Source organism: Streptomyces chattanoogensis (genome assembly GCF_001294335.1).
Lineage (GTDB): Bacteria > Actinomycetota > Actinomycetes > Streptomycetales > Streptomycetaceae > Streptomyces > Streptomyces chattanoogensis.
In genome coordinates, this window is sequence record NZ_LGKG01000145.1 from 113,944 (window position 1) to 166,063 (window position 52,120).

The 52,120-nt window shown below is 71.5% G+C and carries 49 protein-coding genes, 1 pseudogene and 2 riboswitches; of the genes and pseudogenes, 16 read left to right on the forward strand and 34 right to left on the reverse strand.

From position 1 onward, the window contains the following. Positions 1–131 precede the first annotated feature (131 nt). Positions 132–752, forward strand: a complete 621-nt coding sequence (locus tag ADL29_RS22990) for a DUF4126 domain-containing protein (protein ID WP_053925496.1) — start codon at positions 132–134, stop codon at positions 750–752. Between the two features lie 60 nt (positions 753–812). Continuing rightward, on the forward strand, positions 813–2,324 hold the full coding sequence (locus tag ADL29_RS22995; RefSeq protein ID WP_053925497.1) for a phytoene desaturase family protein: 1,512 nt from the start codon (positions 813–815) through the stop codon (positions 2,322–2,324). Between the two features lie 46 nt (positions 2,325–2,370). Here the strand turns inward: ADL29_RS22995 and ADL29_RS23000 are convergent, their stop codons facing one another. The 5 genes from ADL29_RS23000 to ADL29_RS23020 form a co-directional block, all read right to left on the reverse strand. Further along, entirely contained in the window at positions 2,371–3,597 is a 1,227-nt protein-coding gene (locus tag ADL29_RS23000; RefSeq protein ID WP_053925498.1) for a hypothetical protein, read from the reverse strand. A 37-nt stretch (positions 3,598–3,634) separates the two neighbouring features. Continuing rightward, positions 3,635–4,552: a methylenetetrahydrofolate reductase [NAD(P)H] gene (gene metF, locus ADL29_RS23005; protein ID WP_053925499.1), complete on the reverse strand. Its 918-nt coding sequence runs from the start codon at positions 4,550–4,552 to the stop codon at positions 3,635–3,637. A 129-nt stretch (positions 4,553–4,681) separates the two neighbouring features. Beyond that, on the reverse strand, positions 4,682–5,332 hold the full coding sequence (gene thiE, locus ADL29_RS23010; RefSeq protein ID WP_046928478.1) for a thiamine phosphate synthase: 651 nt from the start codon (positions 5,330–5,332) through the stop codon (positions 4,682–4,684). Positions 5,333–5,417: 85 nt separating this feature from the next. Beyond that, positions 5,418–5,783, reverse strand: a complete 366-nt coding sequence (locus ADL29_RS23015) for an Rv2175c family DNA-binding protein (protein WP_053925500.1) — start codon at positions 5,781–5,783, stop codon at positions 5,418–5,420. 93 nt (positions 5,784–5,876) lie between these two features. Continuing rightward, on the reverse strand, positions 5,877–7,118 hold the full coding sequence (locus tag ADL29_RS23020) for an NAD(P)/FAD-dependent oxidoreductase (protein ID WP_053925501.1): 1,242 nt from the start codon (positions 7,116–7,118) through the stop codon (positions 5,877–5,879). 153 nt (positions 7,119–7,271) lie between these two features. Beyond that, a riboswitch (TPP riboswitch) is annotated at positions 7,272–7,384 on the forward strand. Here ADL29_RS23020 and thiO point away from each other — a divergent pair. The 6 genes from thiO (at position 7,382) to ADL29_RS23050 (ending at position 13,597) form a co-directional block, all read left to right on the forward strand. Next, entirely contained in the window at positions 7,382–8,614 is a 1,233-nt protein-coding gene (gene thiO, locus ADL29_RS23025; protein WP_211274370.1) for a glycine oxidase ThiO, read from the forward strand. Its footprint overlaps the riboswitch before it by 3 nt. After that, positions 8,611–8,841 (forward strand): sulfur carrier protein ThiS, encoded by a 231-nt coding sequence (gene thiS / locus ADL29_RS23030; RefSeq protein ID WP_053925503.1) that lies wholly within the window; start codon positions 8,611–8,613, stop codon positions 8,839–8,841. The genes thiO and thiS overlap by 4 nt, the downstream gene beginning before the upstream one ends. Before the next feature lie 56 nt (positions 8,842–8,897). Further along, entirely contained in the window at positions 8,898–9,692 is a 795-nt protein-coding gene (locus tag ADL29_RS23035) for a thiazole synthase (RefSeq protein ID WP_053925533.1), read from the forward strand. A 400-nt stretch (positions 9,693–10,092) separates the two neighbouring features. Further along, positions 10,093–12,051 carry a Stk1 family PASTA domain-containing Ser/Thr kinase gene (gene pknB / locus ADL29_RS23040; RefSeq protein ID WP_053925504.1) on the forward strand — a complete coding sequence of 653 codons (1,959 nt, stop codon included), beginning with the start codon at positions 10,093–10,095 and terminating at the stop codon, positions 12,049–12,051. Between the two features lie 70 nt (positions 12,052–12,121). After that, positions 12,122–13,024, forward strand: a complete 903-nt coding sequence (locus tag ADL29_RS23045; protein ID WP_053925505.1) for a deoxyribonuclease IV — start codon at positions 12,122–12,124, stop codon at positions 13,022–13,024. An 84-nt stretch (positions 13,025–13,108) separates the two neighbouring features. Continuing rightward, entirely contained in the window at positions 13,109–13,597 is a 489-nt protein-coding gene (locus ADL29_RS23050; protein WP_053925506.1) for a DUF4396 domain-containing protein, read from the forward strand. Between the two features lie 45 nt (positions 13,598–13,642). Here the strand turns inward: ADL29_RS23050 and ADL29_RS23055 are convergent, their stop codons facing one another. Then, positions 13,643–14,266 (reverse strand): sulfite oxidase-like oxidoreductase, encoded by a 624-nt coding sequence (locus ADL29_RS23055; protein WP_053925507.1) that lies wholly within the window; start codon positions 14,264–14,266, stop codon positions 13,643–13,645. A 157-nt stretch (positions 14,267–14,423) separates the two neighbouring features. Between ADL29_RS23055 and bfr the strand changes: the two genes are divergently transcribed. Then, entirely contained in the window at positions 14,424–14,900 is a 477-nt protein-coding gene (gene bfr / locus ADL29_RS23060; protein ID WP_046928469.1) for a bacterioferritin, read from the forward strand. Positions 14,901–14,963: 63 nt separating this feature from the next. Here bfr and ADL29_RS23065 read toward each other — a convergent pair whose 3' ends face one another. Next, positions 14,964–15,248 (reverse strand): (2Fe-2S)-binding protein, encoded by a 285-nt coding sequence (locus tag ADL29_RS23065; protein WP_046928468.1) that lies wholly within the window; start codon positions 15,246–15,248, stop codon positions 14,964–14,966. 176 nt (positions 15,249–15,424) lie between these two features. Next, positions 15,425–16,768: a class II 3-deoxy-7-phosphoheptulonate synthase gene (locus tag ADL29_RS23070; RefSeq protein WP_211274373.1), complete on the reverse strand. Its 1,344-nt coding sequence runs from the start codon at positions 16,766–16,768 to the stop codon at positions 15,425–15,427. Between the two features lie 286 nt (positions 16,769–17,054). Between ADL29_RS23070 and ADL29_RS23075 the strand changes: the two genes are divergently transcribed. Beyond that, positions 17,055–18,911 carry an anthranilate synthase family protein gene (locus ADL29_RS23075; RefSeq protein ID WP_053925508.1) on the forward strand — a complete coding sequence of 619 codons (1,857 nt, stop codon included), beginning with the start codon at positions 17,055–17,057 and terminating at the stop codon, positions 18,909–18,911. On the opposite strand, the gene ADL29_RS23080 is transcribed toward ADL29_RS23075, so the two are convergent. The 5 genes from ADL29_RS23080 to ADL29_RS23100 all read right to left on the reverse strand — a co-directional run bounded on the left by ADL29_RS23080 (position 18,877) and on the right by ADL29_RS23100 (position 23,993). After that, positions 18,877–19,893 carry a 2-hydroxyacid dehydrogenase gene (locus tag ADL29_RS23080; RefSeq protein ID WP_053925509.1) on the reverse strand — a complete coding sequence of 339 codons (1,017 nt, stop codon included), beginning with the start codon at positions 19,891–19,893 and terminating at the stop codon, positions 18,877–18,879. The genes ADL29_RS23075 and ADL29_RS23080 overlap by 35 nt on opposite strands. Before the next feature lie 139 nt (positions 19,894–20,032). After that, entirely contained in the window at positions 20,033–21,061 is a 1,029-nt protein-coding gene (locus tag ADL29_RS23085) for a 6-phosphofructokinase (RefSeq protein ID WP_053925510.1), read from the reverse strand. A gap of 165 nt (positions 21,062–21,226) precedes the next feature. Continuing rightward, positions 21,227–21,898: a response regulator gene (locus ADL29_RS23090; protein WP_053925511.1), complete on the reverse strand. Its 672-nt coding sequence runs from the start codon at positions 21,896–21,898 to the stop codon at positions 21,227–21,229. Positions 21,899–21,920: 22 nt separating this feature from the next. Continuing rightward, a complete protein-coding gene (gene macS / locus ADL29_RS23095; protein ID WP_078971208.1) occupies positions 21,921–23,189 on the reverse strand; it encodes a MacS family sensor histidine kinase in 1,269 nt (422 codons plus the stop codon). Between the two features lie 36 nt (positions 23,190–23,225). Next, complete coding sequence (locus ADL29_RS23100; protein ID WP_053925512.1) at positions 23,226–23,993, reverse strand: lysophospholipid acyltransferase family protein; 768 nt, start codon at positions 23,991–23,993, stop codon at positions 23,226–23,228. 215 nt (positions 23,994–24,208) lie between these two features. Between ADL29_RS23100 and ADL29_RS23105 the strand changes: the two genes are divergently transcribed. Both ADL29_RS23105 and ADL29_RS23110 read left to right on the forward strand, forming a co-directional pair. After that, positions 24,209–25,006, forward strand: coding sequence for an alpha/beta hydrolase (locus tag ADL29_RS23105; RefSeq protein ID WP_046928462.1), 798 nt, complete (start codon positions 24,209–24,211; stop codon positions 25,004–25,006). Then, entirely contained in the window at positions 24,993–25,559 is a 567-nt protein-coding gene (locus ADL29_RS23110; protein WP_053925513.1) for a hypothetical protein, read from the forward strand. Before ADL29_RS23105 ends, ADL29_RS23110 begins: the two co-directional genes overlap by 14 nt. Before the next feature lie 13 nt (positions 25,560–25,572). On the opposite strand, the gene ADL29_RS23115 is transcribed toward ADL29_RS23110, so the two are convergent. The 6 genes from ADL29_RS23115 to ADL29_RS23140 form a co-directional block, all read right to left on the reverse strand. Next, a complete protein-coding gene (locus ADL29_RS23115) occupies positions 25,573–26,325 on the reverse strand; it encodes an endonuclease/exonuclease/phosphatase family protein (protein WP_053925514.1) in 753 nt (250 codons plus the stop codon). A gap of 105 nt (positions 26,326–26,430) precedes the next feature. Beyond that, complete coding sequence (locus ADL29_RS23120) at positions 26,431–27,372, reverse strand: ROK family glucokinase (protein ID WP_046928459.1); 942 nt, start codon at positions 27,370–27,372, stop codon at positions 26,431–26,433. An 85-nt stretch (positions 27,373–27,457) separates the two neighbouring features. Continuing rightward, the gene (locus tag ADL29_RS23125) at positions 27,458–27,943 is read right to left on the reverse strand and encodes a DUF5304 domain-containing protein (RefSeq protein WP_053925515.1); all 486 of its coding nucleotides are present in this window, start codon (positions 27,941–27,943) and stop codon (positions 27,458–27,460) included. A 66-nt stretch (positions 27,944–28,009) separates the two neighbouring features. Continuing rightward, positions 28,010–29,239 carry an ArsA family ATPase gene (locus tag ADL29_RS23130; protein WP_053925516.1) on the reverse strand — a complete coding sequence of 410 codons (1,230 nt, stop codon included), beginning with the start codon at positions 29,237–29,239 and terminating at the stop codon, positions 28,010–28,012. A 2-nt stretch (positions 29,240–29,241) separates the two neighbouring features. Further along, complete coding sequence (locus ADL29_RS23135; RefSeq protein WP_053925517.1) at positions 29,242–29,742, reverse strand: SRPBCC family protein; 501 nt, start codon at positions 29,740–29,742, stop codon at positions 29,242–29,244. Positions 29,743–29,914: 172 nt separating this feature from the next. Next, positions 29,915–30,691: a metallophosphoesterase family protein gene (locus tag ADL29_RS23140; protein ID WP_107095052.1), complete on the reverse strand. Its 777-nt coding sequence runs from the start codon at positions 30,689–30,691 to the stop codon at positions 29,915–29,917. 296 nt (positions 30,692–30,987) lie between these two features. On the opposite strand from ADL29_RS23140, the gene ADL29_RS23145 reads away from it, so the two are divergent. Next, positions 30,988–32,784 (forward strand): AMP-dependent synthetase/ligase, encoded by a 1,797-nt coding sequence (locus ADL29_RS23145; RefSeq protein WP_053925518.1) that lies wholly within the window; start codon positions 30,988–30,990, stop codon positions 32,782–32,784. A gap of 430 nt (positions 32,785–33,214) precedes the next feature. On the opposite strand, the gene ADL29_RS23150 is transcribed toward ADL29_RS23145, so the two are convergent. The 6 genes from ADL29_RS23150 to ADL29_RS23175 all read right to left on the reverse strand — a co-directional run bounded on the left by ADL29_RS23150 (position 33,215) and on the right by ADL29_RS23175 (position 40,243). Then, positions 33,215–34,357, reverse strand: a complete 1,143-nt coding sequence (locus ADL29_RS23150) for a glycosyltransferase family 4 protein (protein ID WP_053925519.1) — start codon at positions 34,355–34,357, stop codon at positions 33,215–33,217. Positions 34,358–34,460: 103 nt separating this feature from the next. After that, positions 34,461–35,852: a hypothetical protein gene (locus tag ADL29_RS23155; protein WP_053925520.1), complete on the reverse strand. Its 1,392-nt coding sequence runs from the start codon at positions 35,850–35,852 to the stop codon at positions 34,461–34,463. 96 nt (positions 35,853–35,948) lie between these two features. Then, positions 35,949–37,004, reverse strand: coding sequence for a C40 family peptidase (locus ADL29_RS23160; protein ID WP_053925521.1), 1,056 nt, complete (start codon positions 37,002–37,004; stop codon positions 35,949–35,951). A 255-nt stretch (positions 37,005–37,259) separates the two neighbouring features. After that, the gene (locus tag ADL29_RS23165; protein ID WP_053925522.1) at positions 37,260–38,285 is read right to left on the reverse strand and encodes an NlpC/P60 family protein; all 1,026 of its coding nucleotides are present in this window, start codon (positions 38,283–38,285) and stop codon (positions 37,260–37,262) included. Positions 38,286–38,611: 326 nt separating this feature from the next. Then, positions 38,612–39,985, reverse strand: a complete 1,374-nt coding sequence (locus ADL29_RS23170) for an NYN domain-containing protein (protein ID WP_053925523.1) — start codon at positions 39,983–39,985, stop codon at positions 38,612–38,614. Positions 39,986–40,003: 18 nt separating this feature from the next. Continuing rightward, positions 40,004–40,243 carry a hypothetical protein gene (locus ADL29_RS23175; protein WP_046928448.1) on the reverse strand — a complete coding sequence of 80 codons (240 nt, stop codon included), beginning with the start codon at positions 40,241–40,243 and terminating at the stop codon, positions 40,004–40,006. Positions 40,244–40,537: 294 nt separating this feature from the next. On the opposite strand from ADL29_RS23175, the gene ADL29_RS23180 reads away from it, so the two are divergent. After that, positions 40,538–41,218 (forward strand): rhomboid family intramembrane serine protease, encoded by a 681-nt coding sequence (locus tag ADL29_RS23180; RefSeq protein WP_053925537.1) that lies wholly within the window; start codon positions 40,538–40,540, stop codon positions 41,216–41,218. Beyond that, positions 41,215–41,496, forward strand: a complete 282-nt coding sequence (locus ADL29_RS23185) for an Lrp/AsnC family transcriptional regulator (protein ID WP_053925524.1) — start codon at positions 41,215–41,217, stop codon at positions 41,494–41,496. The genes ADL29_RS23180 and ADL29_RS23185 overlap by 4 nt, the downstream gene beginning before the upstream one ends. A 157-nt stretch (positions 41,497–41,653) precedes the next feature. On the opposite strand, the pseudogene ADL29_RS23190 reads toward ADL29_RS23185, so the two are convergent. The 6 genes and pseudogenes from ADL29_RS23190 to ctaE all read right to left on the reverse strand — a co-directional run. Then, positions 41,654–42,913: pseudogene (locus ADL29_RS23190) on the reverse strand (aminotransferase class V-fold PLP-dependent enzyme); the annotation flags it as partial. A gap of 182 nt (positions 42,914–43,095) precedes the next feature. Beyond that, positions 43,096–43,213: riboswitch (SAM riboswitch) on the reverse strand. 91 nt (positions 43,214–43,304) lie between these two features. Next, positions 43,305–44,369: an anthranilate phosphoribosyltransferase gene (trpD, locus tag ADL29_RS23195; protein WP_053925525.1), complete on the reverse strand. Its 1,065-nt coding sequence runs from the start codon at positions 44,367–44,369 to the stop codon at positions 43,305–43,307. A gap of 134 nt (positions 44,370–44,503) precedes the next feature. Continuing rightward, a complete protein-coding gene (gene qcrB, locus ADL29_RS23200) occupies positions 44,504–46,138 on the reverse strand; it encodes a cytochrome bc1 complex cytochrome b subunit (RefSeq protein ID WP_053925526.1) in 1,635 nt (544 codons plus the stop codon). After that, a complete protein-coding gene (qcrA, locus tag ADL29_RS23205; RefSeq protein WP_053925527.1) occupies positions 46,135–47,190 on the reverse strand; it encodes a cytochrome bc1 complex Rieske iron-sulfur subunit in 1,056 nt (351 codons plus the stop codon). Before qcrA ends, qcrB begins: the two co-directional genes overlap by 4 nt. Next, on the reverse strand, positions 47,187–47,996 hold the full coding sequence (qcrC, locus tag ADL29_RS23210; protein ID WP_046928442.1) for a cytochrome bc1 complex diheme cytochrome c subunit: 810 nt from the start codon (positions 47,994–47,996) through the stop codon (positions 47,187–47,189). The genes qcrA and qcrC overlap by 4 nt, the downstream gene beginning before the upstream one ends. Before the next feature lie 89 nt (positions 47,997–48,085). Continuing rightward, positions 48,086–48,706 (reverse strand): aa3-type cytochrome oxidase subunit III, encoded by a 621-nt coding sequence (gene ctaE, locus ADL29_RS23215; protein ID WP_046928441.1) that lies wholly within the window; start codon positions 48,704–48,706, stop codon positions 48,086–48,088. A 271-nt stretch (positions 48,707–48,977) separates the two neighbouring features. Between ctaE and ADL29_RS23220 the strand changes: the two genes are divergently transcribed. After that, positions 48,978–49,379 carry a DNA-binding transcriptional response regulator gene (locus ADL29_RS23220; protein ID WP_046928440.1) on the forward strand — a complete coding sequence of 134 codons (402 nt, stop codon included), beginning with the start codon at positions 48,978–48,980 and terminating at the stop codon, positions 49,377–49,379. A 52-nt stretch (positions 49,380–49,431) separates the two neighbouring features. On the opposite strand, the gene ADL29_RS23225 is transcribed toward ADL29_RS23220, so the two are convergent. From ADL29_RS23225 to ADL29_RS23235, 3 genes are all read right to left on the reverse strand, one after another. Beyond that, positions 49,432–50,718: a L,D-transpeptidase gene (locus ADL29_RS23225; RefSeq protein WP_053925528.1), complete on the reverse strand. Its 1,287-nt coding sequence runs from the start codon at positions 50,716–50,718 to the stop codon at positions 49,432–49,434. 190 nt (positions 50,719–50,908) lie between these two features. Next, positions 50,909–51,307 (reverse strand): cytochrome c oxidase subunit 4, encoded by a 399-nt coding sequence (locus ADL29_RS23230; RefSeq protein WP_046928438.1) that lies wholly within the window; start codon positions 51,305–51,307, stop codon positions 50,909–50,911. Beyond that, positions 51,304–52,120, reverse strand: an 817-nt coding sequence (locus tag ADL29_RS23235; protein ID WP_078971214.1) for a cytochrome c oxidase subunit I, incomplete at its 5' end; no start/stop codon positions are given. The genes ADL29_RS23235 and ADL29_RS23230, both read right to left, overlap by 4 nt.

The following is a 52,120-nucleotide window of genomic DNA, read 5'->3' on the forward strand; positions in this document are numbered from 1 at the left end:
GGACGGCCGCCGGCCCATCCGCGTACCTACTCATCTCGCCGGCTGAGTACGGATACTCAGAACTGAGCACATGACGCCGGTACCGCCGGGAGCCGCCCCGCGCCGCCCGCGGCTGGCCTACGATCTCCTGCGTGTCCGTACTCCCGTTGGTCTTCACCAGTGGCTGGGCGAGCGGAATCAACGCCTATGCCGTCGTCCTTCTCCTCGGCCTGCTCGGCGCCTCCGGCGTCACCGACGAGGTGCCCGCCGCACTGCAGCGTCCCGATGTGCTGATCGTGGCCGCCGTGCTCTTCGTCATCGAGGCGGTCGCCGACAAGGTGCCCTATGTCGACTCCGTCTGGGACGCCGTCCACACGGTGATCCGGCCCATCGCGGGCGGCGTGGTGGCGGCGCTGCTCGCCGGTCACGACGGGTCGCTGCCCCAGCTCGCGGCCGGTGCGGTGGGCGGAACCACGGCGCTGCTCAGCCATCTGGTCAAGGCGGGCACCCGGATCGCGGTCAACACCTCGCCGGAGCCCGCGAGCAACATCGTGCTGAGCCTGGCCGAGGATCTGGGCGTCGCCGGGCTCATCGCCTTCGCCGTCTTCCACCCGGTGCTCGCGGCGAGCATCGCGGGCGTGCTCCTGATCGGCGGCATCGCGCTGGTGATCTTCATGTGGTCGCGGATCCGCCGCTTCCTGCGCCGCCGGCGCGCACGGCGCGAGGAGAAGCGCCTGGCCACGGCGGGCGGCGTGGCGCCTCCTGCGGGCTGAGGGGCCACGGACGGAACCGCCCCACCGCCGTTGTCAGTGCCGCCGGATAAAGTCGCAGGCATGGCACGGATTGCGGTGATCGGCGCCGGGATGGGCGCGATGGCGGCCGCTGCCCGGCTGGCCGTTGCGGGCCACCGGGTGGCGGTGTACGAGCGCGGCGCGACGTACGGCGGCGCGCTGCGGCGGTACGAACGGGACGGCTTCGCCTTCGACACGGGGCCCGGTCTGCTGCATCTGCCCGCCGTCTACCGCGATCTGTTCCTCAAGACGGGCAAGGAGCCACTGGAGAGCTGCGTCGAGCTGGCGCAGGTCGATCCGGCGAGCCGCCATGTCTTCGCGGACGGCACCGCCGTCTCGCTGCCGAACGCCTCCCGGGCCGGCGTGCTCGCGGCCCTGGACGAAGCGCTGGGCGACGGCGCGGGCGAGCGCTGGAGCGCGCTGGTCAACCGCGCCCGCGAGGCCTGGGACGCCACCCGCCGCCCGCTCCTGGAGGAGCCGCTGTGGCAGGACTGGCGGGTGCTGGGCCGCGATCCGTATCCGGCGGTGCGACGGCGCGGGCTGTTCGGGCGCGGCAAGGGCCCCACAACCGCCACGCTCGCCGAGATCGCCCACCGCGAGCTGGCCGATCCGCGGCTGGTCGCGCTGCTGGAGAGCCATGCGCTGGCGTACGGCTTCGACCCGCGCAGCGCCCCGGCGAGCGCGGCGGTGCTGCCGTACATGGAGCAGACCTTCGGGAGCTGGTACCCGCGCGGCGGGATGCGGGCGCTGGCCGCGGCGGTGTACGAGCGCTGCCGGGCGCGCAAGGTGGAGTTCTCCTTCGGTGCGGAGGTGACCGGGATCGTGGCGAAGGACGGCCGCGCGGCGGGCGTCGGGCTGGCCGACGGCCGGGTGGCGGAGGCGGAGTTCGTGGTCGCCGGTATCGATCCGGTACAGCTTCCCGGGCTCTGGGAGGAGGGCGAGCTCTGGGGGGCGGAGGACGTACGCCCCGGTCCGGGGGACCGGGCCGCGGGGCGGCTGACGGTGTGTCTGGCGCTGCGCGGGGCGCGCCCCGCGGGTGCCGTGCACCGGACGGTGGTCCATGCCGGTGACCGTGCGGCCGAGCTGGCGGGTGTCTTCGGCGACGGTTCCGGGCGGCGCGGTCCGTGCGCCCGGCCCACGGTGACGGTGCTGCGCCCCGACGACCCCACTACCCGGCCCGACGACGGCCATGAGGCCGTGACCCTGGCCGCGACGGTCGCCCCGCCCGGTCCGGTCGACTGGAGCGACCGGGAGACGCTGGTGCGGGAGGCGGACCGGATGACCGGCATCGCCGAGGCCGCGGTTCCGGGGCTGCGCGAGCGGGTGCTGTGGCGGGAGGTACTGCCGCCCGTGGAGGGCGATTTGGTGCCGGGGCCCGCGCTGGCGGGCCGGGACGGCCGCTTTCTGCGGCCCGGCAACCGCACCCGAATACCGGGGCTGTACACGGTCGGCGGCTGGTCGCACCCGGGAGGCGGGCCGGCGCACGCCGGGATGTCCGGCGCGATCGTGGCGGGCCTGATCGTGAACGGCGACGACTGGCACGGCTCCACCTGAGCCGAGCGGTCGCCGCCGGGCGTGAGACCCGCGCCGCGCCCCCGTCTCAGTAGCGGTACTGCTGCTCGTCGTACCCCTGCTGCTGGTAGGGCGGGTACTGCTGCTCGGGCGGGAGGTCGCTGTCGCGCTGCTGCGGCACCCAGACCCCGCCGGGCGGTGTCTGGGAGTAGCCCTGCCCCGCCTCCTGGCCCAGGCCGTCGTACTGCCCGTTCTGCCCGGCGGCGTACGGCGACTGGCCGTAGGGATCCGGCTGCTCGTACGGGTCGTAGGGCGCCGCGTACTGCTGGGCGCCGACGTACGGGTCGGAGTAGGGCGCCTGCCCGCCCTGGCCGAGGCCGTCCCCGTAGGCCGCGTACGGGTCGGCATAGGCATCGGTGTAGGGGGCCTGGCCGGTCGCCGGCTGGCCGTAACCGCCGTCGTAGGCATAGCCGTTGCCGCTGCCGTCGACAGCGCCGTCGCCGTCGCTGCCGGTGTTGCCGGTGGCGTTGCCGTAGGCGTCGTAGGGGGTGTAGCCGGGCTGCTGCACGGCGCGGGCGTCGGAGCTGTAGATGCCGTAGGTGCCGGTCTCGTCGGGCATCGGCTGCGGGGCGTACACGGGGGCGGCGGTGTCGTACGAGCTCTGCCCGGCGTAGGTGGAGTCAGCGGCGTATGCGGGCTCGGCGGGGTACGGGCTCTGGCTCTCGTACGGACCCTGGGTGCCGTACGGGCTCTGGGCTTCGTACGGGCTCTGGCCCGCATACGGACCCGGGCCTGCATACGGGCCCTGTGCGTCGGAGGAGTTCTGCGCGCCGTACGCGTCCTGTCCCGGGTAGCCGTTCTGGCCGGTGTAGGCGTCCTGGCCGGCGTAGGCGTCCTGGCCGCCCTGGAAGGCGTTGGCGCCCGCGAAGACGTTCTCGTCCTCGTCCCGGCCGGTGTCGTCGGTGGCCGGTACCTCTTCCAGGCCGGAGACTTGGAGGGTCGGTTCGGCGGCGGGGGCGCCGCCCGCGCGGGCCCGGCGGCGCCGGCTCTGCTGCTCCGGCTTGGTGCGCAGGGCCCAGCCGGTGGTGAAACCGCGCCGGAAGGAGAGCGTGACGTTCGTCTGGCCGATGGCGAAGGCGATCAGGCCGGCCCCGATCACGATCACCTGGGGCAGGATCACGCCCACGACCACGCCGAGGAAGCCCACGAAGGCCAGCAGCCGCCAGCGCAGCCGCGCCTTGTTCTGGAGCAGGACCTCGGCCAGGAGCCAGACGGCTACCAGACCGAACGCGATGTAGAGGATCGTCCAGCCCATATACGCCCCTCTTCCGCCGCTTTCCGGCCACCGTAGATCAGGACCGCTGGTGCAGCCCCAGATTCTCGTAGATCTCCAGAGTCGCCGTGGAGTGGTTCAGGGTAATGAAGTGCAACCCCGGGATGTCCTCGGCCATCAAGCGTGCACACAGTTCCGTCGCGTACTCGATGCCAATGGAGCGTACCGCCGCACGGTCGTCCTTGACCGCCAGGATGCGTTCGGCCAGCTCGGGCGGGAAGGCGGCGTTGCTCAGCTGGGCGAAGCGCTCGATCTGGCGGACGTTGGTCACCGGCATGATCTCGGGGATGATCGGCGTCGAGCAGCCCGCCGCGGCGACCCGGTCGCGCAGCCGGAGGTAGTCCTCGGCGTAGAAGAACATCTGGGTGATGGCGAAGTCGGCGCCGGCGCGGCACTTGTCGACGAAGTGCGCGACGTCGGTGTCCCAGTCCGTCGAGCGCGGGTGCATCTCGGGGAAGGCGGCGACGCCCACGCAGAAGTCGCCGGATTCCTTGATGAGGCGGACCAGGTCGGCGGCGTAGTCGAGGCCCTGCGGGTGGCGCACCCACTCGCCCATCGGGTCGCCGGGCGGGTCGCCGCGCAGCGCGAGCATGTTGCGGATGCCGGCGTCGGCGTACTGGCCGATGACGTTGCGCAGGTCGGCCAGGGAGTGGTTGACGGCGGTCAGGTGGGCCACCGGGGTGAGGGTGGTGTCGGTGGCGATGCGTTCGGTGGCGCGCACCGTGCCCTCACGGGAGGTGCCGCCGGCGCCGTATGTCACGGAGACGAAGGTCGGGGCGACGGCCTCGATGCGGCGAATGGCGTTCCACAGGGTCCGCTCGCCCTTCTCCGTCTTCGGGGCGGCGAACTCGAACGAATATGACTTCTTGCCGGAAGCCAGCAGCTCGCGCACGGTGCGTGCGCGATCAGTCCTGGTGGAAGCTGTACCTAGGGCCATACCGGCAGGTTAACCAGAGCCCCGGCGCACACCAACCGACAGCGACGATTGTCCACGGGTTGGACATTTTCCCGGCCACCGGACGTCCGGAAATCGTTGCCGGAGCGTACGGGTCCGATGAGTCAGGGCCTAGGCGCTCCGGGTACGGATCCGCTTCGCCAGGCCGGCGGCGGCCGCTCCCGGGTCGTCGGCCTCGGTGAGGGCCCGTACGACCACGATCCGGCGGGCGCCGGCCTCCAGGACCTCGTCGAGGTTGCCCGCGTCGATCCCGCCGATGGCGAACCAGGGGCGCTCGGGGGCCTGTGCGGCGGTGTAGCGGACGAGGTCGAGGCCGGGGGCGGGGCGGCCCGGCTTGGTGGGGGTGGGCCAGCAGGGGCCGGTGCAGAAGTAGTCCACCCCTGCCTCGGCGATCGCGGCGTCCACCTCGGCCTCGGCGTGGGTGGAGCGGCCTATGAGGACGTCCTGGCCGAGGACGGCGCGGGCGGCCGGGACCGGCAGGTCGCCCTGCCCGAGGTGCAGCACCTCGCTGCCGATGGCGTGGGCGACGTCGGCGCGGTCGTTGACCGCGAGCAGTTTGCCGTGCCGGCGGCAGGCGTCCGCGAAGACCTCGAGATGGCGCAGCTCCTCGGCGGCCTCCATGCCCTTGTCGCGCAGCTGGACGATGTCCACGCCCGAGGACAGCACCGCGTCCAGGAACTGCGGCAGGTCGCCCTGGCGGGTGCGGGCGTCCGTGCAGAGGTAGAGCCGGGCGTCGGCGAGGGCCTGTCGTGCGGTGGTCATCGGGCGGCTGTCCCCCCAGGTCGGGGGCGTACGGGCCGGGCGGCCCGTACGCCCCGGTGCGGTTACGGATTCGGGTGCGGTGGCGTCAGACGGCGAGTGCCTGGGCCCGGCGCTTGACCTCCGTGCCGCGATTCTCGCGCAGTGCCTGCGCCGGGGTGCCGGGCAGGGTCTCATCGGGCGTGAAGAGCCATTCGAGCATTTCGTCGTCGGCGAAGCCGTCGTCGCGCAGCAGGGTCAGGGTGCCGACGAGGCCCTTGACGACCTTGCCGTCCTTGATGAAATCGGCGGGTACCTGGAGCACCCGGTTCTCGCCGCGGCGCACCGCGATCAGCTGGCCCTCCTTGACCAACTGCCGGATGCGTGTCACCTCGACGCCGATCTCTTCGGCGATGTCGGGGAGGGTGAGCCAGGCGGGGACGAGTCCATCGATGTTTGCGTCAATCTCGGTCACAGGACAAGCGTGCCACCTCGCACTGACAGCCGGTAGCCGGGCATCGCCATCAGGGTCGCCGGGGCACACCGGAGGGTGAGTCCCGGCGGTGCGTCACAGCACCGCCGACTTCAGCGGCAGCGCGGCGTCCGCGGCCCGGTCCCGGTCGAGTGCGGCGCCCTTCTCGATGAGCTTGCGGCCCTGGGCGAGGTCCCGGGGCCGTCCGACGGCCAGCAGCGCCACCAGGCGGTGGTCGCGCAGCCAGAGCACCGACCAGGAGGCCCCGGCCGGGTCGCCGCGCCAGATCATCTCGTCGGCGGCCTCGTGATGGCCCGCGTACTGCACGAACCGCCCGAACTGCTCGGACCAGAAGTACGGGACCGGGTCGTAGACGACGCCCTCCGCCGCTCCGCGTGTGATGTTCTCGCCCACCGTGCGGGGGCCCTGGAGGGCGTTGTCCCAGTGGTGGATCAGCAGCCGGCGGCCGTAGCGGGCGGAGGGGAAGGAGGCGCAGTCGCCGACCGCGTAGACGTCGGGGGCGGAGGTGCGCAGGTGTGCGTCGGCCAGGACGGAGCCGTCCTGCGGCGACAGGGCGATGCCGGAGCCGGCCAGCCAGCCGGTCGCGGGGCGGGCGCCGATGCCGACGACGACGGCGTCGGCCGGCAGCCGGGTGCCGTCCGCGAGGGTGACCGCGCCCGGTTCGACGGCGGCGACGCCCACGCCGGTGCGCAGTTCGGCCCCGGCGTCCGCGTACCAGCCGGTCATATGGGCGGTGACCTCGGCGGGCAGCGCGCCGGCCAGCGGGCGGTCGGCGGCCTCGACGACGGTGACCGAGCAGCCCGCCTCGCGCGCCGCGGTCGCGAACTCCGCGCCGATCCAGCCCGCCCCGACGACCACGATCTCGTGCCGGGCGGCGAGCACCGGCCGCAGCCGTTCGGCGTCGTCGAGGGTGCGCAGCAGATGGACGCCGGGCTTGCCTTCGCTGCCGGGCAGCAGGACGGGGTCGGCGCCGGTGGCGACGACGGCGTAGTCGTACGGGAGGGGGCCCTCGGCCGTGTCGGCCTCGTGGTCGTCCGGGCGCAGCGCGGTGACCGGGCGGGCGAGGTGCAGATCGATGCCCAGGCCCGCGAAGTCGACGTCGAAGGCGGATCCGTCTGCCTTGCCGAGCAGCAGTCCCTTGGACAGCGGGGGGCGGTCGTAGGGCTGGTGGGGCTCGTCGCCGAGCAGGGTGATCGCGCCGCGCCAGCCCCGTTCGCGCAGGGCGACCGCGGTCTGCACTCCGGCGATCCCCGCGCCGGCGATCACCACGCGCGGCGTGCGGTCAGGTGCCTGGGAGGACGTACTCTGCTCGCTCACCCGATCACTGTAGGACGGCGGAGGACGACGGGAAGGCAGCCGGGAGCAGCACGCAGCGAGATCTCTGACACAGCGTCACGGACGGTGACGCGGGCGGCCCGCCCCGGGGCGCTCCCTTACGGCGTGTCGCGGGCCCGTACTAGGGTGACGGGTACACGCACTCGCGGGAGCCCGGACGTACCGGGCTGAGAGGGAGGCTGGCCGGCCTCCGACCGTACGAACCTGATCCGGGTCATGCCGGCGAAGGGAGGGGCTGGACGCCCATGCATCCGTCTGGCACATCATCATCCGGTACACCCTCGCAACCGGCCGGCGGGCACCCCGATGTGCTCGTCATCGGGGGCGGCATCATCGGGCTGGTCACCGCCTGGCGGGCGGCCTGTCGCGGGCTGCGCACCGCGGTGGCGGACCCTGCGCCCGGCGGCGGTGCCGCACAAGTCGCGGCCGGCATGCTGGCCGCCGTCACCGAGCTGCACTACGGCGAACAGACCCTGCTCGGCCTCAATCTGGCCTCCGCGCGGCGCTATCCGGAGTTCACCGCCGAGCTGGAGGAGGCGAGCGGAGCGCGGATCGGCTACCGGCGGTGCGGCACCCTGGCCGTGGCGCTGGACGCCGACGACCGCGCCCATCTGCGCGATCTGCACGCCCTGCAGATCCGGTCCGGGCTGGACTCGCAGTGGCTGACGGGGCGGGAGTGCCGCCGTCTTGAGCCGATGCTGGCGCCCGGGGTGCGCGGCGGCCTCCGGGTCGACGGCGACCACCAGGTCGATCCGCGCCGCCTGGCGGGCGCGCTGCTGACCGCCTGTGAGCGGGCCGGGGTGGTCTTCCACCGGTCCCGGGCCGCGCGGCTGACGGTCGACGGCGGACGGGCCTCGGGCGCCGTGCTCGCCGACGGCGGGCGGGTGCCGGCCGGCCAGGTCGTGCTGGCCGGGGGCAGCTGGAGCGGGCGGCTGGCCGGGGTCCCCGAGGCCGTGCTGCCGCCGGTACGGCCGGTCAAGGGGCAGGTGCTGCGGCTGCGGCTGCCCGAGGTGCCGGCCGGGAGCCCCGCGTTCCTGTCGCGCACCGTACGGGCCGTGGTCCGCGGCAATCCCCTCTATCTGGTGCCCCGGGAGAGCGGCGAGCTGGTCCTCGGCGCCACCAGTGAGGAGCTGGGCTTCGACACCACCGTCACCGCGGGCGGCGTCTACGAGCTGCTGCGGGACGCGCACGAGCTGGTCCCGGGCATCACCGAGCTGCCGCTCGTGGAGACCTGCGCCGGGCTGCGGCCCACCTCCCCCGACAATGCGCCGCTGCTCGGGCCGACCGCGCTGCCCGGCCTCCAGCTGGCCACCGGGCACTTCCGCAACGGCGTCCTGCTGACGCCCGTCACCGGCGAGGTGATGGCCGAGGCGCTGGCCACCGGGAGCCTCCCGGACCTGGCCCGCCCGTTCTCCCCCGCGCGCTTCACCGCCCGAGGTGCCGAGCGCGCCCGCGTTCCCGAGGAGCAGCCCGTATGAGCACGCCCAGTGCCCCTGCCCCCACCGTGTCGGTGTCCGTCAACGGCGAGGCCCGTCAGATCCCGGGTGATCTGACCCTCGACCGCCTTGTCGCCATGCTCACCCGGGCGACCGCCGGGGTGGCCGCCGCGGTCAACGAAACCGTGGTGCCGCGGACCCAGTGGCCCGCCACCCCGCTCGGCGACGGTGACCGCGTCGAGGTGCTCACCGCGGTCCAGGGAGGCTGATCCGCACCATGACCGCAGACACGACCGCAGGGACGGCCGCCCACCCGGCCGCGGACATCGCCGATGACCTGCTGACCATCGACGGCACCACCTTCGAGTCCCGTCTGATCATGGGGACCGGGGGCGCGCCCAGCCTCGACGTCCTGGAGCGCGCGCTGGTCGCCTCCGGTACGCAGCTGACGACCGTCGCCATGCGGCGGCTGGATCCGACCGTGCAGGGCTCGGTGCTGTCCGTACTGGAACGGCACAAGATCCGGGTGCTGCCCAATACGGCGGGCTGTTTCACCGCGGGCGAGGCGGTGCTCACCGCCCGGCTGGCGCGGGAGGCGCTCGGCACCGACTGGGTCAAGCTCGAGGTCGTCGCCGACGAGCGGACCCTGCTGCCCGATCCGATCGAGCTGCTGGACGCCGCCGAGACCCTGGTGGACGACGGTTTCACGGTGCTTCCGTACACGAACGACGACCCGGTGCTGGCCCGCAAGCTGGAGGACGTGGGCTGTGCCGCGATCATGCCGCTGGGTTCGCCGATCGGCTCCGGGCTGGGGATCCGTAATCCGCACAACTTCCAGCTGATCACCGAGCGGGCGGGCGTCCCCGTCATCCTGGACGCGGGCGCGGGCACCGCCTCGGACGCCGCGCTGGCCATGGAGCTGGGCTGTGCGGCGGTGATGCTGGCGTCTGCGGTGACACGGGCGCAGGAGCCGGCGCTGATGGCTGCGGCGATGCGACTCGCCGTCGGGGCGGGCCGATGTGCCTACCGTGCCGGGCGGATTCCGCGGCGGCACTTTGCGCTCGCCTCTTCGCCGACGGAGGGGGTGGCGGCGTTCGATCCTGAACGCCCGGCCTTCTAGGGGTTTCTCCCCACGTTTTCGTCTGCGGCGCCGCGGTGTCTTCTCGCCGTTGCGCCTGCGGCGGGCGGCGGTTGTGTGTCGGCCGCGGTGCCGGCCCTCCGGACTCCGTCCTGCGGTCCGTCCCCTCCCGACGGTGGGGGGTGAACAGGCCGGTGGGGGCGAGCGTCCCACTCCCACTGCGCGTGCGTACGGGATTACGGACACCCCACCGTCTTTCCCCACCCACAACGGGGAGGTGCCGGGCTGTAGCGGCGGAGCCGTGTGAGCCCGGTGCCGCTGCCGGACAGCCCCGCGCAGCGGCACCGCCCGCCGCAGGCGCAACGGCGAACAACCCCCACGGCGGGAAAGCCGACAACGTGGGGCCCCGGCAAAGCGCAGCGGACCCGTAAACTCTTCCCCCGTGGATACGACCCTTCAGGACCCGCTCGAGGGCCAACTGCTCGACGGCCGCTACCACGTCCAGTCCCGTATCGCCGCAGGCGGGATGGCCACGGTGTACCGGGCCTTGGACACCCGCCTCGACCGTGTGCTCGCGCTGAAGGTGATGCACCCGAGCCTCGCCACCGATGCGGCGTTCGTGGACCGCTTCATCCGCGAGGCGAAGTCGGTGGCGCGGCTGTCCCACCCCAACGTGGTGGGCGTCTTCGACCAGGGCACGGACGGTACGTATGTCTATCTGGCGATGGAGTACGTCGCGGGGTGCACGCTGCGCGATGTGCTGCGTGAGCGGGGCGCCCTGCAGCCGCGGGCCGCGCTGGACGTCCTGGAGCCGATCCTCGCCGCTCTGGGGGCCGCGCACCGCGCCGGGTTCGTCCACCGGGACATGAAGCCGGAGAACGTCCTGATCGGCGACGACGGCCGGGTCAAGGTCGCCGACTTCGGCCTGGTGCGCGCGGTGGACACCAACACCACCGCCTCCACCGGGTCGGTCCTGGGCACGGTCTCCTATCTGGCGCCCGAGCAGATGGAGCACGGCACCGCGGACGCCCGGGTCGATGTCTACGCCTGCGGTGTGGTGCTCTTCGAGATGCTGACCGGCGGCAAGCCGCACACCGGTGGTTCCGCGGCGCAGATCCTCTACCAGCATCTGCACGAGGACGTGCAGCCGCCGTCCGCCTTCGTGCCGGGGCTGGCGCCGCAGCTGGACGATCTCGTGGCGCTGGCCACGGCCCGCGATCCCCAGCAGCGTCCGCAGGACGCGGTGGCCCTGCTGTCGCGGACGCGGTCGGCCCGCGGGGAGCTGACCGACGAGCAGCTGGACGTGGTGCCGCCGCAGGCGCACGAGGTGCCCGCGAGCGACACCGAGCGGACGGATGTGCTGCCGCGGATCGGCGGCGCCCCGCTGCCCGGAGAGGCGGAGCTGAACCGCACCAGCCGCCTCGACATACCGCCCGCGGACACGGTGCCGCCCGCGGAGCAGACCACCCGGCTGCGCCCGGTGCCCGCCGCGGCGCCGCCCGCCGGTCTGATACAGCGGCACAAGATCCTCACCATTGTGGCGGCCGTGCTGCTGGTCCTGGGGGTGGGCACCGGTGTCTGGTACGTCAGTGCCGGGCAGTTCACGACCGTCCCGGCCGTGCTGGACATGCCGCAGGGCAAGGCGGTCAAGACGCTGCGCGACGAGGGGCTGGGCGTGAAGGTGGTGCGCGGCTTCAGCTCGAACGTGGAGCGCGGCCATGTCATGAAGACCGATCCGGGGGTCGGCAAGCGGATCCGCGGTACGGACACGGTCACCCTCACCGTCTCGCGGGGTCCGGAGATCGTCTCCGTACCGGACCTGTCGGGCACACCGGTGGCCGACGCCAAGCGCAAGCTGCGCGACCTGGGGCTGGTTCCGGGCGCCGTGAAGCGGGCAATCGACGCAGACGTCGCCAGGGGCTCGGTGATCCGTACGGATCCGCCCGCGGGCAGCAAGCGGCATCCCGACACGGCGGTGGCGCTGACGGTCAGCCGGGGTGCCCCGGTCGACGTGCCGGATGTGGTCGGCGACGACCGTGCCGATGCGGAGGCGGCGCTGCGTGAGCAGGGCCTGCGGGTGAAGTTCGCGGAAGCGCCGGTGTTCTCCGAGGAGGACAAGGGCACCGTGGCCCGGCAGTCACCCGGCACGGACACCCCTCTGGGCGCGGGCGACACGGTCACCCTCACGCTCTCCAAGGGCCCGGAGATGGTCACCGTCCCGGACGTGACCGGCAAGAGCGAAGCGGACGCCAGGAAGGCGCTGGGGGCGGCCGGCTTCCAGGTCGAGGTGAAGAAGCCGTGGCTCTTCCCGCAGGACGAGGTCGACAGCCAGTCGGTCGAGGGGGACGAGCAGGCCCCGAAGGGCAGCACGATCACCATCAAGCTCAAGGGCGCCCTGTAGTCCCTGCTCCCCCGTGTGCGGCGGCCGTCCCGGAGGACGGCCGCCGGCCCGCACCTGGCACCCTGGGGGCGTGAGTACTACCCCAGAGCAGGACGGGCGGCGCGCCCGCGCACGTAATCCGGTCGGCGGCCATGTGCCGGTGGCCGGCGGCCTGGCGAAGACCGGCCTTCCGTACGCCCGGGAGATGGGCGGCGAGACCGTGCAGGTCTTCGTGGCCAACCCGCGCGGCTGGGCGACGCCGCCCGGCAGCCCGGCGCAGGACGAGCTCTTCAGGGCGGCCTGTGCACAGGAGGGCATCCCGGCCTATGTCCATGCGCCGTATCTGATCAACTTCGGGTCGCACAACGAGGTGACCGTCGAGAAGTCCGTGGAGTCGCTGCGCCACTCGCTGCGGCGCGGGCGGGAGATCGGCGCGCTCGGGGTGGTCGTGCACACCGGATCGGCGACCGGCGGCCGGCCGCGTACGGCGGCGCTGGCGCAGGTGCGGGAGCGGATGCGGCCGCTGCTGGACGAGCTGACGCGGGACGACGATCCCTGGCTGCTGCTGGAGCCGACGGCCGGGCAGGGGGCGTCGCTGTGCGCGCTGGCCGAGGACCTCGGCCCGTATTTCGACGCGCTGGACCGGCACCCGCGGCTCGGTGTCTGTCTGGACACCTGCCATGCCTTCGCGGCGGGTCACGACATGGCGGCGCCGGGCGGGATGAAGGCGCTGCTGGACGAGCTGGTGGACGTCACCGGTGAGGGCCGGCTGAAGCTGATCCACGCCAATGACTCCAAGGATGTGGTGGGCGCCCACAAGGACCGGCACGCGAACATCGGCGCCGGGCACATCGGCGCGGAGCCCTTCGGTGAGCTGTTCCGGCATCCGGCGACCGAGGGGGTACCGCTGGTCATCGAGACACCGGGCGGCAAGGAGGGCCATGCGGCGGACGTGGCCCGGCTGAAGGAGCTGCGGGGTCCGGCCACCGCGTGAGGAACACCCGTTGAGGAATACCCCAGGGGGGTATACGGTTTCTGTTGTCGGGCAGGAACCGCTACCTCTCGTCGGGGGCTTCCCATGCAGCAGCAGGCACAGCACGTACACCACGGTCACGAACACGCCCACGCGCCCGCCGGCTGGGCGATGGCCGCCCGGGCCACCCTGCACTGCCTCACCGGCTGCGCGATCGGCGAGATCCTGGGCATGGTGATCGGCACCGCGCTGGGCTGGCACAACGCCCCGACGATGGTCCTTGCGATCGTCCTGACCTTCGCCTTCGGGTATGCGCTCACGCTGCGCGGCGTCCTGCGGGCGGGCGTCGGTTTCCGTACGGCCTTCCGGGTCGCGCTCGCCGCGGACACGGTCTCCATCGCCGTCATGGAGCTGATCGACAACGGCGTGATCGCCCTCTGGCCGAGCGCCATGGACGCCCAGCTGTCGGATGCCCTGTTCTGGGCCGCGCTGGCGGCCTCACTGGCGCTCGCCTTCGCGGTCACCACACCGCTCAACAGATGGATGATCGCCCGCGGCAAGGGCCATGCGGTGGTGCACCGGTACCACGGCTAGGCGGTCCGCCTGGGGTGCGATCCGGGGCTCACACCCCGGGCGCACTCAGAGCTCCGGACCCTCCCCCGGCTGCTCCTGGTAGGAGTAGCGCTGCTCGCGCCACGGGTCACCGAGGTTGTGATAGCCGCGCTCCTCCCAGAAGCCGCGGCGGTCGGCCGTCATGTATTCGATGCCGCGGACCCATTTGGGGCCCTTCCAGGCGTACAGATGCGGCACGACCAGCCGTACCGGAAAGCCGTGTTCCGCGGTGAGGAGTTCGCCGGAGCGGTGGGTGGCGAAGAGGCAGTTCTCGCCGGCGAAATCCGCCAGCCGCAGATTCGAACTGAATCCGTACTCGGCCCACACCATCACATGGGTGACGTCCGGTGCGGGCGGCGCGAGATCCAAGATCGTTTGCGTGCGGACCCCGCCCCATTCGGCGCCCAGCATGCTGAATTTCGTCACGCAGTGCATATCCGCAACGACCGTCGCATACGGCAGGGCGGTGAATTCCTCATGCGTCCAGCAGTGTTTTCCACCGTCCGCGGTGGCGCCGAAGGCCCGGAACTCCCAGCGCTCGGGGCGGAACCTGGGAACCGGACCGTAATGCGTCACCGGCCAGCCCCGCTGCAGTCGCTGACCCGGAGGCAGCTGAGGATGCTCCTCTTCGCGACTGCGCGGCTGACCCATGCCCCCATGGTGTCAGACCGGGAGGGGTGCCGATGACCAGGGAGGGAAGCAATCGGGCAACTCGTACTAAGCGTGAACTTACTGGACGCCCTGCTCGGGGCGGTGCGAGGATGCGCGGCACCTGCCCAGTTCTGTCGCGCGGAAGGAGCCCGCAGCCATGCAGGGCGATCCCGAGGTCATCGAATTCCTCAACGAGCAGCTGACCGCCGAGCTGACCGCGATCAATCAGTACTTCCTGCACGCCAAGATGCAGGAGAACTTCGGCTGGCCGAAGCTCGCGAAGTACACCCGCAGCGAGTCGTTCGACGAAATGAAGCATGCGGAGATCCTGACCGACCGCATTCTCTTCCTCGAAGGGCTGCCGAACTATCAGCGGCTGTTCCATGTGCGCGTCGGCCAGACCGTCACCGAGATGTTCCAGGCGGACCGGCAGGTCGAGGTCGAGGCCATCGACCGGCTCAAGCGCGGTATCGAGATCATGCGCGCCAAGGGCGACATCACCTCGGCGAATATCTTCGAGGACATCCTCGCGGACGAGGAGCACCACATCGACTATCTCGACACCCAGCTGGAGCTGGTGGAGAAACTCGGTGAGGCGCTGTACATCGCCCAGCTGGTCGAGCAGCCGAGCTGAGCGTGCCCGTACAAGGGCCCGTACGAGGGGTGCTCACCGAAGGGGCCGTGCCGCCCGGCAGGGCTAGGCGGCCTCCTGGAGCGCCACGGGCACCGCTGCGGCCACCTCCGCGACCGGCGTCGGCCCGGTCGCGGCGCCGGTGCCCAGCGGTTCGGGATCGCCGCTGTCGATGAGCTCACGGCGCGGGCACGCACCACGGCCGAGCAGCTGCTGGATACGGCGGACACAGCCGCCGCAGTCGGTGCCGGCCTTGCAGGCGGAGGCGATCTGGCGGGGAGTGCAGGCGCCCGTGTCCGCGTGTTCGCGGACCTGCTGCTCGGTGATCCCGAAGCATGAGCAGACGTACACGCGGTTTCACCTCCGTAGGAACACCTCGGCGGACTCGTCGATCGCGACCGGTACCGCTGATCTTGAGTGAGGTTACCCTTACCTTACCCGGCACGCAGGGCGGCGACAACGCGCGGATACGGCGATGGGGCGCGGATCACAGGATCCGCGCCCCACTCATGCCGTTACCGGGTGCCCTACTGGTCGCGGTACATCTCCGCCACCAGGAACGCCAGGTCCAGCGACTGGCTGCGGTTGAGCCGCGGGTCGCAGGCGGTCTCGTAGCGCTGGTGCAGATCGTCGACGAAGATCTCGTCGCCGCCGCCCACGCACTCGGTGACATCGTCGCCGGTCAGCTCGACGTGGATGCCGCCCGGGTGGGTGCCCAGGCCCTTGTGGACCTCGAAGAAGCCCTTGACCTCGTCCAGCACGTCGTCGAAGCGGCGGGTCTTGTGGCCCGAGGCGGCCTCGAAGGTGTTGCCGTGCATCGGGTCGCAGATCCACGCCACCTGGGCGCCGGAGGCGGTGACCTTCTCGACCAGCCCGGGGAGCTTGTCGCGGACCTTGTCCGCACCCATCCGGGTGATGAAGGTCAGCCGGCCCGGCTCGCGCTCCGGGTCGAGGCGCTCGATGAGGGTGAGCGCGTCCTCCACCGTGGTCGTCGGGCCGAGCTTGACGCCGATCGGGTTACGGATGCGGGCGGCGAACTCGATGTGCGCGCCGTCCAGCTGCCGGGTGCGCTCGCCGATCCACACCATGTGGCCCGAGACGTCGTAGAGGTTGCCGGTGCGCGAGTCCACGCGGGTGAGCGCCGACTCGTAGTCGAGGACCAGCGCCTCGTGGGAGGCGTAGAACTCGACGGTACGGAACTCCTCCGGGTCGACCCCGCAGGCATTCATGAAGTTCATCGCGCGGTCGATCTCGCGGGCGAGGTCCTCGTAGCGCTGCCCCGCCGGCGAGGACTTCACGAAGTCCTGGTTCCAGGCGTGCACCTGGCGCAGGTCGGCGTAGCCGCCGGTGGTGAAGGCGCGCACCAGGTTCAGGGTCGCGGCGGAGGCGTGGTACATCCGCTTCAGGCGCTCGGGATCCGGGATCCGGGCCGCCTCGGTGAACTCGAAGCCGTTGACGGAGTCGCCGCGGTAGGTCGGCAGGGTCACGCCGTCGCGGGTCTCGGTCGGCTTGGAGCGCGGCTTGCTGTACTGGCCGGCGATCCGGCCGACCTTGACCACCGGGACGGACCCGGCGTAGGTCAGTACGGCGCCCATCTGGAGGAGCGTCTTGAGCTTGTTGCGGATGTGCTCGGCGGAGACGGCGTCGAAGGCCTCCGCGCAGTCGCCGCCCTGAAGGAGGAACGCCTCACCACGGGCGACCGCTCCCAGGCGCTCACGCAACTGGTCGCACTCACCCGCGAAGACGAGCGGCGGATAGGACTCGAGCTCCGCGATCACATCGCGCAGAGCCTCTTGGTCCGGCCAGTCAGGCTGCTGCGCCGCGGGCAGGTCTCGCCAGGTGTTGCCACCGGCGTGGGTTTCAGCGTTCACGGTCACGAACACCACATTACGGGGTCTTGCCGGGGGCCCAGCACGGCGACCGGAGTGTGAGACGGCCCGTGGACACCACCCCGGTACGGCAGGCCCGGCATCGGGTAGGGTGCCCGTCATGTACGCGCAACCGGCCATGAACATGAACTGGTGGTGGACCGCTCATCCGGCGGCCCACTGATTCGCGCGCACTCCACAGACTCCGCGAAGGCCGCCCCAGGGGCGGCCTTCGGCGTTTCCCGAGCAGGCCGTCCCTCCGCTCCACCCCATGAGTGAGGACGAGAACATGCACCTGCCCGAGCTGCTCGCCGACGACCGGCCTTTTGCCCTGCTGCGCCGCCGCACACCCGGCCGCGACCACGACACGGTGGAGGTCCTCATCGGCCCGGTCGCCCCGTACGACCGGCTCGCCGACCTCCCCGAGGGCCTGGCCCTGGCGCCGTTCCGGCAGATCAGGGAGCGCGGCTTCGATGTCCGCGACGACGGCACCCCGCTGCTGGCGCTGACCCCCGAGGAGCGGTACGAGCTGCCGCTCGCCGAGGCGCTGGCGCAGCTCCCGGCCCACCGGGTGCGGGTGGCGAGCGGGGCCTTCGACGTCGGCGACGAGGAGTACGCGGAGATCGTCGGGCGGGTGGTCCGGGACGAGATCGGCAGCGGCGAGGGCGCGAACTTCGTGATCCGGCGGACGTACGAGGGCCGGATCCCGGGGTTCGGCCGGGCCGACGCGCTCGCGCTGTTCCGGCGGCTGCTGGCCACGGAGCGGGGGGCGTACTGGACGTTCGTGGTGCACACCGGGGAGCGCACGCTGGTGGGGGCCAGCCCCGAGGTGCATGTGCGGATGAGCGGTGGGACCGCCGTCATGAACCCGATCAGCGGGACGTACCGCTACCCGGCCGGCGGCCCGACCGCCGACGGGCTCCTGGAGTTCCTCGCGGACGGCAAGGAGACCGAGGAGCTCTCGATGGTCGTCGACGAGGAGCTGAAGATGATGTGCACCGTCGGTGACCGGGGCGGCGTGGTGATCGGGCCGCGTCTGAAGGAGATGGCGCACCTCGCGCACACCGAGTACGAGCTGCGCGGACGCTCGTCCCTGGATGTGCGGGAGGTGCTGAAGGAGACGATGTTCGCGGCGACGGTGACCGGGTCGCCGGTACAGAACGCGTGCCGGGTCATCGAACGGCACGAAACCGGCGGCCGCGGCTACTACGCGGGCGCCCTGGCGCTGATCGGCCGCGATGCGGGCGGCGCGCAGACGCTGGATTCGCCCATTCTGATCCGTACGGCCGACATCGGTGCGGACGGGGCGCTGCGGGTGCCGGTCGGGGCGACGCTGGTGCGCGGGTCGGACCCGGCGGGCGAGGTGGCGGAGACGCACGCCAAGGCGGCGGGGGTGCTCACCGCGCTCGGGGTGCGCGAGGCGCCCGCCCGTCCGGCGGACGCGGCACGGACCCGGCTGGCCGACGACCCCCGGGTACAGGCCGCGCTGGATGCCCGCCGCGCCGGTCTCGCCCCGTTCTGGCTGCGGATGCAGACGACCGCGCCGACCGCCGCGCTCGGCGGCCATGCGCTGGTCGTCGACGCCGAGGACACCTTCACCGCGATGCTGGCGCATCTGCTGCGCACCTCGGGCCTGACGGTGGACGTCCGCCGGTACGACGAGCCGGGGCTGCGGCAGGCCGCCCTCGGGCACGAGGGCCCGGTCGTGCTGGGCCCCGGCCCCGGCAACCCGGCCGACGCCGCCGATCCCAGGATGCGCACGCTGCGCGCCCTGACCGCCGAGCTGGTCCGCGGGCACCGGCACGGCCTGCTGGGGGTCTGCCTGGGGCATGAACTCCTCGCCGCGGAGCTGGGGTTGGAGATCGTGCGCAAGGAGGTGCCCCTGCAGGGCGCACAGGAGCAGATCGAGTTCTTCGGACGCCAGGAAACCGTCGGCTTCTACAACACCTTCACGGCCCGCTGCGACGACTCCACGGCGGCCGAACTGGCCATGCACCGCGTCGAGTTGAGCCGGGACCCGGAGACCGGGGAGGTGCATGCGCTGCGCGGCCCCGGCTTCGCGGGTGTGCAGTTCCACCCCGAGTCGGTGCTGACCCTGGACGGCGCCGCGGTCACCGCTCAGCTGCTTGCAGCTGTCCTCGTGTGACCAGCATGTTCTCGTTGGAGCGGTGGGCCAGGTAGTCCTCGACGTTGCGTACCGTGGCGTCGATGATCTGGCCCACCGCGTCCTCGGTGAAATACGCCTGATGCGAGGTGACCAGCACGTTCGGGAACGTCATCAGGCGGGCGAGGGTGTCATCGCCCATGACTTCCAGGGACTTGTCGAAGAAGAAGAGCCCGGCCTCCTCCTCGTAGACGTCCAGGCCGACGCCGGCGAGCTTGCCGGTCTTGAGCGTGTCGACCAGGGCGACGCTGTCGACGAGGCCGCCGCGGCTGGAGTTGACCAGGATCGCGTCGTCCTTCATCGCCGCCAGCGCGGCGGCGTCGACGAGGTGGCGGGTGGCCTCCAGCAGCGGGACGTGCAGGGTGATCAGGTCCGACCGGGCGAACAGCTGCTCCCGGCCGACGTACTTCATGCCGAGGGCGACGCAGTTGGGGTTCTCGGCGAGGTCCCAGCCGAGGAGGTTCATGCCGAAGCCATGGGCGATGCGGGTGAACGCCTCGCCGATCCTGCCGGTGCCGATCACGCCCGCGGTACGGCCGCGCAGATCGCGGCCCATCAGGCCGTCCAGCCGGAAGTCGAAGTTACGGGTGCGGTTGGTGGCCCGTACGATCCGCCGGTTCACCGCCAGCGCGAGGCCCCAGGCGAACTCCGCGACCGCGTACGGGGAGTAGTGGGAGACCCGGCCGATGGTCATGCCGAGGTCGGCCGCGGCCTCCAGGTCGATGTTGTTGAAGCCCGTGGAGCGCTGGGCGATCATCTTGGTGCCGCCGATCGCGAGGGACTGGAGCACATCGGCGCCCAGGTCGGCGTCGACGCTGGAGCTGACGACCTCGTAGCCGTGCGCGATGGCGGCGGTGTCGCGGTTGACGGGGACATCGAGGCTGCGGACCTGGTGGTGGCCCTCGAAGGCCTTCTCCAGCAGCGCGCGCTCATCCGCCTGGACACCGAAGGCGACGATCTCCACGTTCTCTCCCGCCGGTACGAATGGCCCTCTGCACACACCTATGCACCCATGCATGCGAAATGGGCCGGATATGTCGCGTACGGCGAATATACGGCCCATTGGTCCGGTGTGACGACCGGAGGGCGTGGCGCGGCCCGGGTCAGCCGAAGAACACCCCGGCCTCGGAGTAGAGCGCGGGATCGACGGTCTTCAGCTTCGCGGTGGCCTCCGCGATCGGGACGCGGACGATGTCGGTGCCGCGCAGCGCGACCATCTTCCCGAAGTCGCCGTCGCGCACTGCCTCGATGGCGTGCAGCCCGAAGCGGGTGGCCAGCCAGCGGTCGAAGGCGCTGGGCGTGCCGCCGCGCTGGGTGTGGCCGAGCACCGTCGTCCGGGCCTCCTTGCCGGTACGGGACTCGATCTCCTTGGCCAGCCACTCCCCCACACCGGACAGCCGGACGTGCCCGAAGGAGTCGGTGGAGTCGTCCTTGAGGACCATCTGGCCGTCCTTGGGCATGGCGCCCTCGGCGACGACCACGATCGGTGCGTAGCGGACCTTGAAGCGGGACTCGATCCAGCCGCAGACCTCGCCGATGTCGAAGCGCTGCTCGGGGATGAGGATGACGTTCGCGCCGCCGGCCAGGCCGGAGTGCAGCGCGATCCAGCCGGCGTGCCGGCCCATCACCTCGACGACCAGGACCCGCATATGGGATTCGGCGGTGGTGTGCAGCCGGTCGATGGCCTCGGTGGCGACGCCGACGGCGGTGTCGAAGCCGAAGGTGTAGTCGGTGGCGGAGAGGTCGTTGTCGATGGTCTTGGGAACGCCGACACAGGGGACGTCGTAGTCGCCGGAGAGCCGGGTGGCCACCCCGAGGGTGTCCTCGCCGCCGATCGCGATCAGCGCCCCGACCTCGTACTTGGCGAGGTTCTCCTTGATGCGGCGGACGCCGTCCTCCTCCTTGAAGGGGTTGGTCCGCGAGGAGCCGAGGACGGTGCCGCCACGCGGCAGGATTCCGCGGACCGCCGGGATGTCCAGCGGCACGGTGTTGCCCTCGAGGGGGCCGCGCCAGCCGTCCCGGAAGCCGATGAAGTCATATCCGTATTCCTGGGTGCCCTTGCGGACGGCGGCCCTGATCACTGCGTTCAGACCAGGGCAGTCGCCGCCGCCGGTGAGTACTCCGACCCGCATGGCTCCACCTACCTCCCGTATCGATGGCCGCGCACGGCCATAGCTGAGCAGACCCGGCCACGCTAATGGTGATCTGGGTCACTCCGGGATGGGACAAACCCCGACTCCGGTCAGGCGGCGGGGAGTTGATGCGGTGGCGTTCACCCGTACGAGGGGATCTTCCCGTCACGCGTCGTCGAGGCCCCGCTCGATGGCGTACCGCACCAGCTCCACGCGGTTGTGCAGCTGGAGCTTGCCGAGGGTGTTCTGGACGTGGTTCTGCACCGTGCGGTGCGAGATGACCAGGCGCTCGGCGATCTGCTTGTACGAGAGTCCCTTGGCGACCAGGCGCAGCACCTCGGTCTCCCGCTCCGTCAGCTGCGGGGCGCCGGGCTCGTCCGGTGTCGCGGGGGCCGGTTCGGTGGCCAGCCTGCGGTACTCGCCGAGCACCAGACCGGCGAGGCCGGGGGTGAAGACCGGGTCGCCGACGGCCGTGCGGCGCACCGCGTCCAGCAGCTCCTCGGTGCTCGCCGACTTCAGCAGATAGCCCGTGGCTCCCGACTTGACCGCCTCCAGGACGTCGGCGTGCTCACCGCTCGCGGAGAGCACCAGGACCCGCAGCGCCGGGTTGGAGCCGACCAGCTCCTTGCACACCTGGACGCCGGGCTGCCCCGGCAGATTGAGGTCCAGCACCAGCACATCGGGCCCGGCGGCCTGTGCCCGGCGCACCGCCTGGAGGCCGTCGCCGGCCGTCGCCACCACATCGAACCCGGCCTCGGCCAGATCCCGCGCGACCGCGTCCCGCCACATCGGGTGGTCGTCGACCACCATCACCTTCAGGCCGCTGTGTTCGCTCATGCCGAAACCTCGCTGCGCTCGTTCACGCCTTCGCCTTCCCCCTGCCCCTGGGCTCCGCGCCCTTGGGAACCGTCAACTCGACTTCGGTGCCCTGTCCGGGAACCGAGACCCACTCGGCGCGGCCGCCCAGGTCCCGCAGCCGGCCGCGGATCGACAGGGCCACGCCGAGGCGGCCCTCGCGCTCGGCGTCCGCGAGCCGGCCCTCCGGGATGCCGGGGCCGTCGTCGCGCACCGTCACGATCACCGCCTGCGGTTCGTCCTCCACCAGGATCCACGCTTGGGCGCCGGCTCCCGCGTGCACCCGCACATTGTCCAGTGCGGCACCGACAGCGGCCGCCAGCTCCGCCGCCGCGGCGGCCGGCAGCTCGACCTGGGCGCCGGGCTCGGAGAAGGTGACGCCGGCGCCCGCGTACGGGGCGAGCAGCGCGCGGACATCGCACGGGCCGCCGTCCGGCGCCGGCGGGGTGACCGCGGCCCCGGCGGGCGCCGTGGTGACCTCCGCGGTCCGCGGCGGCATCAGCCCGCCGGAGACCAACGTCCGCAGCGCGACCTCCTGTTCACCCGCCATCCGGCCCAGTTCGGCCGCCTCGCCGCCGATCGCGGCGCCGCGCCGCTGCACCATCGCCAGCACCTGGAGCACGCTGTCGTGGATGTCGCGGGCCAGCCGCTCCCGCTCCCTCGTGGCGGCCTCTATCTGAAGGGCGCGGGCGAGGGTGCGCTCACTGGCACGGGCCACCTCGACGACATAGCCGATGGCGACGCTGGCCACCCACACCAGGACGACGTTGTGGATGGTGTCGCGGGCCAGGACCTGGCGTTCGACGAGGTTGGCGACGGCCACCAGGGCGGAGGCCACCGCGGCCCAGCGCCAGCCCCGCTTGATCGCGAAGCCCAGGACGGCGCCCGCCGTCCAGATGGAGGGCAGGGTGGGCCCGCCGTCCATGATGCGGGCGTGGGTGTCCACCACGGACGTCAGCAGGATGCCGCCGACCGCGAAGGCGAGGTCGACGATCAGGAAGTGCCGGGTGCAGCGCTCCGCGGAGATCGTACGGCGCCAGGTGAAGCCCATCCAGACGGTGAGCGCGGCCAAGTAGGCGGCGGCGCCCAGCGGGTGGGCGTACTGCTTGTACGTGAGCGCGAACAGGCACAGCGCATAGCCGAGGGTGAGGATGCGGTAGCCGGTGAGCGCGCGCCACAGCGGCAGCTCGACGGACATCCGCAGCACCCTCGGCGGGCGCTTGCCGTGGCGCCTGGCAGCGCCGCTCACCGCCCCTATGCCGGCGTCCGTCATGTCCGTCATGCCGCCCCCACCCCTCGCCGGGCGCTGCTACGCCCCGGCCGTCTCGGCCTTCCCCTTGTCGGCGTGCTTCCCGGCGGCCTTCCCGGCCTCCGCCTCCGCCTTCTTCTTCGCCTCCGCGGCCTTCGCCGCATCCGCGATCTGCCGCTTGGCCGCCGTCGCGTAGATGTCGACGTACTCCTGGCCCGACAGCTTCATGATCTCGTACATGACCTCGTCGGTGACCGACCGCAGGATGAAGCGGTCGCCCTCCATGCCCTGGTAGCGGGTGAAGTCCAGCGGTTTGCCGATGCGGATGCCCGGCCGGATCATCTTCGGCACGATCTTGCCCGGCGGCTGCACCTTCTCGGTGTCGATCATCGCCACGGGGATGACCGGCGCCCCGGTGGCCAGCGCGACGCGCGCCAGACCGCCCGGCTTGCCGCGGTAGAGGCGGCCGTCCGGGGAGCGGGTGCCCTCCGGGTAGATGCCGAACAGCTCACCGCGCTCGAGCACCTCGATGCCGCTCTTGATCGCCGCCTCGCCCGCCCCGCGGCCGCCCGAGCGGTCGACGGGCAGCTGGCCCACGCCCTTGAAGAACGCCGCGGTCAGCTTGCCCTTCACACCCGGCGAGGTGAAGTACTCGGCCTTGGCGATGAAGGTGACCTTGCGGTCGAGCACCGCGGGCAGGAAGAAGGAGTCCGAGAAGGACAGGTGGTTGCTCGCGAGGATCGCCGGACCCTCGGCGGGAACGTTCTCGATGCCTTCCACCCAGGGCCTGAAGGCAAGCTTCAGCGACCCGCCGATGGAAAACTTCATTGCGCCGTAGATCAACCGACTGCCTCCTGTGTGTGACGCAAAGACCTTAACCTGCCCCGGGGCCCCGCTCGCCGCGGCGGGGCTGCGAGCGCCCACCTACGGCCGAGCGGGCGGCGGATGACCTGCCGCGCGGCCGCCGTCGGACCTATCCGCTCCGCGTCCCGTTGCGTACCCTGAGGTAACCCAGCAGGCCCCTTATCGATCGGAGTTCCCCGGTGCCGCTCCTTCCCGGAGCCGAGCCGTTCCGCCGTGACGGCGGAGAGGTCGGCGTCCTCGTCTGCCACGGCTTCACCGGCTCCCCGCAGTCCGTACGCCCCTGGGCCGAGCATCTGGCCGACCGCGGGCTGACCGTCGCCCTGCCCCTGCTGCCGGGGCACGGCACCCGCTGGCAGGACCTGGCGGTCACCACCTGGCAGGACTGGTACGCCGAGGTCGACCGCGAGCTGCGCGCGCTGTCCGGGCGCTGCACCAAGGTCTTCGTCTGCGGCCTGTCCATGGGCGGCGCGCTGGCGCTCCGCCTGGCCGCCCGGCACGGCGACGCGATCAGCGGCGTGGCCGTGGTCAACCCTGCCAACAAGGTCCATGATGCCGCGGCGCCGCTGCTTCCGGTGCTGCGGCATCTCGTACGGACCACCAAGGGGATCGCCAGCGACATCGCCAAGCCCGGCGCCGAGGAGGTCGGCTACGACCGGGTGCCGCTGCACGCCGCGTACTCGCTGCGCCGCTTCTTCCAGCAGGTCGACTCCGAACTCCCGGGCGTCACCCAGCCGTTGCTGGTGATGACCAGCCCGCAGGACCATGTCGTCCCGCCCGCGGACTCCGAACGGATCCTGAGCCGGGTGTCCTCCACGGACGTACGGCACACGCTGCTGGAGCGCAGCTACCACGTCGCCACGCTCGACCACGACGCGGAGCGGATCGCCGAGGACACCTTCGCCTTCATCGCCCGGCTCGCCCCCGAGGCGGCCCCGGGCGGCGTCGAGGAGGGGACGGCGGCCCGTGGCGGAGCGTAGCCCCCGCGACCCCCGGGACCCGCTGGACGAAGAGGCCGCCTGGGCCGAGATCGTGGCGGGGTACGGCGAGCAGCCGGAGTTCCCCACGGCGGACGGGAAGAAGCGGGACGAAGGGGACGCGGGGCCCAAGAAGGACGGGAAAGACGAGAAGAACGCGAAGGACGGGAACGGCGGGAAGGGCGGTGCATCCGGCACGGGTGACGCCGCACGTCCGGGCTCCTTCATCGTCTTCGCTCCCGGCGTCGGACCGCGCGACTGGAGCGCCGCCGAAGCGTCCGACGACGACTTCGACGAGACCGACGAGGGCCACTTCACCCCGCCCGAGCCGCCCCCGCTGCCCACGGCCGATGTCACCACGAAGTTCGCCTGGCTCGCGGTCCTCGGCGGCCCGCTCCTGCTGGTCGCCATGGTGATCATCCAGCAGCCCGTGACGTGGTGGATCGCCCTCCTCGGCATCGGCGGCTTCCTGGGCGGCTTCGCGACGCTGGTGGGGCGGATGAAGGACAGCGGCGGGGACGACGACGATCCGCCGGGCGGGGGCGCGGTCGTCTGAGGCCCGGACCGGGCTAGGGCGTGCCGGGCGGCACCCGCAGCGCGGCCAGTACCGGCAGATGGTCGGAGGCGGCCCGCAGGTCGGCCTCCCGCACGCCCGGCAGCCCGTGCGGCACCCCGCACCCCAGCACCTCGACGCCCTCGCTCGCGAAGACGGCGTCGATCCGCTGCCGCGGCTCATGGGGCGTGGAGGTGAACTCCCCGCCCCAGGGCTCGGCGGCCCAGCCGTCCGTCAGAGCCCCCGCCAGCCGCCGGAAGGTCCGCCCGTCCGGCCGGTCGTTGAGATCGCCGCCCGCGACCGCGTACGGCACATCCATCAGGGCCAGCCGCTCCAGCAGCAGCCCGGCCTGCCCGTAGCGTTCCGCGTCGGCGAGGCTGAGATGGCAGCTGAGCACCCCGAGCCGCGCGCCGCCGATCCGCACCACGGCGGTCGCGAAGCCCCGCTGGTGCAGGCCGGGGGTGCGCGGCAGCAGGATGTCCTCGGTGCGCTCCACATGGGCGCGCAGCGTGGAGAGGATCATCGGGCCGGCCGTCGTGCCGCCGCCGGTGACGTACACCAGCCCGGCCGCCCGGGCCAGCCGCTCGGCGGCCTTGCGCCAGCGGAAGAACCGCGGCGCCTCCTGGATCAGTACGAGATCGGGGGCGCAGGCCCGGATGACCCGGGCCAGCGCCGCCCGGTCGTCGCGCAGGGAGCGGATGTTGTAGCTGAGCACCCGGATGACGGCGGAGCCGTCGGGTTCCGTGCGGGAGTCGGGGAGCGAGATCACGGGGGCGGGTCCTCTCACCGGTAACGTCACGCGCGCCAAGATAGGGCAACGCCCGCCACTTCCCCGGGGGATGTGACGGGCGTTGCCGTGCGGAGCGACCGGTGTTCAGCCCTGGCGGGCCAGGTCCGCCGCGCCGACCAGGCCGGCCTTGCCGCCGAGCTGGGCGGCGAGGACCTGGGCGTGCGGCCGGTACTGGTTGCCGACCAGCCAGCGGCGGAAGGACTTGCGGATCGGGTCGAGGACCAGCTCGCCCTCGTCGGAGACGCCGCCGCCGACGATGAAGGCGGACGGGTCGAAGAGCGAGGCGAGGTCGGCCAGGCCCGCGCCGGCCCAGCGGGCCAGTTCACGGAACGAGTCGATGGCCACCGGGTCGCCCTGGCGGGCGGCGGCGCTGATGTGCTTGCCCTGGATGCCGTTGGGGGTGCCGTCGCCCAGCGACAGCAGGATCCCGGCGTTCTCCGGGGTGGCGAAGGCGCGCTGCCGGGCGTAGCGCAGCAGGGCGCGGCCGGAGGCGTACTGCTCCCAGCAGCCCTGGCTGCCGCAGCCGCACAGCAGGCCGTCCGGCACCACCCGGAGGTGGCCGAACTCGGCGGCGACGCCGAAGCGGCCGCGGCGCAGCTTGTTGCCGATGATGATGCCGCCGCCCAGGCCGGTGCCGAGGGTGATGCAGATGACGTCGCTGTGGCCCTGGCCCGCGCCGAAGCGGTACTCGCCCCAGGCCGCGGCGTTGGCGTCGTTCTCGACGACCACGGGGAGGCCGACGCGCTGCTCGACCTTGTCCTTGAGCGGCTCGTGGCGCCAGTCGATGTTGGGCGCGAAGAGAACCGTGGCCCGCTTCTCGTCGACGTAGCCGGCCGCGCCGATGCCCACGGCCTCGATCTGGTGGCCGGTGCCGACCGTGCGGACCGCGTCCGCGATCGCCTCGGTCAGCGCGTCGGTGGCCTGCGGGGTCGGTACCTGGCACGTCTCGAGGATCGAGCCCTCTTCGTCGACCACGCCGGCCGCGATCTTCGTGCCGCCGATGTCGACGCCGATGGTGAGTCCCATGTGTCCCTCAGTTTTCGCTCGAACCCCGCCGGGTCCAACCGTACCGGAGGAGGAACCGCCTTCCCCTGCCGTGCGGCTGCGGGCGTCAGTCGAGGTCGATGCGCTCGGTGCCGGTGGGGCCGTCGTCGTCGCGCGGGTCGTCGGTGCGGCCCTCGCCGCGGGCGCCGGGGCGGCCGGCGGAGTCGTCGCGGGTCCAGCGGCGCTCACTGCTCTCGACGGCCGAGCGGTAGGCGGCGAGGAGCTCGGAACCGGCCGCAGCGAGGTGGTCGAAGACATCGGGGTTGCGCTCGATGACCGGCTCCACCGCGGCCCTGGCCTGCCGGAACAGCTGGCCTACGGCGCCCTGCGCGGCGATCCCGCCCAGCGCGCCGGGCAGCTGGATCCCGGCGAGCTTGTCGGTGACGGCCTCGGCGAGCTTGCGCAGCTCCTCGGCGGCGCTGCCCGGCTGGGGGCCGTGCTCGCTGCGGCGGCGGCCCTGCTCCGCCGCCAGGTCCTCGGCGCAGGCCGTCTCCCAGGCATCGGCGTCGAAGCCGTCCTTGCGGTCGGCGGGGCGCTCGGTGGCATCACTCATGATGTTCTCCGTGGACTCCGGCGGGCGGGACTCACTCCCGACGTTACCCGAATGGTGGTATGGCGTTCAGGAACTCGGCGCGGGGCTCTTGGGCCACAGGGCGGGATCGGGCGTGAAACGGATGTCGAGGACGCCGTCGCGCAGTCCGGCGCCGGTGACCGAGCAGCGGCGCAGGGCGGAGGGCAGCGTACGGATCCGGCGGAAGGGGCCCACGGTGACGACGATTTCGTCGCCGCGGCGCACCAGGCCGAGGCCCTCCCGCCGGGCGCCGGGCAGCGGCACCCGCCACAGGAGGATGCCGTCGGCGGCGAGGCGGTCCTCGACGGTCCAGGGATCGGGGTGCGCACCGGCCCCGTCGGCCTCAGCGGCCCCACCTGCCCCGTCGGCCTCGCCTACCGGCCCGTCGATCAGCTCGTCCAGTTCCTCGACGCCCTGCGGATCGCGGCCCAGGTGCGGCACTTCGTGGACCGGCACATCGGGGAATTCCTCGCGCAGCGCCTTGAGGGCGGCCTGCTGGCTGCCGGAGAGGGCGGCGAGGAAGGGGTCGGCGGAGCCGGTGGGCAGCAGCCGGTTGACGAGGAGGGCGTCGGTGCGGCGGCCGTGCAGGGCGAGCCCGGCGCGCAGCTCGCGCAGACCGGCGGCGGCGACCGGGCCGGCGTCGGTGACCAGACGTACGGAGGTGCCGGGGGCGTCGATCACCCGCTGGACGGCGGCGAGTTCGCGCTCCCAGCGGTCGGCGGCCTCGTACAGCTTCTGGGCCGGCATCGGGACGCCGGCGAGCTGGGCGAGGACCGGGCGCAGCGCGCGGGCGGCCTGGCGTTCGGGCGGCAGCAGGCGGCGCAGATAGCGGCGGACCTGGGCGGGCAGCGCGAGCAGCCGGATCGTTTCGCCGGCCGGCGGCATGTCGACGACGAGCAGGTCCCAGGCGTCCGAGGCGTGTTCGGCGCGCAGGGCGTGCAGCAGCGCGAAGGCCTCGGAGCCGGGGAGCTCGGTGAGTTCGTCCTCGTCGAGGGGGGCCGCGCCGAGCAGATCGAGGGCGGCGCCGGCGCGTTCCTGGAAGGCGAGGAACTCCTGGCGGAAGCGGTCGCCGGAGTCGATCCGGCGGGCGTGCAGGCCGGGGGCTATCGGAGTCGTGGCATCCGCACCGAGACGCGAGCACAGCACCGCTTCCGGAGCACTGCTCCCGGTCGTGAGCAGCAGTACGCGTTCGCCCCGCCGGGCGCCGGCCAGGGCGGTCGCGGCGGCGAGCGTGCTGCGGCCCGCGCCGCCGGGCCCCGTGACGAGAACGGTCCGCACGCTCAGAGCTTCTTGCCCTCGTCGGCGGACCCCTCGGAACCCCCGGAGGCCCCCTGGTCCGCGGGGCCGCTCTCCACCCGCTTCTTCAGCCCGGCCAGCGCCCGGTCGATGATGACCTTCTCCGCCTTGCGCTTGATCATCCCGAGCATCGGGATCTTCACATCGACGGTCAGCTGGTACGTCACCTTGGTGGCGGCGCCGCCCCGCTCCGCGGCCAGCCGGTAGGAACCGTCCAGCGCCCGCAGCATCTGCGACCTGACCAGCGACCAGCTGACCTCGTTCTCACCGGTCCAGGTGTACGCGAGGGTGTGGTCGTCCTTGATCGCCCCGGCGTCCAGCAGCAGCCGCACCTGCTCGGCGCGGCCCCGCTCGTCCTTGGCCAGCACCTCCGCCTCCTTGACCTCTCCGGTCCACTCCGGATAGCGGTCAAAGTCGGCGATCACGGACATCACTTCGGCGGGCGCCGCCTCGATCGTGATGCTTGAGCTGGTGTGTTCGGCCATCGCCGTGACTCCTCCATGCCATTTACATGCCGATTCGTGCCGGTCCGCCAAGCCGGTCCGCCGACTCGCGTCAAGCTCGTAAAGCTCGTCAAACTCCGTGTCTCTGCTGCTGAAGGCTACCGCGCGGGCGACGGCCGCCGGACGCGCGGCCGGGCGGAGACCGCCGCCGGGCTCACCACTGAAGGACGTACGGCGTCCCGGTGGCGTTGAAGTGCCCGACGTTGATGCACTCGGTGGCGCCGATCCGCATCCGGCGGGCCAGCGGCTGATGCACATGCCCGAAGAGGGAGTAGCGCGGCCGGGTCCGGCGGATCGCCTCCAGCAGCGCCGAACTCCCCCGCTCGAAACGGCGCGCGACCGTGTCGTAGCACAGCTCGGGAACGTCCGGCGGGATGTGCGTGCACAGCACGTCCACCTCCCCCACCGCCTCGATCTTGGCGGCGTACTCCTCGTCCCCGATCTCGTAGGGGGTGCGCATGGGAGTCGTCAGTCCGCCCCCGACGAATCCGAAGACCCGCCCCCCGATCTCGGCCCGCTGCCCGTCGAGCACCGTGACGCCGGGTCCGGCGTACTCCGGCCACAGCCGCGGGATGTCCACATTTCCGTATGTGGCATACGTCGGCGCCGGAAAAGCGGCGAACAACTCGGCGTATTGTTTGCGCACCGCCTCCTCGATGACCGATTCCCGGCTGCGACCGGTCCGGTCCAGCTCTCCCCAGAGCCGACGGCCGAGGGCACGGGCCTCCTCGAACCGGCGGGCGGTGCGCAGTTCGACCAGGGTGCGGGCGTTCCCGGCGCCGAACAGCTCGGGAAAGATGCCGCGCGAATGATCGGCGTAATCAAGGAAAAGGACCAGGTCACCGAGACAGACCACGGCATCGGCACCGTCGCCCGCGGCGGCCAGGCCGCGGCTGTTGCCATGGACGTCACTGACCACATGCACACGCATGGCGCCACCCTAAGCGCCCGGGGCAGCCGCCGGGAGAGCGCCCGCGACCTGGGGAGACGGCCCGGGGTTACTTCCGGGTCGGTGCGCCGCTGGTCTACTCTGCGCGGAGCAGTCCCATGGCGTGTCTTCACGTTTGTGCAATGTGTGTGACGCATCAAACATCTGGGCGCGACCCCCTATCCCAAAAGCAATACCGGTGGGTAACGTCCGGGCAGTCCAATCCCCCCGCATGATCATGGACCGCAACCGGTGTACACACAGCGTCGTGGCGCCGGCGCCAATGAGGAGCAGCAACCTTGCGCGAGTTCAGCCTTCCGGCCCTGTACGAGGTCCCTGCGGACGGCAATCTGACGGATCTCATCCGCCGAAATGCCGCGCAGCACCCGGATGTTGCCGTTATTGGACGCAAGGTGAACGGCGCGTGGCAGGACGTCACCGCCACCGCCTTCCTCGCCGAGGTCCGCGCCGTGGCCAAGGGCCTGATGGCCTCCGGCGTCGAGCCCGGCGACCGGGTCGGTCTGATGTCGCGCACCCGCTACGAGTGGACGCTGCTGGACTTCGCGATCTGGAGCGCCGGCGCGATCACGGTCCCGGTGTACGAGACCAGCTCCGCCGAGCAGATCCAGTGGATACTCGGCGACTCGGGCGCGGTCGCCTGCCTGGTGGAGAGCCCCGCGCACGAGGCCACCGTGGAGTCCGTACGCGACCGGCTCCCGGACCTGGAGAACATCTGGCAGATCGAGCGGGACGCGATCGCCCGGCTGCGGGCCGCGGGCGCCGGCATCACCGACGAGCAGGTCGACGAGCGCAGCGCGCTGGCCAACGCGGACGCGCCCGCCACCATCGTCTACACCTCCGGCACCACCGGCCGCCCCAAGGGCTGTGTGCTCAGCCACCGCAGCTTCTTCGCCGAGTGCGGCAACATCGTCGAGCGCCTGCGCCCCCTCTTCCGCACGGGCGAGGCCTCCGTCCTCCTCTTCCTGCCCGTGGCCCATGTCTTCGGCCGCATGGTGCAGGTCGCGTCGCTGATGGCCCCGATCCGGCTCGGCCACGCCCCCGACATCAAGCACCTCACCGACGACCTGGCGTCCTTCCGCCCGACCATGATCCTGGGCGTCCCCCGCGTCTTCGAGAAGGTCTACAACTCGGCGCGCGCCAAGGCGCAGGCCGACGGCAAGGGCAAGATCTTCGACAAGGCGGCCGACACGGCCATCGAGTACAGCCGCGCGCTGGACAGCGCGGGCGGCCCCGCCCTCCGCCTCAAGATCAAGTACAAGGTCTTCGACCGCCTCGTCTACGGCAAGCTGCGCGCCGTCCTCGGCGGCCGCGCCACGCACGCCATCTCGGGCGGCGCCCCGCTCGGCGAGCGCCTGGGCCACTTCTACCGCGGCATCGGCTTCACCGCCCTGGAGGGCTACGGCCTGACGGAGACCTGTGCGGCCACCGCCTTCAACCCCTGGGACCGCCAGAAGATCGGCACCGTCGGCCAGCCGCTGCCCGGCTCCGTCGTCCGGATCGCCGACGACGGCGAGGTCCTGCTGCACGGCGAGCACCTCTTCACCGCCTACTGGAACAACCCCTCGGCCACCGAAGAGGCCCTCTCCGACGGCTGGTTCCACACCGGCGACATCGGCACCCTGGACGAGGACGGCTACCTCGCCATCACCGGCCGCAAGAAGGAGATCCTGGTCACCGCGGGCGGCAAGAACGTCGCCCCGGCGGTCATCGAGGACCGTATCCGCGCCCACGCCCTGATCGCCGAATGCATGGTCGTCGGCGACGGCCGCCCCTTCATCGGCGCCCTGATCACCCTCGACGAGGAATTCCTCCCCCGCTGGGCCGAGGAACACGGCCACCCCGCCGATATCGCCCCCGCCGACATCGCCAAGGACCCCGAACTGCTGGCCGCCGTCCAGCGGGCCGTCGACGACGGCAACGCCGCCGTGTCCAAGGCCGAGTCGGTGCGGAAGTTCCGTATCCTCCCGACCCAGTTCACGGAGGAGTCGGGGCATGTGACGCCGTCGCTGAAGCTGAAGCGGAATGTTGTGGCGAAAGACTTCTCCGAGGAAATCGAAGCGATTTACCGGGGGTAGTTTCTCCGTACGTTTTCGGCTTTCCCGCCGTGGGGGTTGTTCGCCGTTGCCGGTCCGCTGCGCTTTGCCTGGGCCGTACGTTTTCGGCTTTCCCGCCGTAGGGGTTGTTCGCCGTTGCGCCTGCGGCGGGCTGGTTGCCGCTGCCGGGGCTGTTCGGCAGCGGCACCGGGCTTACACGGCTCCGCCGCTACAGCCCGGCACCTCCCCGTTGAGGGTGGGAGAAGACCGGTGGGGGTGCCCGTAAGCCCGTACGCGCGCGCAGTGAATACTCCTCGCTCGCCCCCACCGGCCTGTTCACCCCCCACCGTCGGGAGGGGACGGACCGCAGGACGGAGTCCGGAGGGCCGGCACCGCGGCCGACAAACAACCCCCGCCCACCGCCAGGCGAACCCAGAGAAACCCCTACGGCGGGACGGCCGACAACGTACGGCTACAGCAGCGCCCGCAGCCGCTCGGCGAGGCGGTCCCAGCGCCACTTCTCCTCCACCCAGGCGCGCCCCCGCGCGCCCATCCGGCTGCGCAGGGCCGGGTCCTCGAGGAGGGTGATGAGGCGTTCGGCCGTGGGGGTGGGGGAACCGCCGGGGACCACCCAGCCGGTCTCGCCGTCGAGAACGGCGTCGGGTGCGCCGCCGGAGTCACCCGCGACAACGGGGAGACCCGTGGCGGACGCCTCGAGGTAGACGATGCCGAGGCCTTCGACGTCGAGGCCGCCGCGGCGGGTGCGGCAGGGCATGGCGAAGACGTCGCCGGCGCCGAAGTGAGCCGGGAGCTCCTCCCACGGGACGGCGCCGGTGAAGCGTACGGAGTCGGCGACGCCGTGGCGCAGGGCGAGGGCGTGGAGGTCCTTCTCGTAGGGGCCGCCGCCGACGATCAGCAGGACGGCGTCGGGGACCGCGGCCAGGACGGCGGGCATGGCCTCGATGAGGGTGTCCTGGCCCTTGCGGGGGACGAGACGGGAGACGCAGACCACCACCGGGCGGTCGGCCAGGCCGAGGCGGGCGCGTACGGCGTCGCCGCCGGAGGCGGGGTGGAAGGTCTTCTCGTCGACGCCGGGCGGGAGTTGGACCATCCGGGCGGCGGCCTCGGGGGTCAGCGCGGCGGCGATCCGGGAGCGGGTGTACTCGCCGAGGAAGGTGAGCGTGTCGGTGCCCTCGCCGATGCGCCGGAGGAGCCGCCGGGCTGCGGGGAGCTGGGCCCAGCCCGCCTCATGGCCGTGGGTGGTCGCCACGATGCGCCGGGCGCCGGCGGCGCGGAGCGCGGGCGCCATCAGGCCGAGGGGTGCGGCGGCGCCGAACCAGACGGAGGAGCAGCCGTGTTCGCGGAGGAGGGCGGTGGCGCGGCGGGTCACCCGCGGCGTCGGCAGGAGCATCGTCGTACGGTCCCGGACCACCGTGAACGGCTGCTCGGCGTCGAAGGCGGCGGTGGCCGCGCGACCCTCCTCGGTGCGCTTCCAGGTGGAGGCGTAGACGACGACCTGGGTGGGGTCCAGCCGCAGCGCCATGCTGTGCAGGAAGGCCTGGATGCCGCCGGGCCGGGGCGGGAAGTCGTTCGTGACGATCAGGGTCTTGTGCACGGTGGTCTTTCGACAGGGGTTGCGGGCCGGTCCCGGCCGACAGTACCCGGTCGGCGACCGGCGCCGAGCGCCCCTGCCGGGCGGGGATCCGCCCGCGGCCCCCTCACCGCAGCTGCCCCTCCACATACTCCCGCCACTCCTTCGTGAACTCCGTGAGCCCCACGCCCAGTTGGTCCCGCATCGCCCGGTCCAGCCGCTCGGCGCGGTCGGGGCGGTGCCGGTCGCGGGCGGGCGTCGAGCCGGGTGAGCGGTGCGGGCGGGGGCGGTGGCCGTTCCGGAGGGCCTCCATCGGTGCGCTCAGGCGCCCCGCGGCACTCTCGGCCTCGGTGCGGCCCGCCGCCCGGTAGAAGGCGATCAGCTTCGCCTCGCCCCACTTGTCGGCGATCATGCGGCAGGCCAGCCAGCCGCCCTCGTACGCCTTGGCCAGGCGGTCCGCGCCGGCCTGGAAGCCGAAGTCCTCGTCGGTGGGGAGGCTGTCGGGGGCCTTGCCGGCGGCCACCGCGCGGGAGAGTTCGGGGGCGGTGGTGGCGGCCTTGCGGCGTATGTCGCGGTAGGCGACCCAGTCGGCGAAGCCCTCGGAGAGCCAGAGCGGGGTGGCCGTGGTGGTGACCGTACGGGTCGCGACATGGGCGGTCTCGTGGGTGAGGACGACGGCGCGGCCGAGGTCGTTGAGCTCCTCGTACGCCTCGGGGTTGACGATCACCCGGTCCGCGGGCGCGGTCGCCGAGGCACCGGCCTCGCCGGTGGTGACGGCCGCGATGCCCGTGTAACCGGCGGCGTCGTCGCTGCCCAGCAGCTGCGCCATCTGTCCGACGGTGTCGGGGGCCTCCACGACGACCTTGCCCGACCACCGCCCCTTCCAGGCGTCGGAGACGGCCGGCACCGACTTGTCCACCCAGTGCGCCAGGTCGCGCAGCCGCGCCGGGTCCGCGGCGCCGCCGAGCACCAGGCTGTACCGCCCGCGGACCAGCCGTACCGGGCCCTGGTCCCACAGCTGGCGGGTGCCGGGCCGGCCGGACGGGGCGCCGTCGGTGTCCGAGGAGACCCGCCAGCGTCCGGCGCGCTCGGTGAGGGTGAGGTACTGGAGGGAGGTGACGGGTGCGGTGTCGAATCCCTTGAGGCGGTAGCTCAGCCGTACCTTGGCGGCCATCCGGCCGCGGGCGGCGCCCGCCGGGAGCGGGAAGGCGTCGGTGGAGACGAGGTCGTAGCGCCAGTCGGTGAGCGGGACCGCCCCGAGATTGGCGATCAGACGGCGCTGGCGGGCGCGGTAGGCGGTGGCGTGCGGGTCGACGGTGGCCAGGAGGGCGGCGGTGTCGCGGTGCCGTACGGCGCGGGAGCGGGCGTCGAGCATCCGCTGGACGTCGGGGAAGCGGTCGCGCGGCGGGGCCTGGGGCGCGCAGCCGGTCAGCGGGACGAGCAGCGCGAGGAGCGGGACGGCACAGGCCGCCGCCCCGGCCCGCGACGGCCACCGCCGTCCCGCCCGCTGACGTGACATGCCGCCGATCGTATGTGCGCGCGGCGCGCCGCAAAAACGCGGGAAGCGGAGGGGAGGGGAAGGGGAAGGGGGCGCGAGAGGGGGTCTACGGGCGGTTCACGGCCTGGTGACGGCGGCGACGGGCATCACGCCGACCGGGTCGTAGCGGACCCGGGCGCCCGGATACGGGGCGTGGACGACCTGTCCGTTGCCGACGTACATCCCGACATGACTCGCGTCCGAACGGTAAATGACCAGGTCACCGGGTTGTGCCTCGGAGAGCGGCACCTGGCGGCCGGCACCGCGCTGGCCCTGGGAGGTGCGCGGGATCCAGACTCCGGCCTGCCCATAGGCCCATTGGGTGAGTCCGGAGCAGTCGAACGACGCGGGGCCGGTGCTTCCCCAGGCGTACGGGGCGCCGACGGCGGCGCGGGCGGCGGCGACGGCCGCGGCGGCCCGGCCGGGGGTGGGGAGGATGCCGGAGAGGTCGGGGAGGCCGGGCAGCATCCCGTCGCGCCCGTCGCTGCGCGCGGCCCGGTCGTAGGCCGCCCGGACGTTCCGCGGGAGGCCGTGGAGCACGCGCCGGGCGGCGGCCAGCTTGTGCTGGACGTCCTTCTTGTGGCGGGCCACGTCCCGGCGTCCGGCCTCGAGGTCCGCCAGCTTCGCGGCGGTCGCCCGGCGCTGCTGCTCCAGGGCCCGCTGTGCGGCCTGCAGGTCCCGCAGCTCGCCGGCCTGGGCGGCGTTGAGCCGGTCGAGGGCGAAGGCCTTCTCCAGGTAGCTGTCGGGGCGTTCGGAGAGCAGCAGCCGCAGGGCGGGGTCGATGCCGCCGGAGCGGTACTGGGCGGCGGCCAGCGCGCCGAGCCGGTGGCGCATCCGGTTGACCCGCTCCTGGGCGCGGGCGGTGCGGTCCCGGAGGTGCGCCACCTCGGCCCGGAGGCGCCGGGTCCGCTCGTCGGCGCCGTTGAACTTCTCGGTGGCCCGCTCGGCCTCCTCGTAGAGCGTGCCCAGCCGCCCGGTGGCCGTTCCCCGGCCCGCGGCGGAGCTTTCCGCCGGGTCGGCCGAGGCGGGCGGGCCGGACAGTGCGGCGGCCGCGGTGGCCAGGGCCGCCGAGACGACGGTGACACCGGTGCGGGTGACGGGGCCTGACGGTGAGGTACGGCGATGGGAGACCACGGGTGGCGCAATCCTTCCCTGTGCAGCCGGCTGCCGCCCGGAAGGGCGGACGGTGACCGGCGAGCTGCGAGGCAGGACAGTAACCGCGCCGGTCGGCGCCCGCCAAAGCCCCCTTGCCGTACGCAAAAAGCCGCCCCGCCGGTGACTGTGCAGGTCACCGGCGGGGCGGGAAGTCAGCGGCGGGGGCGGTATTTCGCCCGTTCGGGCGGAACGTACCGCCCGTTCAGACGCCGGACCGCGAGCGTCGTGAGGCGTTCAGACCCGGACGCCGAAGGCGAACGGCATGTTGTTGATCGACTCGTAGCGCACGCTGGCGCCCGGCTTCGGGGCGTGCAGCACCGTGCCGTTGCCGGCGTAGAGGCCGATGTGGTGCAGGTCGTTGTAGAAGAGCACCAGGTCGCCGGGCTTGAGCTGGCTCTCCGAGGCGATCCGGGTGCCGGCGTTGGCCTGCTCCTGCGAGGTGCGCGGCAGCGACTGGCCGGCCTGCTGGTACGCCCAGGAGGTCAGGCCCGAGCAGTCGAAGGAGGACGGGCCGGTGGCGCCCCAGACATAGGGCGAGCCGATCTTGGACTGGGCGGCCTGCAGGGCGGCCGCACCGCGCTGCGAGGCGGGCACGTCGTCGCCGAGGTCGGCCCGGCTGTTGTCGCGGTTGGCGCGCTGCTCGGCGGCCTCCATGGCCGCCTTCTCCTTGGCGGTCAGGGTGTTCAGGAGTTCCTGCGCCTTGGCGAGCTTGCCCTTGATCTCGTCCTTCTTCTCGCCGAGCGCCTTCCGGGTCTCGGTGAGGTCCTGGATCTTGCCCGCGGCCTCGGCGCGCTCCTGGGCGAGCCGGCGCTGCTTCTCCGCGATGGTCTTCAGCTCCTGGGCCTGGTGGCCGCTGAGCTGGTCGAGGGTGGAGGCCTTGTCCAGGTAGGTGTCCGGGTCGCCGGAGAGGAAGAGCTGGACCGAGGGGTCGATGCTGCCGCTGCGGTACTGGCCGGAGGCGACGGAACCCAGGCCCTTGCGGAGCTGGTTGAGCTCCTCCTGGCCGCGGGCGACCTTGTCCTGGAGGCGGTCCACCTCCTTCTGGAGCTTGTTCTGGTCTTCCTTGACGCCGTTGTACTTCTCGGTGGCCTGCTCCGCCTGCTCGTAGAGCTTGTCGACCTGAGCCTTGACGTCCTTCTTGTCCTGCTTCGGGGCGGCCTGGGCGGCCTGCGACGAGAGGGCGACGGCCGCGGCGGCGGTCGCGGTGAGCACGGTCACGCGAGTACGGCTCGGCTGCTTGGGTCGACGGTGGGACGCCACGGGGGCGAGCTCCTTCTTCCTCCAGCCGCCTACCGGGAAGTGGGGGGCGAACCCCGGCTCCGCGTGAACGCCGCGGACTCGGCGGTACCTTCACTGACCATCCCGGTTGGATAATCACCTGTATGAAGGTTCGAGGCCCGACCTTAGTAACCGAGTTGTGATCGCTTCAAATCCTCACGGGAAAAATCTGCGTCACCAGCCCCATCCTTTACCAACATCACACAGGCAGTAAGGGCTATTTGACGCTCCGGTACGGATGTCAAGGGGAACGCGAGGGGAACGCAGGCGATGAACCGGACAGGACGGGACAGGGGTGCGGTAAACCGTCAGGTCCGGGCAAGTCGCTTGAGCAACAGGGCCGATGCGACCGGCCGGGCACCCGCCTTCGCGACACCGTCGGCCACCTCGCGGTCCGTGGAGACCACGACGACCGGGCGGCCGGGCGGCTCGGCCCGCACCAGCTGACGGATCAACTCGTCGGCCGTCACGCCCGGTTTGCTGAACAGGACCCGCACCCCGCGCGGCGGCGCGAGCAGCACCGGCGCGGCCAGCTCGGCACCGTCGAAGACACAGGTCATCTCCGCGCCCGTCTGCGCGGCCAGTACGGCCAGCCCGCCCAGCAGCCGCAGCCGCTGTTTGTCCAGAGGCATGGTGGGATAGCCGGTTTTGGTGACGTTGTAGCCGTCCACCACCAAATGCGCCTGCGGCAGCGCCAGTAGCTGGTCGAGCAGCGCCGGGTCCATCTCCGACAGCGCCCGGGTCGCGATGTCCTTGGGCGTCATCCTGCCCGGCTCGACGGCCTCCACGGTGTCCGCGGGGTGGATGCTGGCGGGCGGCAGGGCCAGTTCGCGGCGCAGCCCCTGGGCGGCGTCCAGCACCGTGTCCAGCAGCAGCCGCAGCCGCATGTCCTCGACGCTGCGGCCCTCGCGGGCGGCCCGCCGGCTGGCCTCCAGCGCCGCCTCGACCTCGGCGACCCGACCCTTGAGCCGGCGCAGTTCGCTGTCGGTGACCGATTTGTCGGTCGCCCCCTGCAGCTGCGCGGCCTCCAGCGCGGCCTCGGCCTTGCGCACCGCCGCCTCGCCGCGCTTCACATCGCTGAGCGCGCTGCGCAGCTTGCGCTGCAGCGACTCGTTCTCCTTGCGGGCCGCGTACAGATCCGCCCGTACCCGCTCGACATCGCCGCGGGCCTCGCTGCGGGCCTGCGCCAGCTCCTCGCGCAGCCGGGCCAGCTCCCGCTCGGCCTCCTCGCCGGCCCGCTCGGCGCGCGCCCGCTGCGCCTCCTCGCCGGCCGCCGCGACCAGCTTGACCCAGCCCTCGGGGCGCAGCACATACGCCGCCGCCGCGACATCCAGCGGATCGGCGGCCGCGGGCGCGGTGCCCTCCTCCAGGGCCGCGGCCAGCTCCGGCTGGGCCTCGCGCAGCTTGCCCGCGATCCGCTGCCGGAAGACCGCGTCGCTCTCCAGCGCCGCGGCCATCGCGTTCCCGGCGAACTTGGCCCGGCGGGCCGGGGTGAACCGGGCGTACTGCCGCAGCGGAGCCGGGAGTTCGGCCACCGTCAGCGCGCCGAACGACTCCGCGGTGAGCGCCACGACACGGCGCCGTACGCCCCCGGGCAGCGGACGGTCGAGCACGTCGTCGACGGCACCCTCGGATGCGTCGGCACGCGCCTCCCCCGGCTCCCTTTCTGGACGCTCCACCACGGCTCGCTCGCTCCGATCTCAGACGCTCGCGTCCGGCCGGTCCACCAGCTCGATCTGGTCGACCGCGTTGCACCAGCGGCAGCGCACGGACTCGATGCTCTCACTGAGGACCTCGCGCTCCTCCACCTTCGGCTCCCCCGCAAGGTCCAGGTGGACGTACTCCACGACCTTGGACCGGCGGGTCACATCGAAACGGGTGAGATTGCCGCAGAGCGTGCAGCGCCACCGGGTCTCGGCCGTCGGCAGGGGTACACCCATCGTGTCGTCCTCTTTCGTACTCGTCGTCGTACTCATCGGTCTCGTCCTGAGGTGCGGGTTCACACAGGCGCCGCCGGACTGCGGAAGTGGGCAAGGTACTGACTGCAACCCTACGGCCTGAAAGGGGGCCGGTGCGGGCCGTGCCCAGGAGCCGGGACGCGGCGAGGCACTCTGCGCCGAATGCCCGCATTGCGCCATGATCACTTCATGACGGCGCCGTCCCCCTTCTCGCGTTCCCCGGGCCTTCCCCGGCCACCGCACCCCGTCCGCTCCCTGGCAGCGGTCTTCTCGCGGATGACGAATGTGCTGATCGCGCTCTGCTGCGTGATCTTCGTGATCGGCCCCGCGTCCGGCTTCAACCACATATACGGCGACGCCGACGCGCTGCTGCGGGCCCAGAACGCCTACTTCCAGCGCTGGGGCGTGATCCCGCTCGACCTGTGGAGCGGTTCGCTGCGTGCCCTGATCACCCCGCTGACCGCGCTGTTCGTGCACGGCAGCTGGCTGCATCTGCTGGGCAACATGCTGTTCCTGTACGTCTTCGGCGGTATGACGGAGACCCGGATGGGACGGCTCCCCTTCACCGCCTTCACCCTCATCGTCGGCTATCTGGCCCTGCTCGGCTACGCGGCCGCGCACGCCGCCTCCGCCCAGACCCTGGTGGGCGCCTCCGGCTCGATCTCCGGCGTCCTGGGCGCCTTCCTCTACCTCTTCCCCAAGGCCCGGGTCACCAGCGTCTTCCCCTTCCTCTTCTTCCTCCCGCTGCGCTTCCCCGCCTGGATCGTGCTGCTCTTCTGGTTCGTGCTCCAGTGGCAGGCCGCCCAGGACGACCCCCACGGCCCCGGCGTCGCCTACCTCGCCCATGTGGTCGGCTTCGCGCTCGGCTTCCTGTACGCGTGGGTGCGCTACCGGAGGGATAGTGTGGGGGCCACCAGGGGGAACGAACCGGCGACCGAGGGAGAGAGCCAGCCGTGATCACGTCGATCGTGCTCATCAAGACCAGCGTGGACCAGATCCCGGAGATCGCCGAGAAGATCGCCGCGCTGGAGGGCGTGAGCGAGGTCTACTCCGTCACCGGCGCGCACGATCTGATCGCGATGGTGCGGGTCGCCCAGCACGACGACCTCGCCGATGTCATCCCCGGCCGGATCAGCAAGATTCCCGGCGTGGCCTCGACCGAGACGCACATCGCCTTCCGGACGTACTCGCAGCACGACCTCGAGGCCGCGTTCTCGATTGGCATCGAGGAATAACCCGTCCGCTGCGCTTTGCCTGGGCCCCACGTTTTTGGCTTTCCCGCCGTGGGGGTTTGTCGCCGTTGCGCCTGCGGCGGGCGGGGGTTGTTTGTCGGCCGCGGTGCCGGCCCTCCGGACTCCGTCCTGCGGTCCGTCCCCTCCCGACGGTGGGGGTGCTGACCCGGATGGCATTCAGAGAACGCTCACCGGGAGCGGCCTCGGGCGCACCGCACTCCCCCGGCTCGTCCGGCTCGCTGTCCAGCAGGGTCCGTACGAGCGGGTGCGCGCAGAAGAGGCCGTCGCGGACACCGATGCCGTACTCGGCCGACAGCGCGGCCGCGAAGTGCGAGCTGTTCCAGCCCTCGACGACGAAGGAGAGGACGCCGACGCGCGGGGCGTCGTCGCCGAAGAGGGAGAGGACGCGCACCTCGGGCACCTCGGCAAGGCCCTCGCGGACCCGGGCGATCAGCTCCTCCTCGCGGGCGACGAGAGTGTCGAAGCCCGCCTCGGTGAGGGCCTTGCAGGCGGAGGCGATGGCGTAGGCGCCGATGACGTTGGGCGAACCGGCCTCGTGCCGGGCGGCGGTGGTGTGCCACTCGACGTCCACCCCGCCGTCCGTACGGCGTGAGACCTTACGGCTGGCGCCGCCGCCGGCCAGGTACGGGTCCGCGTGCTGCAGCCAGTCCGCGCGGCCGGCCAGCACCCCGGAGCCGAACGGCGCGTACAGCTTGTGCCCGGAGAAGGCGACCCAGTCGACGTCCAGCTCGGCGATGTCGACGGGGTGGTGCGGGGCGAGCTGCGCGGCGTCGAGGACGATCCGGGCACCGTGGGCGTGCGCGGCGGCGGCCAGCTCCCGTACGGGCCAGAGTTCACCGGTCACGTTCGAGGCGCCCGTGACGCAGACCAGCGCCGGCCCGTAGGGCTCGCGCCCGGCCAGCGCCTTCTCCAGGGTGTCCACCGCCTGCTGGGGCGTACGGGGGGCGTTGAGGTAGGTCACCTCGGTGTCGGCGCGCTGCTCCCAGGGCAGCAGCGAGGCGTGGTGCTCGGTCTCGAAGACGAACACCCGGGTGTTCTCGGGGAGTACGGCGGCCAGCAGGTTCAGCGAGTCGGTGGTGGAGCGGGTGAAGACCACCTGGTCGTCGGCGCGGCAGCCGAGGAAGTCCGAGATGGTCCGGCGGCTGTTCTCGAAGAGGTCGGTGGAGAGCTGCGAGAGGTATCCGGCGCCGCGGTGCACGCTGCCGTAGTACGGGGCGTAGGCGGCGACGTCGTCCCAGACGCGCTGCAGGGCCGGGGCACTGGCGGCGTAGTCCAGTGCGGCGTAGTCGACTTCGCCGCCGGTCACGAGCGGGACGAGGACGTCCCGGCCCAGAACGGGCAGCGGGGCACAGACGGAACTGTTGGCGGCAACGGCGGCAGCAGAAGAAGAAGCAGGCATGGCGAACTCCCGTAAGAGATAAGCGAATTCGCTGCGGGAGGGTGCGCGAAAGGCACCGCGGAGCGGCCGCAGCGGAAAGGGAAAGGGCCCGGAAAAGGGGGCGCGGGAAGGGGCCGTCGGGCCCTATCGCATTCGCTGAATCACGGAAGAGGCTCCCTCGAGGACCAGGATCCCTGGCGAGGGATCCGCGCTTGCCGCAGACCTCGCTGCCTGCGGCCTGGTCATCACCCGGGGCACCCCGCCACGGACGGAGGGTTGCCGGACAGCGGGCCGGGGCCTATGTCGCTGTCACTCGTGACCTGCGCAGCATCATGCCACACGATCAACGGCGCGCAAGCCCCGGTCCGTATGACGGACTGGGGCTTGCGTCACACTCTGCGTGACCGGCCGCTCAGGCGTTGCTGGCGGCCACCCACCGCTCCAGCACCCGCTTGGCGGCGCCGGAGTCGATCGAGGCGGCGGCCTTCCCGATGCCGGCGCGGATCTGCTCCGTCAGCGGGGCATCGGCCGGCTCCAGCGCCACCAGCGCCGCCGCGGCGTTCAGCAGCACCGCATCGCGCACCGGGCCGGTCTCGCCGTCCAGCAGCCGGCGGGCCACATCCGCGTTGTACGAGGCGTCGGCGCCGCGCAGCGCCTCGACCGGGACGATGTCGATGCCGACGTCCCGCGGGTCGAAGGACTCCTCGCGGACGGTGCCGTCCCGCACGATCCACACCCGGGAGGTGGCGGTCGTGGTCAGCTCGTCCAGGCCGTCGTCGCCGCGGAAGACCAGCGCCGAGGAGCCGCGCTCGGCGAGCACCCCGGCCAGGATCGGCGCCATGCGGGGGTCGGCGACGCCGGTGGCCTGCGCCCGTACGCGCGCGGGGTTGGTCAGCGGGCCCAGCACGTTGAAGGTGGTGCGGATGCCGAGCTGGGCGCGGGCGTTGGCGACATGGCGCAGCGAGGGGTGGAACTTCACCGCGAAGCAGAAGGTGATGCCCGCTTCCTCGGCGACCTCGGTGACCCGCCGGGGGGTGAGGTCCAGATTGACGCCGAGCTTCTCCAGGACGTCGGAGGCGCCGCTGGCGGAGGAGGCCGCGCGGCTGCCGTGCTTGACGACCTTGGCGCCGGTGCCGGCCACCACGATGGCGGACATCGTGGAGATGTTGACGGTCTTGGCGCCGTCGCCGCCGGTGCCGACGATGTCCACGCTGGGGCCGGGCACCTCGATCAGCCGGGCGTGCGCGTACATGGTCCGGACGAGTCCGGAGATCTCGGCGACGGTCTCACCCTTGGCGCGCAGGGCCACCGCGAAGCCGGCGATCTGGGCGTCGCTGGCCTCGCCCCGCATGATCCGGTCCATCACCCAGGCGGTGTCGTCGGCGGCGAGGTCACGGCCGTCCAGCAGGGCGTTGAGGATGCCCGGCCAGGTGTGGGCCGCCACGCTGTCGCCGCCGACCGGGGTCACAACGTTCATGGTCCACGCTCCTGGATCGTCTCCTGCCTGTGCATTCACCCTATCGAGCCCCGGGCATGCCGGAGGGCCCCGTCCGGTGCTCGGACGGGGCCCTCTGGGTGGCGTACTACATGCGCCTCAGGGCGCGGTGGTGATCAGTGGTGGCCGTGGCCGCTGGTGATCTCCTGGTACTCCTCGACCGTCGGCTTGGGGATGACGTTGTCCTCGCCGTAGTAGGCCTTCGAGAGCTTGGCACGCAGCTTCTGCGACCGGGTGATCTTGCGGCGGACGCCGTTCTCGTCGACCTCCGGGCCCAGCTCGACCGGCTCGGGCTGCTCGTGCTGGGTCAGCATGTGCAGCTGCTCCTGGCCGAGCGGCTCGTGGACCTCGATGAACTCACCGTGCGGCAGGCGCTTGATGATGCCCGACTCGCGGCCGTGCAGCACCTTGTCCTTGTCGCGCCGCTGGAGGCCCAGGCAGATCCGCTTGGTGGCGATGAAGGCCAGCACCGGCCCGACGAAGAACGCGATCCGGACGAACCAGGTGATCGAGTTGATCGACAGGTGGAAGTGCGTCGCCCACAGGTCGTTGCCGCCGCCGATCAGCATCACGAAGTACGCGACCAGCCAGGCCACACCGAAGCCGGTGCGGGTGGGGACGTTGCGCGGGCGGTCCAGGATGTGGTGCTCGCGCTTGTCGCCGCCTACCCAGGACTCGACGAACGGGTAGACCGCGATGGCGACCAGGACCAGCGGGAAGATCAGGATCGGGATCAGCACACCGAAGTTGACGGTGTGGCCCCAGAAGTTCCACTCCCAGCCCGGCATGACACGGACCAGACCCTCGGCGAAGCCCATGTACCAGTCCGGCTGCGCACCAGTGGAGACCTGGTCCGGCCGGTACGGCCCTATGGCCCACACGGGGTTGATGCTGGCGACCGCGGCGATCACCGAGATCACACCGAAGACCAGGAAGAAGAAGCCTCCGGCCTTGGCCATGTAGACGGGCAGCAGCGGCATGCCGACGACGTTGCTGTTGGTCTTTCCGGCACCCGGGAACTGCGTGTGCTTGTGGTAGAAGACCAGGATCAGGTGCGCCACCAGCAGGCCGAGCATGATGCCCGGCAGCAGCAGCACGTGCACCGTGAAGAACCGCGGGATGATGTCGTGCCCGGGGAACTCGCCGCCGAAGATGAACATCTGCAGGTACGAGCCGACCAGCGGCATCGCCAGGATCACGCCCTCGATGAACCGCACGCCGGTGCCGGAGAGCAGGTCGTCGGGGAGCGAGTAGCCGGTGAAGCCGGTGAACATGCCCAGCACGAACAGCAGGAAGCCGAACAGCCAGTTGACCTCGCGCGGCTTGCGGAACGCGCCGGTGAAGAACACCCGCATCATGTGGACCATCATCGCGGCCAGGAAGACCAGCGCGGCCCAGTGGTGGATCTGGCGGATGAGCAGGCCGCCGCGGACGTCGAAGCTGATGTCCAGCGTCGACTCGAAGGCCTGGGTCATCCGGATTCCCTGCATGGGCACATAGGAACCGTGGTAGGTCACCTCGGCCATGCTCGGGTGGAAGAACAGCGTCAGGTAGACACCGGTCAGGATGATGATGATGAAGCTGTAGAGCGCGACCTCACCCAGCATGAAGGACCAGTGGTCCGGGAAGATCTTGCGCATGTTGGCCTTGGCGAGGCTGTAGATGCCCAGCCGGCCGTCCGCCCAGTCGGCGATCCGCTCACCCCGCGGCGCCTGGCCGCGGCGCGTGGTCGCGCTTGTCTCGTTACTCATCCGCGCTCCCAGAAGCTCGGGCCGACGGGCTCCGCGAAGCCGCTCGCGGCCTCAAGGAAGCCGTCCTTCTCCGTGATGTGCAGCTGCGGCAGGGCGTGTCCGGCCGGACCGAAGATCACCCGACCGCCGTCAGAGAGGTCGAACGTCGACTGGTGGCAGGGGCACAGCACGTGGTGCGTCTGCTGCTCGTACAGGCTGATCGGGCAGCCCACGTGGGTGCAGATCTTCGAGTACGCGACGATGCCCTCGTGCGACCAGGCGAGTTCCTGCTTGTCCTTGATGTTCTGCGGCTGGATCCGCACGAGCATCAGGGCGTCCTTGGCGATCTTCTCGTTGAAGTCCTCGCTGTCCTCCTCCAGACCCTCGGGCTTGGCGAAGGTCAGGGAGCCGACCGCGATGTCCTCGGGACGCAGCGGCAGGTTCGTGGACTGGTTGACGAGGCGGACGCCCTTCTTCCAGCCGGTCGTGCGCAGCTTGGTCCCGGGCAGCGGCCCGAGGTCGCGCAGCAGGACGACGCCGGAGAGCGGGACCAGGGCCATCGCACCGAACATCGTGTTGCGGATCAGCTTGCGCCGGCCGAACTGCGACTCCTCGGCGCCCAGCTTGAAGTCCGCCAGGACCTTGGCCTTGACCTCGGGGGTGGCCTCGATCGGGTGGCGGTCGTCGGCGACCTCCACGTCCGACATCAGCGTGCGGGCCCAGTGGACCGCACCGGCGCCGATGCAGAACAGCGCGACACCGAGCGTGAGGCCCAGCGCGAAGTTCAGGGCGCTGATGTGGCCGATCGGCCAGATGTAGACGATCTTGTCGATCGGGACGGCCACGTACGAGGCGATGAAGCCGACCGTGGCCAGCATCGACACCAGGAACAGCAGCGCCACGGTGCGCTCGGAGTGCCGGGCGGCCCGCTCGTCGATGTCCTGCTTGCGGTGCTCGTGCTCGGGCAGACCGGGGTCGGCGAAGGGGTTCTCCGCCGTCGCCACCTCGCCCTTGTGCGCCGTCTCGGGAAGATTCTCTTCCGGTACGTCTGCGTGTCGTTCAGTCTCACTCATGACTTCTTGGCCTTCGTAGTCCGGGCTGCGACCCAGATGGCGACCGCGACCAGCGCGCCCAGGCCGAAGATGTAGCCGAAGAGACCCTCACTGACCGGACCGAGACCGCCGAGGTCCAGGCCGCCGGGGCTCTCGGACTCATCGCCGTTGACGGCGCCGAGGTACGCGACGATGTCCTTCTTGTTTTCCTTCGACAGCGAGCCGTCACCGAAGGAGGGCATGTTCTGCGGGCCGGTTTCCATGGCCTCGTAGATGTGCTTGGGGTCCACGCCCTCGAGCGTCGGTGCGAACTTGCCGTTGGTCAGGGCGCCGCCCTTACCGGTGAAGTTGTGGCACTGCGCGCAGTTGGTGCGGAACAGTTCGCCGCCCTTGCCGACATTGGCGCCTTCCGCGCTGTACTGCTCCTTGTCGGGAACAGTGGGGCCGGCACCCAGCGACGCGACGTAGGCCGCGAGCTGGTCGATCTGGGCGTTGCTGTAGATGTTCCGCTTCCGCGGCACCTGGGCGCCGGGCTGCTGGGCGGGCATACGGCCGGTGCCGACCTGGAAGTCGACGGCTGCGGCACCGACGCCCACCAGGCTGGGGCCGTCGGAGGTGCCCTGACCGCCGGTGCCGTGGCAGCTTGCGCAGCCCACGGCGAAGAGCTTCTTGCCCTCCTTGATGGCAAGGGACTGGGCGGTGTCATCGGCCTGAGCCTTGTCCGCCGGCGCGAACGCGGCGTACAGCCCCCCAGTGACCGCCAGCGCGAAGAGTAGGACGACGAGCGCCGCCAGCGGATGGCGCCGTCGTGCGGAGAGCTTTTTCACGGATTACCCCGGTGTCAGGATCTTCTGCGTCGATGCTTTGACTATGTCTGTCTGAAATGCGTAACCGGTGCCGACCGGATGCGTACCGGTTACCGGATCAGGTAGATCGTGGCGAAGAGGCCGATCCAGACGACATCGACGAAGTGCCAGTAGTAGGACACGACGATGGCCGCGGTGGCCTGCGTGTGGGTGAACCTCTTGGCCGCGTACGTCCTGCCCAGGACCAGCAGGAAGGCGATGAGGCCGCCCGTCACGTGCAGTCCGTGGAAACCGGTGGTCAGGTAGAACACCGAGCCGTACGGGCCGGACGAGAGCGAAAGCCCGTCCCCCTTGACCAGTTCGGTGTACTCGAAGACCTGACCGCCGATGAAGATCGCACCCATGACGAAGGTGACCACGAACCATGCGCGGAGCTTTTTGACATCGCCGCGCTCGGCGGCGAAAACGCCGAGCTGGCACGTCAGGGAGCTGAGCACCAGGATCGTGGTGTTGGTCGCGGAGAAGGGAAGATTCAGGGCGTCGGCCTGTTCCTTCCAATACTCCGTACCGGTCACCGATCGAAGGGTGAAGTACATCGCGAAGAGGGCCGCGAAGAACATCAGCTCGGAACTCAGCCAGATGATGGTTCCGACGCTGGTGAGGTTCGGCCGATTGACCGTCGGGTGCGCGTGCCCGGTTTCTACTGTCGTTGCTGTCGCCACGACCGACATTATGTCGGTCGCTTATCCCGCCCTCACTCCGGGGGGTCCCGTTCGGTGTGTCAAGGCCGTATGGCCTGCTCGCGCGGGCCGGTGCGGCGGTCGCCCGAAGGGGGGAAGCGGGCGCCTGCCGGGCGGGCGCGGGGCCGCGCCCCGACCTGTTCTGACGGCCCGTCGGAGGGAGGGCGATTCGGTACGGACCCTCCTGCGGGCACCTGTTACGGGAGTAGCATCCGCGCAACGATCGACCCCGGAGCCGGTCCGCCGACAAGCTGGAGGAACGATGCAGGAGACCGCCACGGTCCTGGTCTACAGCGACAACGCCCTCACCCGCGAGCAGGTCAGGCTGGCGGCCGGCCGGCGCCCCGCCCCCGACGTCCCCGAGATCGAGATCCTGGAGTGCGCCACCGCCCCGGCGGTGCTGACGGCCCTGGAGCAGGGCGGGATCGACGTCTGCGTGCTGGACGGCGAGACCGCGCCCGCGGGCGGTATGGGCGTGTGCCGGCAGATCAAGGACGAGATCTTCCGGTGCCCGCCGGTGCTGCTGCTCATCGGCCGCCCGCAGGATGCGTGGCTGGCGACCTGGAGCCGCGCGGACGCGGCCGTGACCCATCCGGTCGACCCGGTGGCGTTCGCGGACTCGCTGGCCTCGCTGCTGCGCCGCAGGGCGCTCGTGCAGGCCTGAGCCGGCGGGCCGGGAAGGTTCCGAGGGCCGCTGGGGAGCTGCTGAGGGGCCTTCAGAGCTGCGGGCGCAGCCGGGCGTCGGCGGAGGAATCCGATGCGCGCTCGGCCGCTCCTGTGGTGCTGGAGCCCTTGCCCTTCAGCGCGCTGCCCGCCCGCCATTCCTTCCAGTCCATGTTCCAGTCACCGAAGCCGTTGTCGAACGGCGACATGGTGGCGCCGTCGCTGTTGACGACCTTGACGATGTCGCCGACCCGGACGGTGTCGAAGAACCACCGGGCGTTGCCGGTGGACATGCCCGTGCAGCCGTGGCTGACGTTGGCGGCGCCCTGCGAGCCGACGGACCAGGGGGCGGCGTGCACGTACTCACCGCTCCAGGTCACCCGGGTGGCCCAGTGGACCGGCAGGTTGTAGGACTCCGAACTCCCCGCGGCGATGCCGACGGTGGAGGAGCGCATCCGGACGAAGCTCTCCTTGCCGAGGATGACCTTGACGCCGTTGCGGGTGGAGAAGCCGGGCTTGCCGGTGGTGACGGGGATGGTGTTGATTTCCTCACCGTTGCGCAGCACCGTCATCCGGTGCGACGAGGCGTCGGTGATGGCCTCCACCGCGTCGCCCGTGGTGAGCCGTACGGGCTTGGCGGGGCCTCCGTAGAGCCCGCGGGTGATCTTCAGGCCGTCCAGGTTGCTGTGGACGGAGATGGTGGCGTGGGCGGGCCAGTACTCCTTGGGGCGGAAGTGCAGGGTCTTGCCGTTCACCCAGTGCCAGGAGCCCTCGACGCGCGGGGTGGAGTCCACCTTCAGGGCGCTTTCGACGACGGTCCGCTGCTTGGGGTCGCTGACGTCCTCGCTGAGTTCGGCGGTGACGGGCTGGCCGACGCCGTATTCGCCGGCGTCCGGGCCGAAGGTGACGCGCAGCCGGTCGTCGCCGTTGTCGGTGGTGTCGACGACGAGGGTCTTGCGGCCGGGTGCGCCGTCCTCGTCCTCGGTGCTGACCCGCACCGTGTAGCGCGTGCCGGCGGCCAGTGGCACGGTGGTTCTCCAGCGCCTGCCGTCGGCGCTCAGTTCGCCGCGGATGTAGCGGCCGGTGGAGTCGGTGGCGGTCACGTCCGTGATCCGTGCGGCGCCGTGGGCGTCCCCCTTGACAGAGACCTCAATCGGCTTGTCGGGGTCCGCTTTCTGCTTGCCGTCCGGGGTGTTGGCCGAGATCTGGTCGGCCGCGTCGTAGGGCTTGGCGGAGAGCGGCTGCGACGACGAGTCCCCGCAGGCGGCGGCGCTCACCGCCAGGGGCACTATCAGGAGGCCGCAGCGCAGCACCGTCCGGGTTCGAGGTCTGTAGCTCATGCCCCAAAAATATGAAGAATCCCCTCTTACGGCGCGCTGGATGACTGCAAACGGGGTGCGCGCGGAGGGGCGGACGGGACACCGGCGCGCCGGGAAGGCAAGCCGGCACGCCGGACACGACAGCGGGCCCGGACACCTGAGGTGTCCGGGCCCGCTGCGTACGGCTTCCTGTCCCTAAGGGGTGCTGCCCCTACTGGGTGCGGTTCTCGCCGTGGTAGTACTCGAAGACCCAGCCGAAGAGACCCACGAGGATCACCGGCGCGGAGAAGTACAGCAGCCACCAGCCGAAGACGACGCCCATGAAGGCGAGCGCGCCGCCGACGGCCAGGGACAGCGGCTGCCAGCTGTGCGGGCTGAAGAAGCCCAGCTCACCGGCGTCGTCCGAGACCTCGGCGTTCTCGTTGTCCTGGGCACCCGCGTCGACCCGCCGGGCCGTGAAGGCCAGGTAGTAGCCGACCATGATGCACAGGCCGAACGCCAGGAACAGTGCGGTGGTACCCGCGGGCTCCTTCGACCAGACGCCATAGACGATCGCCATGGCGAGGACGAAGACGGAGAGCCAGATGAACATCTTGCCCTGGATCTTCACTTGCCCGCCTCCTTGCCGCCGGCGAGGGACTTGTCGTCCTCGGTGCGGCCGTTGTGCAGCGCGTCGAGTGCCGCGATCTCCGGGTGGTGCAGGTCGAACGCCGGGGATTCGGACCGAATACGCGGCAGGGTGAGGAAGTTGTGCCGCGGCGGCGGGCAGGAGGTCGCCCACTCCAGCGAACGGCCGTAGCCCCACGGGTCGTCGACCTCGACCTTCTTGCCGTACTTGGCGGTCTTCCAGACGTTGTAGAAGAACGGCAGGATCGACAGGCCCAGCAGGAACGAGGCGATGGTCGAGATGGTGTTCAGCGTGGTGAAGCCGTCGGCCGCCAGGTAGTCGGCGTACCGGCGCGGCATGCCCTCGGCGCCCAGCCAGTGCTGGACGAGGAAGGTGCCGTGGAAGCCGATGAACAGCGTCCAGAAGGTGATCTTGCCGAGGGTCTCGTCCAGCATCTTGCCGGTGAACTTCGGCCACCAGAAGTGGAAGCCGGCGAACATCGCGAAGACGACCGTGCCGAAGACGACGTAGTGGAAGTGCGCCACGACGAAGTACGAGTCGGACACGTGGAAGTCCATCGGCGGCGAGGCCAGGATGACACCGGTCAGACCACCGAAGGTGAAGGTGATCAGGAAGCCGATCGTCCACAGCATCGGCGTCTCGAAGGACAGCGAGCCCTTCCACATGGTGCCGATCCAGTTGAAGAACTTCACACCGGTCGGGACCGCGATCAGGAACGTCATGAAGGAGAAGAACGGCAACAGCACGCCGCCCGTCACATACATGTGGTGCGCCCACACCGTGACCGAAAGACCG

Bases quoted from the DNA above. Each gene is read 5' to 3' on its own strand.
- ADL29_RS23175 (WP_046928448.1), bottom strand. From the start codon at position 40,243: ATGGGTGTACCCCTGCCGACGGCCGAGACCCGGTGGCGCTGCACGCTC.
- ADL29_RS23090 (WP_053925511.1), bottom strand. From the start codon at position 21,898: ATGAGCGAACACAGCGGCCTGAAGGTGATGGTGGTCGACGACCACCCG.
- ADL29_RS23085 (WP_053925510.1), bottom strand. From the start codon at position 21,061: ATGCGGGTCGGAGTACTCACCGGCGGCGGCGACTGCCCTGGTCTGAAC.
- macS (WP_078971208.1), bottom strand. From the start codon at position 23,189: ATGACGGACGCCGGCATAGGGGCGGTGAGCGGCGCTGCCAGGCGCCAC.
- ADL29_RS23000 (WP_053925498.1), bottom strand. From the start codon at position 3,597: ATGGGCTGGACGATCCTCTACATCGCGTTCGGTCTGGTAGCCGTCTGG.
- ADL29_RS23225 (WP_053925528.1), bottom strand. From the start codon at position 50,718: ATGAGCTACAGACCTCGAACCCGGACGGTGCTGCGCTGCGGCCTCCTG.
- ctaE (WP_046928441.1), bottom strand. From the start codon at position 48,706: ATGTCGGTCGTGGCGACAGCAACGACAGTAGAAACCGGGCACGCGCAC.
- ADL29_RS23135 (WP_053925517.1), bottom strand. From the start codon at position 29,742: ATGGCCGAACACACCAGCTCAAGCATCACGATCGAGGCGGCGCCCGCC.
- metF (WP_053925499.1), bottom strand. From the start codon at position 4,552: ATGGCCCTAGGTACAGCTTCCACCAGGACTGATCGCGCACGCACCGTG.
- ADL29_RS23055 (WP_053925507.1), bottom strand. From the start codon at position 14,266: ATGGGTCAGCCGCGCAGTCGCGAAGAGGAGCATCCTCAGCTGCCTCCG.
- ADL29_RS23220 (WP_046928440.1), top strand. From the start codon at position 48,978: ATGCAGGAGACCGCCACGGTCCTGGTCTACAGCGACAACGCCCTCACC.
- trpD (WP_053925525.1), bottom strand. From the start codon at position 44,369: ATGAACGTTGTGACCCCGGTCGGCGGCGACAGCGTGGCGGCCCACACC.
- ADL29_RS23050 (WP_053925506.1), top strand. From the start codon at position 13,109: ATGCAGCAGCAGGCACAGCACGTACACCACGGTCACGAACACGCCCAC.
- ADL29_RS23125 (WP_053925515.1), bottom strand. From the start codon at position 27,943: ATGAGTGATGCCACCGAGCGCCCCGCCGACCGCAAGGACGGCTTCGAC.
- ADL29_RS23120 (WP_046928459.1), bottom strand. From the start codon at position 27,372: ATGGGACTCACCATCGGCGTCGACATCGGCGGCACGAAGATCGCGGCC.
- bfr (WP_046928469.1), top strand. From the start codon at position 14,424: ATGCAGGGCGATCCCGAGGTCATCGAATTCCTCAACGAGCAGCTGACC.
- ADL29_RS22995 (WP_053925497.1), top strand. From the start codon at position 813: ATGGCACGGATTGCGGTGATCGGCGCCGGGATGGGCGCGATGGCGGCC.
- thiO (WP_211274370.1), top strand. From the start codon at position 7,382: ATGCATCCGTCTGGCACATCATCATCCGGTACACCCTCGCAACCGGCC.
- ADL29_RS23155 (WP_053925520.1), bottom strand. From the start codon at position 35,852: ATGTCACGTCAGCGGGCGGGACGGCGGTGGCCGTCGCGGGCCGGGGCG.
- qcrB (WP_053925526.1), bottom strand. From the start codon at position 46,138: ATGAGTAACGAGACAAGCGCGACCACGCGCCGCGGCCAGGCGCCGCGG.
- ADL29_RS23180 (WP_053925537.1), top strand. From the start codon at position 40,538: ATGACGAATGTGCTGATCGCGCTCTGCTGCGTGATCTTCGTGATCGGC.
- thiE (WP_046928478.1), bottom strand. From the start codon at position 5,332: ATGACCACCGCACGACAGGCCCTCGCCGACGCCCGGCTCTACCTCTGC.
- ADL29_RS23100 (WP_053925512.1), bottom strand. From the start codon at position 23,993: ATGAAGTTTTCCATCGGCGGGTCGCTGAAGCTTGCCTTCAGGCCCTGG.
- qcrA (WP_053925527.1), bottom strand. From the start codon at position 47,190: ATGAGTGAGACTGAACGACACGCAGACGTACCGGAAGAGAATCTTCCC.
- ADL29_RS23075 (WP_053925508.1), top strand. From the start codon at position 17,055: ATGCACCTGCCCGAGCTGCTCGCCGACGACCGGCCTTTTGCCCTGCTG.
- ADL29_RS23140 (WP_107095052.1), bottom strand. From the start codon at position 30,691: ATGCGTGTGCATGTGGTCAGTGACGTCCATGGCAACAGCCGCGGCCTG.
- thiS (WP_053925503.1), top strand. From the start codon at position 8,611: ATGAGCACGCCCAGTGCCCCTGCCCCCACCGTGTCGGTGTCCGTCAAC.